The following is a 55,710-nucleotide window of genomic DNA, read 5'->3' as shown; positions in this document are numbered from 1 at the left end:
CGATCTGGGCGCCGGGGGCGTCGAAGCGATGCGCAAACCGTTCGCCGGGTTCAACGATGCCGGCGTGATTCTGCCGCCGCTGCCCGGCAACTTCCCGGACTATGCTGCAGCAGTCGTCAGGAGCGACGAGAGCGGCCCGGGGGCAGGCAATGACACGCTGGGGGCATGCCGTCTCACCGGCCTTCGCACTGGAGGGCCGCAAGAGCGACCCAGGCGTCACGAACGCGTGGAGCCCGCACTGGCGCTGCTGGCTGGCAGCGAGCCTCGATGCCTCGCCCCTCTTTGGCAGCTTCAGCGAGTTCGGCAGGCCGGCAGGCGGCGATATCTGGTCGTCTCCGGGGAGGCAGGCCATCCACCCGAAGGCCATGCCGGTGATCCTGACGATGCCGGAAGAGCGCGAGGTCTGGATGACTGCGCCATGGGAGGAGGCGACGGGCCTGCGGCGGCCGTTGCCGGACGGCTCGCTCGATATCGTCGCGCATGATGTGAAGAAGGATGAGGAGCCTATCGCGGGCTAGCTTAAACTTGCAGGACGAAAACAATTGGGTGACGGTAACGCTTGGTCAGGCGCGGGGGGCGGAGATCATGCGTTGGCAATTCAGCGGGGCAGCAATTTGCTTTGTTCTGGGTGGCTGCGGGTTCTACCTTCCAAGCGATGTTGCTCGTCCCGGTGATATAACTCTGGAAACTGCCATGAAAGACACAGGCAAAAGCCTGGTCGCCATGCGGGATGAACTGAGAAGCGGTCAATTTAGGACTGGACTGATCGCGGATGAAGTAACCGTCACGTTCAATATCAGTGCGAACGCCTCGATGGGTAATACTCTGACGTTGGAGGCTGGGCAGCCGCAAAAGGCCGGCGCATTCTTGCTTACGGGTCTAAAGGACGAATTCAAGATTGAAAACACGAGCGCCCGCGGCAACCAAATCGTCGTAAAGCTGAAGAATATTTATACGATCACCCCCAATGCCATTGCGCTATCCGAGTGGGGCATCCGACAAGGGAAGGCATCTGCCAAGCCGGGTGCCGCGGGACAAGCCAAAAGTGACAAGCCCGAAGTCGGAAAGGAAGGGCAGAGCCCGGCTGAAAACAAAAGTCCCCCGGCCGCCGCTGGGACGAACGTCGCGCCAAACAAGGCGGACAAAGTTTCGGATGACTGCGCACCACCACCGCGCCGGCGCTCGGTTGATACGATGCTTCGGCCTGCTGAAAAATGTTGAGTGATTTTCGCTCTACCTGCTCCGCAACCTACTGCCAGGCCCCTGTCATCCACCCACACCCCAGCGCGAGCACCAGAGCAATAAAGCGCCGCTGCAAGCTGGATGCTGGGGCAGCCGGTCATTTGGTATCCCGAGAAGCTGCGCCGTTGCGAGACTGGCGCTGCTGCCACCCTTGGGCGGCGTGAACGCGGTATCGTTCGCGCCGATAAGGTCGTCCGCGATGACGCCAATCAGCATGTTCCTGCCTGTCTGAGGCAGGGGAGGTCGGGCAGGCCCAGCCCCCTGCCGAGCGAATGTCAGGGAGTTGCTTCCGCGACCGAGAGCCCGACCACCCCATGCCTGGCGATCAAACGACCGACGAGGCCCGTCCGGATGGCGGCGGAAACGAAGCTGCGCAGGTAATCGATCGCGATGCCGGACGCCTTGGGCGTGCCGAGCGCCTGCTGGACCGCCATGAAGCGGCCGGGGAGCATCCGCGAGCCCGGCAATGTCTTCTCGTCCTCGATCAGCTTCGGCCTCAAGCCTGCGAGCGCGTCCAGTTTCTGGTCGACGAAGTGCCGGTAGGCTCCGTCGAAACCCTCGCCGGTCACGAGTTCGGCTGCCTGGATGTTCCGTTCCAGCCAAAGGCCGTAGGCCGTGCGGCCGGCGACCGCGATGCGTCGCCCCTTCTGGTCGACCTCCACCACCGATTGCAGGGTCGAGCTTGCCGGCACCAGATAGGTCGCCTCGATCTCGGTATAGGCCGGGGTGAAGTCGATCACGGCGGCGCGCTGCGGCTCGGCGCCGATGAGGGCGATATCCCATTCGTCGCGCTCCGCCGCATCCGCGACCGGGCCGGGCGATTCATAGGGAACATAGGTCAGCGGCAGGCCGAGGCATGCGGCAAGGATCGCCGCCATGTCCGGGGAGACGCCGGCCGGGCCGCCATCGGCCGTGCGGCTGGAGACCAGCAGGAAATTCGACAGGTTGATGCCTGCCCGCAGCACGCCATGGCGCGAGAGCGCCTGGCGGACCGCCTTGGGCGGCGCCCCGATAATGGCAGCGATCTGCCGGGCCTCCGCGCTCATCGTCATGCCGTGCGCAGGGTCTCGGCGACGAGCGCGCCGAAGCGCTTGGTGCCGGTCTTGCCGCCGAGATCGGGCGTGCGCGAGGCGGGGTCGGTCAGCACGGTGTCGATAGCCTTGTCGATCGCATGGAAAGCCTGCTCGAAGGCGGGCAGCTTCCGCTTTTCGCCGAGCCACTGCAACAGCATGCCGCAGGACAGGATCATCGAGACCGGGTTGGCCTTGTCCTGGTTCTGGATATCCGGGGCCGAGCCGTGCTGCGCCTGGGCGCAGCAATGCGTGTCGCTCGCCATCATCGAGCCGGCGAGGCCGAGGCTGCCGGACAGTTCGCTGGCGAGATCCGAGATGATGTCGCCGTAAAAATTGGTCGCGCAGATGACGTCGAAGCGCTCGGGATTGCGAACGAGATGGGCGGTCGAGGCGTCGATCAGGAGGTCATCGAGCTGAACGTCGGGGAATTCGGTGGCGACCTTGCGGACTTCGCGCAGGAACAGGCCGTCGGTCTGGTGGAAGCTGTTGACCTTGTGGACGGCGGTCACCTTCTTCCGGCGCTTGGCGGCGAGCTCGAAAGCGCGCCGGGCGATGCGGTTCGAACAATGCGCCGTGATCTTGCGCAGCGAGATCGCCATGTCGGGAGAGGGCATCAGTTCGGCCCAGCCGAGATGCATGTTGCGGTCAGGGTAGAAGCCCTCGGTGGCCTCGCGCATGATGACGAGATCCATGCTCCTGCCGGGCTTCATGTTGGACCCGATGAAGGGCCGCGTGCGGGCAGGGCGGACATTGGCATAGAGATCGAGGCCGATGCGGAAGCCGGCAGAGACGTTGCGCCCACCCTTCTCCGGCGCCGGATAATCGGCATGGGACTGGGTACCCAAGATGACCCCGTCGAACTCATTGCGGGCACGGTCGAGCACGCTTTCGCGCAGGGTCGTGCCGTATTGCTCGAGGCTCTTGAAGCCGACATCGTCGTAGTCGAAGCCGAGGCCGAGGCCGAAGCGATCGCTCGCGACTTCCAGCACCGCCATCGAGGCAGAGACGATTTCGGGGCCAATGCCGTCGCAGGGCAGGACGAGAATTTTCATATTGGCTTTCCTCTGGCGCCGTGCAATTTTTCAATTGGCTATTAAATTGTATAAAACCAATTAAGGGTCAAGGTAGCCTTGCGCGATTTGCCATCGGAGCCGTGACCTGCGATCACTCGCATGTACCAACGGCGCCAGACATGCCCCATAGCCCTCTCGCTCTTCGCATCGCCAACGACATCATCGCACGCATCGGTATGGGCGAGTTCGGTACGGGCTCCCATCTGGCGACGGAGGCCCTTGCCAAGCGCTTCGAGGTTTCGCGCTCACCCGTCCGTGAGGCGCTGGCCATCCTCTGCGACCAGGGCGTCATCGAGAACCGCCGAAACCGCGGCTTCTTCGTGTTGCCAAGCTCAGGGCGAAAGGCGGGAGAGGCGGGAGTGGAGCCCGTCGGTGCGCGCGAAAGCGATCCCTATTACGAGTTGGCCGAAGACTGGCTCAAGGATCGAATCGGCGCCGACCAGACCGAGCAGGCGATCCGGGATCGCTACAATCTGACGCGCTCGCAAGCTCAGGATCTCCTGTTGCGGGCCTCCCGCGAGGGCTGGGCCGAGCCGAAGCCGGGCTATGGCTGGAAACTGCGTCAGGTTGCCAAGACGGCCGAGGCTTTCGAGGAAATCTACCGTTTCCGTGCGGTGATCGAGCCCGCCGCCTTGCTGGAGCCGAGCTTTCGATTCGATCGCACGATCGCAGCCGCGCTGCGCCGGACGCAGGAGCGCCTGGCCTCGGGCGAACTCGATGAGCTCGCGCCAGCGGCGATGACGGCGGCCGGCGCGGAGTTCCACGAGGGCATCATCAGGATGTCCGGCAATCCGATGTTCTTCTACGCGCTGGAGCGCGCCAACCAGTTGCGGCGGCTGGCGGAGTATCGGCTGAAGGTGAACCCGCAACGCATTGCCGTGCAGAGTTCCGAGCATCTCCAGATTCTCGATCTGCTGGCCAAGGGCGACAATCTGGAGGCGGCCCATCTGATGCGTCGTCATCTCAGCGGGGCACTGGCCTCCAAATCGCCGGTCGTGCATCCCCGGGCCGACGACGCAGGGCGCGCCGCTTAGGCGCTGCTGCCATTTGGGTGCAGGGTCTCGATCCCCTTGTCATTCCGGGGTTTCGCTCACGCCAAGCCCCGTGAGGCGTGTTTCAGGTGCGGAAGGCTGCATCCAAGCAGTAATGGTTTTATATATTGATAAAACCAATTTGTGGCATTAGGATCCCTTGCAACGATAAGCAGTGGGAGGATGGACATGATCGATCGGCGGCATTTCATGTTGGCCTCGGCCGCGAGCGTCGGGGCCCTCGCGGGTGGCTTGTCGGCCAGGGCGCAGGAGCTGCCCACCAGCTACCCGGCCGACTACAAGGCCATCGTCGAGAAGGCACGGGCCGAAGGGGTGGTCTCGATCTACACCTCGACCGACGACGTACAGGGGCGTCCGGTTGTCGAGGCGTTCCAGAAGGCCTTCCCCGGCATCCGCGTCGATTACAATGACCTTGGCACCAACGGCGCCTATAACCGCATCATCTCGGAGGCTGCGGCCAAGCAGGTCGGTTCCGACGTGGTCTGGACCTCGGCGATGGACCTGCAGATGGTCCTCGCCCAGAAGGGGCTCGCGGAAGCCTACAAGTCGCCGGAAGCGGGCCATTTGCCAGGCTGGGGCAACTTCAACGACATGCTCTACGGCACCACGGTCGAGCCGGTCGGCATCCTCTACAACAAGGCCCAGCTCGCTTCGTTCAAGCTCCCGAAAACCAGGGCTGAGCTTCTGGCCTTCATGCGCGACAACAAGGATGCCCTGAAGGGCAAGCTCGCAACCTTCGATCCCGAGAAGAGCGGCACGGGCTTCCTGTTCTTCAGCAATGACGCCAAGACCATGCCGGACACGTTCGAGCTGGTCCGTGCGTTCGGCGCGACCGAGGGCAAGACCTATGGCAGCTCTGGCGCGATGCGCGAGAAGATCGTCTCGGGCGAGCACTGGCTCGCCTTCAACATCATCGCGTCCTACGCCATCGAGTGGGCGGCGAAGAATCCGGCGCTCGGCTACATTCTGACCTCGGACCACACCGCGGCCTTTTCGCGCGTCGCCAACATTTCCAAGGGCGCGCCGCATCCGAACGCGGCCCGCGTCTTCCTCGACTTCCTGCTCGCCCATTCGGGGCAGTCGGCGCTGGCCTCCGTCGGTGCGCCGTCGATCCGCACCGATGTGACAACCGGGCTCAACCTGACCAGGTTGACCGAGATGGCCAACGGCAATCTCAAGCCGATTCCGGTCTCGACCGCGCTGCTGGAGCCGACCGAGCCGAAGAACCGCGCCGATTTCTTCCGCCGCTGGAAGGAGGCACTGCGCGGCTGAGCCGCGCAGTGCCCCGCCGCACACGATGTCGCTCGCAGCCCAGGCCCCGCGTTTCAGAGCCACGGTCATCCTGACCCTGTTCGTGATGGTCGCGGCGCCCGCCGCGCTCATCATCTACCAGAGCTTCCTGAGTGCTCCGTTCTTTGACGAAAGCGCTCGGATCAGCCTCGAAGCCTATGAATTCATCCTGACGGACCCGGAATTCTACCGGGCCCTGTGGACGACGACGCTCTATGCCGTCGGCATGGTCGTGGTGGCCGTGCCGCTCGGCGGGCTGCTCGCCTTCCTGATCACGCGCACCGATCTCAAGGGGCGCGGCTGGCTGGAGCCGCTGGTGCTGGTGCCGATGTTCCTGTCCTCGATCGTGCTGGCTTTCGGCTACACCGTCGCGGTCGGGCCGTCCGGCTTCGTCACGATCGCGTTCCGGAGCGTCTTCGGCGCAGCCCCGTGGAGCATCTACACGCTGCCCGGCATCATCCTGATCGGCGGCCTGAGCCATGTGCCGACGGTCTATCTCTACGTCGCCTCGGCGATGCGCCGCTTGCCGAGCGATCTCGAGGAGGCGGCCCGGGCGGCAGGCGCCAGCATCTGGCGCGTCTCGCTCGACGTGACGCTGCCGATGGTGTTGCCGGCGCTGGTCTTCAGCGCGGCGCTGAACCTGCTGCTCGGCTTCGAGACCTTCGGCATCCCGCTCGTGCTGGGGGACCCGAACGGCATCCTCGTGCTCACGACCTATATCTACAAGGTCAATACGATCTTCGGCGCGCCGACCTATCAGGTCATGGCGGCGGTGACGGTCTTCCTCATCCTGATCACCCTGCCGCTGGTCTTCATCCAGCGCCGGCTGCTGCGCCATGCCCGCCGCTTCGCCGCCGTCGGAGGGAAGGGCGCCCGCACCAACCTCCTGAAGCTCGGCGGCACGGGGCAAGTCATCGCGCTCTCGATCATCGGGCTCTGGCTGCTGGTCTCTGTGGTGCTGCCGGTCGGCGGCGTGATCCTGCGCGCCTTCGTCGAGAACTGGGGTGAGGGTGTCCGCCTCTCCGAGCAACTGACGCTCGCGAATTTCCAGCGCGTGCTCGAGTTGCCGAGCCTGTCGCGTGGCATCATCAACACGATCCTGCTGGCGGCTGTGGGCGGTGCGCTCGCCGTCGCGTTCTACCTGCTGGTCGGTCTCGCGGGACACCGCAACCACGGCAGGACGGGCACGTTGCTCGACTACTCCGTGCTGATCCCGCGCGCCTTGCCGGGGCTGATCGTCGGCCTCGCCTTCTTCTGGCTCTTCCTGTTCGTGCCCTTCCTCGTGCCGCTGCGGACGACCCTGTTCAGCCTGCTGATTGCGTACATCATCGTGGGCCTGTCCTATGGCCTGCGCATCATCCAGGCGACGCTGTTGCAGGTGGCGCCGGAGCTGGAGGAATCGGCGCGCACGGCCGGCGCCACGACCTTCCGCACCTGGCGCGACGTGGTGATCCCACTGGTCCGGCCGGGGCTGGCCGGCGCCTGGGCGATGATCATGATCGTGTTCCTGCGCGAATACGCCACCGGCGTCTATCTGATGAGCGCCGGCACCGAGGTGATCGGTTCGCTGATGGTGTCGCTGCTGACCTCTGGCGCGATGGATCAGATCGCCGCGCTCTCCTTCATCTCGATCCTGCTGACCGCGATCGGCCTGACGCTGGCCATGCGGCTGGGAGCCAAGATCCATGACTGACCTCGTCGTTGACAATGTCCAGAAATGGCTGGGCGGCCTGCAGATTCTCTCCGGCGCCAGCTTCACAGCGGAGAGGGGCCGGATCGTCGCGCTCCTTGGTGCATCGGGCAGCGGCAAGACCACGCTGCTGCGCTGCATCGCCGGGCTGGAGCAGCCTGAGATCGGCGTCATCAGGATCGGCGGGACGTCGGTTCTCGACGACAGGGCCAAGATCGCCCTGCCGCCGGAGCAGCGGCAGATCGGGCTCGTCTTCCAGTCCTACGCGCTCTGGCCGCACCGGACTGTCTTCGAGAACGTCGCCTACGGACTGAAGCTGCGGAAGGTCGGAGCAAGCGAGATCAAGGCGAAGGTCGAGGCCATCCTGGAGAAACTCGGCCTTGCGCATCTCGCGGCGCGTTATCCCGACCAACTCTCGGGCGGCCAGCAGCAGCGCGTCGCGATTTGCCGGGCGCTGGTCTACGAGCCCAAGGTCCTGCTGCTCGACGAGCCCTTGTCCAATCTCGACGCCAAGCTGCGCGAGGAGGCGCGGTTCTGGATCCGCAAGCTGATCCTCGATCTCAAGATCTGCGCCATCATGGTCACGCATGACCAGGCCGAGGCGCTGGCCATCGCCGATCAGGTCCTGTTGCTCAAGGGTGGCAGCATCGTGCAGTCCGGGACACCGCTCGACATCTACAGCCGGCCGGAGACCTTCTACGCCGCTGATTTCATGGGCACGAACAATGTGCTGAGCGGCCGGCTGGTCGGCGCGTCCGGCGGCGATTCTGCCATCGATTGCGCGGGCCTGTCGCTGCCGGGCGTTTGGAGGGACCGGGAAGCGCCGGCCGATCCGGAGGCCGTGCGCGCGGTGATCCGGATGGAGGCGATCTCGGTGTCGCCGGAGCCCTGCGCCGACAGCGCCCCATTCGATGTCGAGGGCTGCATCTATCTCGGCGAGAAATGGGAATACCGCTTGAAGCGGGGCGACTTGCGGCTGCGGGCGCAGGGCCATGAGCCGCTGAGCGCTACGGTCGCACATTGCCGGATTCCAGCCTCCGCCACCTGGCTCTACAATCCCTGAGGATCCATGTCTGACCGCATCCGGATTGCGCTCGTTCATGCGACTCCGATCGCCGTGGAGCCGATCGCCCGCTCGTTTCAGGAGATTTGGCCGGAAGCCGATCCGGTCGGCATCCTCGATGACGGATTGGCGCTGGACCGAGCGACGGCGGGCGCGCTGACCGATGATCTCGCGCGCCGCATCGTGGCGCTGGGGCAGTACGGCCTTTCGACCGGCGCCAAGGCGATCCTTTATACATGCTCGGCCTTCGGACCGGCGATCGAGGCGGCGGCGCGCCTGCTGCCCGTGCCGGTCCTCAAGCCGAACGAGGCGATGTTCGAGGAGGCGCTTAGGTCTGGCGACAATATCGGGATGATCGCGACCTTCGGCCCGGCTGTCGCGATGATGGAGCAGGAATTCGCCGAGCAGGCAGCGCGGATCAAGCCGAACGCCCGTCTGACCTCCTGGCTGGCTCTCGGCGCGATCGAGGCTCTCCGGGCCGGCGATGAGGCGGCGCATAACCGGCGCGTGGCCGAGGGGGTGGTGGCGCTCGGTGAGCGCGACGCGATCCTGCTGGCGCATTTCTCGACATCGCGCGCAGGCAAGGCCTGCCGGGCATCGACTACACGGCCGGTGCTTTCGTCGCCGGATGCCGCAGTCAGGAAGTTGCGGCGCCTGCTCGGAGCCTGACCATCATCGCTTAGTCGAGCGCCCGGCCGCGATAGAGAACCGGGCCGTTATCCCAAATAAGGCGGGCGTCAGGCCCGGTTGAGATTGTGACGCTGAACAAGAAGGCCGAGTGGACAGGTTTCGAGGCGGCGGGCGAGCGGTTCCACCGCCTCGACGTGGCGTCGCTGCTCGGAGCGGATTTCGGGCGACTGCCGCATGTGCTGCGAATCCTGTTCGAGAATGCGATGCGCTCGGCGCCGGCGGACGAGACGGCGCATCTGCCGCAGGCCTTTCGCGATTGGCTCGACGAGGGCTCCAGCCATGTCGAGATCCCATTCCTGCCAAACCGGATCATGATGCATGACACGACCTGCGGACCGGCTTTGGTCGATATCGCGGCGATGCGCGACGTGCTGGCCGAGAACGGCCGCGACCCCGACCTGCTGACGCCGCGCATTCCCGTCGACGTCTCGACGGATCACTCCTCGGGCGTCGATGTCTTCGGCCGGCCGGATGCCTTCCAGCGCAATCTGGAGAAGGAATTCGCGCGCAATGCCGAGCGTTACCGCCTGATGAAATGGGCAGCCTCGGCCATGCCGGGAATCCGGGTGCATCCGCCGGGGTCGGGCATCATGCATACGATCAACCTGGAGCGGCTGTCGCGGGTCGTTGTCAGCGATATCCATGAGGGAGAGCGCTGGGCGTTCCCTGACGTGCTGTTGGGAACCGATAGTCATACGCCGACCGTCAACGGGCTCGGCGTGCTCGGCTGGGGCGTCGGCGGGCTGGAGGCGGAAGGCGCGCTGTTCGGCGTGCCCGTCGTCCTGCGGATTCCCGATGTGATTGGCGTGAGGCTCACCGGCGGGTTGCGCGAGGGCGTGCTGGCAACCGATCTCGCGCTGGAAGTGACCCGTGCGCTGCGTGCTCTCGGCGTCACCGGCGATTTCGTCGAATTCTTCGGCCCCGGCGTGCAGACGCTGTCGGTTGGCGAGCGCGCGGCGATCGCCAATATGGCACCGGAATACGGGGCTTCGACCGGATATTTCCCGATCGACGACAGGGCATTGGCCTATCTCGCGCGGATCGGCCGACCGCCGGAGGACTGCGCGCTGGTCGAGGCCTATGCCAGGGCGAGCGGACTCTGGTTCGATCCCGACGCCGAGCCGCGTTTCACGCGAAGGATCACCGTCGATCTCGACCCGATCGAGGCCAGCGTCGCCGGGCCGCGCCGCCCGCAGGACCGGCTACCCGCCGGCAGCACGCGCTCGGCCTTCACGCCGGCGCTTGCCGCCGCAAGCGAAGGCGTCGTTCCGGACGGCGCCGTCGTGATCGCTGCGATCACGAGCTGCACCAACACATCCGATGCCAGCATGCTCGCCGCCGCCGGTATCCTGGCGCGCAAGGCCCGCGCTCGTGGCTTGCATCCGCCGGACTACGTCAAGACCTCGCTGGCGCCGGGATCGCCGACGGCCGAGCGCTTCCTGCGCCGCGCCGGCCTGTTCGGCGATCTGGAAGGCCTGGGCTTCGGCATCGTCGGCTATGGCTGCACGACCTGCATCGGCAATTCCGGCGCTCTGCTCGATGTCGTCCGCAACGAGCTCGGCCGGGAGGGCTTCCGGCCCGTCGCCGTTCTCTCAGGCAACCGCAATTTTCCGGGCCGGGTTCATCCCGATCTCGAAAACGGCTTCCTGGCCTCGCCGCCGCTGGTCATCGCCTTCGCGCTCGCCGGTACGGTCGATATCGACATCACGCGCGAGCCGCTCGGCTTCGACACGGATGGCCGGCCGGTGATGCTCGACGAGATCTGGCCGACGGGCGCCGAGATTGACGAGGCCATGGCGACCGGCTGGGACGTGGCCGATGTCGATGCGGCCTATCAGGAGGCTGCGACCCGCCCGCTCTGGGGCGAGCTGGCAGCACCGGATGGCCCGCGCTTCCCGTGGGACCCGGCCTCGACCTATCTGCGCAAGCCGCCTTTCGTCAGGCCGCAGGGACTGCCTCCCGCGGAGGGCTACGCCCGGCCGCTGATCGTGCTGGGCGACGATGTCACCACGGATCATATCTCGCCGGCCAACCAGATCCGCCCGGAGAGTGCAGCCGGCCGGCACATCATTGCGCAAGGCGGCGACCCGGCCGATCTCAACGTCTTCGCCTCGCGGCGCGGCAATTTCGAGGTGATGATCCGGGGTGCCTTCACCAACCGGATGGCGGTCAACCGCCTGCTGCCGGCGGATGCGCCGGCCGGCTTCACGCGGCATGAGCCTTCAGGCGAGATCGTATCCCTGACCGAGGCGGCCAGGCGTTATGCCCGCGAGAAGACGCCGCTCGTGCTTGTGGCGGGCGAGCGCTACGGGATGGGCTCGTCGCGGGACTGGGCGGCCAAGGCCGTCGCGCTCCTGGGCGTCCGTGCCGTGATCGCGGCGAGTATTGAGCGCATCCACCGCACGAACCTGATCGGCATGGGCATCCTGCCGCTGCTTCTCCCGGCGGGAGCCCGGCCGGACACCTTGGATATCCACTCGACCGACCTTTTCGAAATCGATCTCGGCCCTGATCGCCTGGCGCCGCGCTGCGAGGTTCGGCTGACGATCCGCAAATCTCACGGCGGACCGCTTCATCTGGTGCTGCGTGCGGCGATCGAGACCTCGCTGGAAATTAGCCTGCTGAAATCGGGCGGCTTGATCCCGCATGTGCTCGAGGGCCTTCTCCGGCATCCCGAGTCCGCTGTGCCCAGAGTCTCATGACGGTGGCGGCAGTCGCTTCCGAGGCGGGGCGGCGTCCATCTCCAGGGGCGGCCTGAGGCGACGAAACCCGTCCGGCCTTGGAGGAGGCAACAGCTCTGATCGAACCCGCAAACGCGCTATGCCACCGGCGGCGTGCCATGCGTGTGGAAGCTCTCGATCGTCTTGAGCCCCCAGGCCTGCCCCTTCTTTCGCTCGGTCTCGGTCCAGGTCACCGTCTGCCAGTCCGGATCGAGGATCAGTCGCGCGCCGGCATTGGCGATCTCGACGCGGTTCCCGGCAGGCTCGTAGACATAGAGGAAGAAGGTCTGCTGCACGGCGTGCTTGTGCGGCCCGGTCTCGATGAAGACGCCGTTCTCCAGGAAGAGGTCGGCCGCCTCCAGGATGTGCTCGCGCTGGTCGACCGCATAGGTGACGTGGTGGAAGCGTCCTTCGGCCTTGGTGTGGTCGCGGGTATAGGCGATGTCGTAGCTCTTGTTGTTGACGGTGAACCAGCAGCCGCCGACCTCGCCTGAATCCAGCACGATCTGCTCGGTGACGCGGCTGCCCAGCGCCTTCGGCATGAAATCGCGGATCACCGCGACATCCTGCGCCAGCAGGTTGACATGGTCGATCCGGCGAACCGCGCAGCCGCGGCCATGGTTGCGTTGCGCCTGGTTCTTCAGCGCCGGCCGCTCGCCCTCGGGCGCGACATATTTGCTGGTGTCGAAATAGATCTCGAAGACATGGCCGTCCGGGTCGCGGAAGCGATAGGCCCGGCCGTGGCCGAGGTCGCCCTCGCTCCAGCCGATGCCAGCGCCCATCGCCTCGATCGCGGCGACGCGGCGCAGGAGCGCTGCCTCGCTCGTGGCGCGATAGCCGATATGGCCGACGCCCGTGGTGTTCGACGCGGTCAGCTTCAGCGTGTGGAACTCGTAATCGTCCCAGGCGCGCAGATAGACGGAATCGCCCTCACGCCCGCTCTCCGTCAGCCCGAAGATATTGACGAAGAAATCGAGGCTGGCCTCGGGCTTGTTGGTGAAGAGTTCGACATGACCGAGATGGGCGATGTCGAAACAGGGCTCGGCGCTCATGTCTGATGTCCTTTAGAGCGAGCAAGTTTTTGCCGGAACCATCGGGTCATCCCGGGCTTGACCCGGGATCCATGCCGGAGCGCTTCCGATTGAGGTTCAGGCATGGATCCCGGATCTCCGCTTCGCTGCGTCCGGGATGACGCGTGTTTCTCTGGAAACGCGGTGTGCTTCATCCCCAGACTTCCTTCGCGACTTCGAGGATGCGCGAGAGCTTGGCCCATTGCTCGTGCTCGGCCAGCACATTGCCTTCCTCGGTCGAGGCGAAGCCGCATTGCGGCGACAGGCAGAGCTGCTCCAGGGGCGCGAACTTCGCGGCTTCCTCGATCCGGCGCTTGAGATTGTTCTTGCTTTCGATCTCCCCGAACTTGGAGGTGACGAGGCCGAGCACGACCTGCTTGTCGCCCTTGGGCAGGAAGCGCAGCGGCTCGAAGCCGCCGGAGCGGTCATCGTCCCATTCCATGAAATAGCCGTCGACATCGATCTGGTTGAAGACCATGTCGGCCACCGGCTCGTAGCCGCCGGATGCGATGAAGGTCGATTTGAAGTTGCCGCGACAGGTATGGGTGGTGATCTGCATATCGGCCGGCTTGGCCTTCAGCGCGGCGTTGAGCACGTCGCGATAGATGAAGATCAGCTTGTCCGGATCGTCGCCGCGCTCGCTGAGCATCTTCCTCTGCTCGGGATCGCAGAAATAGGACAGGCTGGTGTCGTCGAGCTGCAGGTAGCGGCAGCCGGCGTCGTAAAAGGCCTTGATCGCCTTGGCGTAGGCCTTGCCGAGATCGTCGTAATAGTCCTCCACCCTGAGATAGGCGCTCGGATCGATCGCCTTCCGCCCGCCGCGATAATGCAGCATGGACGGGCTCGGGATGGTCATCTTCGGCACGCGGCTCGTCACTGAGGCCAGAAACTTGAAATGGGCCAGATGCGGATGGTCCGCCGGGAAGTCGAGCTTGCCGGTCACGCGGATGCCGTGGCCCTTGGTGGCGACGCCCTTGAACTGGATGCCCGCGTCGGTCTCGTAAGTGGTGACGCCGGTCAGGCCATCGAGAAAGTCGAAATGCCAGAAGGCGCGGCGATACTCGCCGTCCGTCACCGCCTGCAGGCCGATCTCCTCCTGCTTGCGGACGAGCTTCCTGATCTCCTCATCTTCGATCGTGGTCAGCTCGGCCTGCGTCATCTCGCCGGCTGCGACTTTGGCGCGGGCTTCCTTGACCGGCGCGCTGCGCAGCAGGCTTCCGACCATATCGCCCCGGAACGGCGGCTTTGTCCTCTGGCTCATGACGTATCCTCTCGTTTCTCGATGATCAGGCGGCGGCGAGGCCGAGATGGTGTTCGAGCCGTCCGGGCTCGGCGATGAGCGTCGCGCTGCGCTCGGCGAGGACGATGCGGCCGCGTTCGAGCACGATTGCATCATCCGTCAGTTCAAGGATTTTTCGGGCGTGCTGCTCGATCACGATTGCCGCAAGTCCTTCCTCGCGGAACAGAGCCTTCAGCGCTCGCAGCAGTTCCTCGACGATGATCGGGGCAAGCCCTTCGGTCGGTTCGTCGAGCAGCAGCAGCTTCGGGTTCAGCATCAGCGCCCGGCCGATCGCCAGCATCTGCTGCTCGCCACCCGAGAGTTGGTTGCCGAGATTGGTTTTCCGCTCCGCCAAACGCGGAAACATGCGGAAGACGCGAGCGACATCCCATAGCCCCGGCTTGGCGACCGCCGTCAGGTTCTCCAGCACCGTCAGCGACTTGAAGATATTGCGCTCCTGCGGCACCCAGCCGATGCCGGCATGCGCCCGCTGCTCGGGCGAGGCGGTGGTCAGGTCGCGCCCGGCGAGCACGATCCGCCCGCCGCGTCGGCGGGTGACTCCGATGATGCTGTTGACCAGCGTCGTCTTGCCGACGCCATTGCGGCCGAGCAGGGCTAGCGAATGTCCCTCGGCGAGCGTGAGGTCGATGTCGAACAGCACCTGCGCCTCGCCATAGCCGGCACACAGCTTCTCGATCTTGAGCAGCTCAGGCTTTGATGCGTCAGACATGGGCGTCCTCGCCGAGATAGGCCGCGCGGACGGCAGGGGCGCGCGCCATCTCCTCCGGTGTGCCCTCCGCCAGTACGCGGCCATTGACCAGCACGGTGATGCGCGTCGCGAAGCGGAAGACGAGGTCCATGTCGTGCTCGATCAAGAGCACGGAGACATCGTCAGGCAGATCGGCGACCGTCTGCATCAAGTCGCGGCGCTCGGCCTCCGGGACGCCGGCCGCCGGCTCGTCGAGCAGCAGCACTGAAGGCCGCGCGGCGAAGGCGGCGGCGATCTCGATCTGGCGCTGCTTGCCATAGGGCAGGGTCGCGATCGTCCGGTCCATGATGTCGTCGAGCCGGAATCGGTTCAGGACCTCCGAAACCTGGCTTACCAGCTCCGGATCGCGATCGAGCGCCCGGAAGGCATGGCTGCCCCTTCCGAGACGTTCGGAGGTGACGAGCGCGATCATCTCCAGTGGCGTCATCGTCGCGAAAAGCTGGTTGATCTGGAAGGTGCGGGCGAGCCCGCGCTTCACCCGCGCCTCGCGCGGCAGCGCCGTAATCTCCTCGCCCATCAATGTGATGCGCCCCGCACTCGGCTTCAGGACGCCGGTGAGCTGGTTGATGAAGGTGGTCTTGCCGGCGCCGTTCGGGCCGATCAGCGCATGGCGCGCGCCCTTCGCCAGCGTGAAATCGACATGGTCGGTTGCGGTGATGCCGCCGAAGTTTTTGACGAGGTCGAAGGTCTGGAGGGCGGCGTTCATCGGGCGCGTCCCTTGCCGAGGGCAGCAAGGCGCCGGGCCACGACCTTGACCCCGCCATGGATGATCTCGCGCCCGCCGAGCACGAAGAGTACGAGGAAGAGCCCGATCCAGAACATCCAGTATTGCGGCGTTAAGGTCGCGATCGCGTCCTGCAGCAGCTTGAAGGCGATGGCGCCGACGAGCCCGCCATAGAGATAGCCGGCGCCGCCGATGATCAGCACCAGCATCAGATCGGCCGAACGGTGGAAATCGAGCACGTCCAGCGAGACGAATTGCGTGGTTTGGGCGAGGAGGGCGCCGGCTGCTCCCGCATAAGCGGCAGCGAGCGTATAGGCGGCGGCGAGGCGGCGCCCGTTCGGCACGCCCGAGGCCGAGGCGCGCAGCGGATTGTCGCGGATGGCGCGGAGCGAGAGGCCGAAGGGCGAATGGACCACCCGCCTTGCGATCAGGAACAGCAGGAAGAGCACGCTGAGCGAATAGAGATAGGCCGTGCGCCCGAAGATATCGAAGTCGAACAGGCCAAGCACCGGTGTCATCACGATGCCTTGCAGGCCGTCGGCGCCGCCGGTGAGCGAGCCGAAGGAATTCGCGAGCTCGAAAAGGATCAACGCGACGCCGAGCGTGATCATCAGGCGCGTCAGGTCGGTGCCGCGCAGCACGAGCGGGCTGATGACGAGGCCGAGCAGCCCGGCCGCGCCCATCCCGACGGCAAGCCCGGCCAGCGGATCGCCGCCGACATGCTTGGCGAAGAGGCCGGCCGCATAGGCGCCCATACCAAGGAAGGCCGCATGCCCCAGCGAGACGATGCCGACATAGCCGAGGATCAGGTCGAGCGAGAGCGCGAACAGGGCGAGGATCGCGATCTCGTTGAGCAGCAGCAGGTTGCGCGGGAACAGCAGGAAGGCGGCGAAGGCCAGGAACCAGAAGGTGATCTCGGCCGGGTGCCAGCGGCGGCCGGCATAGAGTGCTTGCCTGACTTTGGTGTCGAAAGTCTCGGCCCTCATGCCCGCGCCCTCGCGAAGAGCCCGTGCGGGCGGGTGATCAGCAGCACGACCATCAGCGCATAGATGATGAAGGCACCGACCTGCGGCACGAGATATTTGCCGACGACATCGGCCACGCCGAGCAGCATCGCGGCGAAGAACGGCCCGGTGATGCTGGACGTGCCGCCGACGGTCACGACGATCAGGAAGTAGATCATGAATTTCAGCGGGAAGCTCGGGTCGAGGCCCATCAATTCGATGCCGAGCGCACCGCCGAAGCCGGCAAGTCCGCAGCCCAGCGCGAAGGTGAGTGCGAAAAGCCGGTTGACCGGGATGCCGAGCCCGCGCGCCACGCGCGCATCGTCGACGGCGGCGCGCAGGCGGCTGCCGAAGCGGGTATGGGCGAAGCCCCATTGCAGCGAGACCGCGAGCAGACCGCAGACCACGATGACGAAGAGTCGGTAGCGGCCGATGCCGATGCCGGCGATCTCGAAGCGCCCCTGCAGCCAGGCCGGCAGACGGATGAACTGCTGGGTCGAGCCCATCAGCCAGTCCGTGCCGGCGACCGCCATGAAGACCAGTCCGATCGAGAACATCACCTGGTCGAGATGGCTCTTGGCATACATCGGCCGGTAGATCAGCCGCTCCAGCACGATCCCGACCAGCGCCGCCGCCAGGAAAGCGAGCGGCAGGGTTGCCAGGAACGGCACGCCGAGCCGCTGCATCGCCTGCACGGCGACATAGCCGCCAAGCATCGCGAAGGCGCCATGGGCGAGATTGACGAAGTTCATCAACCCCATCGTCACGGAGAGCCCGCAGCCGAGGACGAAGAGCACCATGCCATAGGCGATGCCGTCGAACAGGATGGTCAGCATGCGTCCTTCATCCGCTCTGCTTGAAAAGCCGGGCCCGTCTTGATCGCACGAGCTGCCGTCATTGCGAGCGCAGCGAAGCAATCCAGGGGGACGTAGAGCGCGGCCGCCCCTGGATTGCTTCGGAGCTCACGCTCCTCGCAATGACGGTTCTTCACTTGCGGGCCTTCACCGGGTCCTTGACGTCCTTGATCGTCGCGAACTCGACATTGTGGAGTTCGGAGCCGACCTTCTCAGTCTTGCGGACATAGATGTTCTGGATGATGTCGCGGGTATCGGGATCGATCTTCACCGGCCCGCGCACGCTCTCCCAAACGGCGCCCTTCATCGCCGCGATCAGCTTGTCGCCGCCGGCATCGCCCTTGGTGGCCTCCAACGCCCCCGCGATGAGCTTCATGCCGTCATAGCCGCCGACCGCCGTGAAGTTCGGCCGCATGCCGGGATTGGCCTTCTGGAAGGCCGCGACGAAGGCCTTGTTGGCCGGGCTGTCATGCGCCGCCGAATAATGATGCGTGGTGATGGCGCCGAGCGCGACGTCGCCGATGCCCTCGAGGATGTCGTCATCGACCACATCGCCGGGGCCGATCAGCTTGACACCGGCCTTATCGAGCCCGCGCTCGACGAACTGCTTCATGAACTGCGCGCCGACGCCGGAGGGCACGAAGACGAAGAGCGCATCGGGCTTGGCCTCGGAGACGCGCTGGAGGAAGGGCGCGAAATCGGGGTTGCGCAGCGGCACGCGCACGCTCTCGACCGTGCCGCCCGCCGCCTTGAACTTGTTGGCGAAGGAGGTCTCGGCATCGATGCCCGGACCGTAGTCCGTGACGACGGTGAAGACCTTCCTGATGCCGTTGGCGGTGGCCCAGTCCGCCATCGGCTCGGAAGCTTGCGGCAGGGTGAAGGAGGTCCGCACGATATAGGGCGAAGCCTCGGTGATCGTCGCGGTCGCCGCCGCCATCACGACCTCCGGCACCTTGGCCTGCGTCGCGATCTGGGCGGTCGCCATGGCGAGCGGCGTCAGGCCGAAGCCGGCGAGCACCGAGACCTTGTCGTTGACGACCAGTTCCTGCGCGAGCCGGCGCGTCGCATCGGCATTGCCGGCATCGTCCTTGAGGATCACTTCGAGTTTGCGCCCGCCATGGGTGGCGCCTTCTTTCGCCAGGAAGAGCTTCACGGCCGCGTCGATCTGCTTGCCGGTCGAGGCGAAGGGGCCGGTCATCGGCAGGATCAGGCCGATCTTCACCGGCTCCTGGGCCAGTGCGAACCCGCTCGTCGAGGCGGCCAGAGCCAGCCCAAGCATGCTACCGAGTACCATCCTGCGATGCGTCATCGTCGTTTCCTTCCCCTGCTGCGGCTTTCTGCGAAGCCGGTTGTTTTGGTCTCAGTCGTCGTCGCGATAGACGAGGCCGGCCTTGGCAAGGCCTTCGCGCATTGCGTACATGTCGAGCCCGAGTTCGCCGGAGGCGAGGCGCCGGCGCTTCTCCTCCTCCGCCGCCTCGCGCTTGCGGCCGGCGGCTGCGACGGCCTCCGCCTCCGATCGCGGCACCACCACGACGCCGTCATCGTCGGCGACGATCACATCGCCCGGATGGACCAGCGCCCCGGCGCAGACGACCGGCACATTGACCGAGCCGGGCGTCGCCTTGACTGTGCCCTTGGCCGAAATCGCGCGCGACCAGACGGGGAAGCCCATTTCGGTCAGCACCCGCACGTCGCGCGCTCCGGCATCGATGATAAGGCCGGCGCCGCCGCGGGCCTTGAGCGAGGTCGCGAGCAGATCGCCGAACATGCCGTCGGTATTGTCGGTGGTGCAGGCGACGACGAGCACGTCGCCGGGCTGCACCTGCTCGATCGCGACATGGATCATCCAGTTGTCGCCGGGCTGGGCGAGCACGGTTACGGCCCCGCCGGCGATCTGCGCTCCCGGATAGATCGGCCGCATATAGGGCTTCATCAGCCCGGACCGCCCCATCGCCTCATGCGTGGTGGAGACGCCGAGTTCCCGGAGGTCGGCCATCGCTGCGGCCGGCGCGCGCTTCTTCGTGCGGATGACGATGGGGGTCATGCCAGCACCTCCAGCGCTTCCGGGAAGAGCCGCTGATAGGCCTCGCCATAGGTCATCGCCTTGCCGGAGTTCCGGCCGCCCTGCATGCCGCGGTTCAGCGCGACGCGGGTGTAGTACTCCCAGAGATGCTTCTGCGCGGCGAGGATCTCGAAGGCCTTGCGCTTCTGCTCCCAGACCGCGTCGATGTTCAGGATGACGTTCGGTTTGAAATTGCACTGCTCGGGCTGGTGCGGCTCGAACAGGAAGACCGGCGGGGCGGCATAGGCGCGCTCGGGATCGGGCTTGTGCCCGGCGGCCTGCGCGATGATGCGTGCCTCCTGCGCGAAGCGCGTCGCCTCCGGGTGGTCGACATTATAGGGGTCTTCGAGCGCATGGGTCAGCACGAAGCTGGGGTTGAGCTCGTGGAAGATGTCGATGGCGCGGTCGAGCATCGCGGGCGTGGTCCGCAGCGGATAATCCCCGGCATCCATGAACTCGATCTCGGCGCCGAGCAGTTCGGCCGCGACCTCCGCCTCCGCGCGGCGCTGAGCCTTGACGTCCCCCATGCGGACACCGGCCTTCTTCCAGGCGAACTGGCTCTCGCCGCGCTCGCCATAGGACAGGCAGAGGATCTTCACGCGCACCCCGCGCCTGGCATGCAGCGCGATGGCGCCGCCCGCGCGCCAGACGAAATCGCCGGGATGCGCTGTGATCACCAGACCTGTCTTCTGCAGGTTCGCCATGGCAGCTCGGTCCTCTCTCATTTCATTCAGCGGCGTGGCGAGCACTGCCCGCAGGCGCCGCCATCACACTCGCCGGCACGAAGGCGCGGCCTTCCATCAGGATGCGCGCGGTGCGCAGAAGTCCTGCCCGCTCGATCACCGGCCGCTCGGCAGTGCCGCCAACCGTGAGCGTCACCGTGAACTCCCCGGTCGGATGCTCGACCGAGAGCGAGCGCTCGCGCCCTTCGGGCATCACGACGACGGACGCGGCAGGCGAATCGGGCAGCGCCGCCGCGGTCGCCACCGTCACGGCGGCGAAGACGCCGATCGAGGCGTGGCATTCATGCGGGATGAAGCTGCGCGTGCAGATTGAACCTCCCGCCTGCGGCGGCGCGACCAGCGCGATCTTCGGCACGACCTTCTTCGCGACATCGCCGAGATTCATCAGCGGCCCGGCGGCGAGACGGATACGCTCGATCCGCGCCTTCAGCTCCGTATCCTTGTCGAGCTCTTCGCGCGGCTCGTAGCCGCTGCGCCCGACATCGGCGGCCCGCATCACGATCACCGGCATGCCGTTGTCGATCAGCGTGCAGGGCACGCCCTCGATCACATCGACGACATTGCCGGTCGGCAGCAGCGCGCCGCAGACCGAGCCCTCTGCATCCAGGAAGCCGATATCAATCGGCGCCGAGGTGCCGGGTACCCCGTCGATGCGCGCATTGCCCTCGGCGCTCGCCTCGCCATCGGGCGTGTCCAGGGTGAGGTCGGCGATCGTGCCGGTATTGATCGTGCGGACGCGGATGGTCGTGCGCGCGCCGCTCGCCTTGATAAGCCCGCGCGCCAGCGCGAACGGGCCGATGCCGGCGAGGATGTTGCCGCAATTCGGCGTCGTATCGACCTTGGCCATCTCGATCCCGACCTGCGCGAATAGGAAATCGATGTCGCAGCCCGGCTCGCTCGATCGGGAGACGATTGCGACCTTGCTGGTCAGCGGATGCGCGCCGCCGAGCCCGTCGACCTGTCGCTTGTCGGGTGAACCCATCACGGCGAGCAGGAAGGCATCGCGCGCCGCGGCGTCCGCCGGCAGGTCGTCGCGTAGGAAATAGGCGCCCTTTGAGGTGCCGCCGCGGATCAGCATGCAGGGAACGGCGATCTGGCCCATCGCCTCACGCTCCCTCTGCGGGCCTGGCGTGCGCCCCGCGCTGCTGGGCATCGGCGACGGCGCTGGCGAGCCCTGGCTCGAGACCGGCCGCGGCGAGCATCTCGGCGGCCTCGCGCATCTCGGCAGCCCGGCGGATGCCATGGGTCGCGACACGCTCGCGCATGTCGGCGGCGAGCGCATGGAAATCGATCGAGGGGAAGGTCGCATGCAGGCTGGCGAAGACCGGGTCCTTGACGTCCCAGGCCTCGCAGGCGGCGGCGCAGTCCACCATCAGCGCCTCCAGCCCCTTGATGACGATACTGCGGCAGAGCTTCATGGCCGAGGCCCCGCCGAACGCCTCCGAGACCGGCGTCAGATTCATGCCGAGGCCATTGAGGATTGCGGCTGCAGCCTGCGCTCTGGGGCCACCGGCGAGGATCGCGACCTTCAGGCCGGGATTCAGCACCGGCGCCATCACGGCGGCCTCGACATAATCGGCGCCGCTGGCCTGGACCGCTTTAGCGGCTCGCTGCTTGGTCGAAGGCGCGGCCGAATTCACGTCGACGAAAATCTGGCCGGGCTTCAGCCAGGCCGCCGCCTCGCTGGCCACCGCCTCGGCCCGGTCGGCCGTTACCGCCGAAAAGACGAATTCCGCCTGCGCGCAGGCCTCGGCCGGCGAGGTGCCGCAGTCCACGCCGATCTGCTGCGCGGCATCCTCCAGCCGCCGACCGGCAGCGCTGCCGAACAGCAGATCATAGGCCCGGATGCCGGTCGCGCCATTGGCCATGAGGCCGCGCGAGAATGTCTGGCCGACCTCGCCGAAGCCGATGAATGAGATCGTCGGCGGTGTCGAGCCGGCCATCGTCGCCACTCCTTGTGCGTTTCTTCCCGCAGCAAGGGTGGGGCAAGTTCATTGCCTCATCAAATGATAAGAATGCAGCGATTGAGCGATTTGGTTCATCAATTCGGGCGCGCAATGCTGCGCTTGAGCGCGGCGCTCAGCAATGAAAGCAGGTCGCGTGTGGCGGGGCGCAAGGGCACCGTCTTGCGCGTGATGATGCCCAATGTGCGGGTGATCGCGGGCGCACGCAGCGGGATCGCGACCAGCCCGCCGGCATCGACCACATCGAGCGCGAGCTGGGGGACGATCGCGTAGCCGATCCCCGAGCGGACAAGGCTCACGGCGGTGATCACGCGCTGGACCTCGTAGCGCCAGGTCAGGGCCTCGCGCCGGGAGCCGAGCGCGTCGTCGATCAGGATGCGGTTGCCCGTCTCGGCACTGATCCGGACAAGCGGCTCGCCCTGGAGCTGGGCCCATGTCAGCGACGCCTCCCGGGCCAGCGGCATGTCGCGATGGCTGACGAGCACGAAGGGCTCCTTGACCACCGGCTTCAGCTCGAGGTCCCAGCGGTTCGCCGCGACAATGGTCACGCCGAATTCGGCTTCGCCCGACTGCACCTTGTCCGCGATCTCGGAGGCGGAATTGTCGTGCACCCTGACACCCAGTCCCGGATGGCGCTTGGCAAATGCGGCGATCACCGCCGGAATGCAATGCGCCGCGACGGTGGGCAAGCAACCGACGGAGACCTCCGCGTCGCGTTCGCGGGTTTCCACCCTGACCTCGTCGATCGCGGAACCGAGATCCTCGAAGATGCGCCGCGCGCGCGGCAACAGCGTGGTTCCGGCCGCCGTCAGCGAAACCTGCCGCGTCGTGCGCAGGAAGAGCGGCGTGCCCAGCGATTCCTCGAGCTTGCGGACGCGATGGCTCAGCGCTGTCTGCGACAGGTTGAGATGGGAAGCGGCAGCCCGGAAGCTGCCGCGCTCGGCGATGCTGATGAAGGCTTGAAGGCCAAGGACGTCGGCGCGCATGCCGTTTTGCTAGCGATCCCTGTAGCTAAAAGCGACAGAATTTGCGGAATAGCGCCGGTCCTCGATAGGCGCGGGCCAAATCCGTGAGCGCTGCGATCCGGCCGGGGCTTCAGGAGGTACTCGGGCATCGTTGGAAATATCAGATCGAAGGGTTGATACATCAGTTGTTAGCCGCGATAGTGGCCATGACGATCTGCTTACGGTCGGCGCACCCTTCGCCGGTGCTGGGGGAAGGGGATCGTCTGGTGCTGGCGCCGGAAAACGGACGCATGAGGAGCTTCGCGCATGTCTTTTGTCAGTCGCCGTGATCTCATGACGGCCGCAGTCGCCGCCGCTCTGGCTCCGCCGGTCGCCCCGGTAGCCTGGGCGCAGAAGCTGCCCAAGGTCGATTTCCTCTATTCGCCCTTCGCCGATTACGCGCCGTTCTTCGTCGCCAAGGAACTCGGCTTCTTCAGGGATTACGGGGTCGAGGTGACGCTCTCGCCGAAGGGCGGCACGGCCGAGACCGTCCAGCTGCTCGCCTCCGGCAATGTCGAGGCCGGCGCCGCGACCTGGGGGGCAGGGCTCTTCAATGCGCTCGACCGCGGTGCGACCGTCGCGATCATTGCGACCTCGGCCCGGATGCCGTCGACGGTTCCCTCGCCATCGCCCTTCATGGTCTCGCAGAAGGCCTGGGATGCAGGCATCCGCACCGTCGCTGCCCTCAAGGGCAAGCGCGTCGGCATTCCCGGCCCCAGCGGCTTCGGCATGTTCTCGGTCGCCAAGGCGTTGGAGAAGGGCGGCCTGGTCGTCGAGGATGTCGAGGCGGTCTATCTGCCGCCGCCGGCGACCGCCGCCGCCTTCGCCAATGGCGGGCTCGAGGCCGGCTGGAGCATCGAGCCCTTCGCCGGGCAGCTGGAGAAGCAGGGTCTCGGCCGCCGGCTGGTCGAGGATCATACCTTCGGCACCGAGCTTGGCCTGATCGCCTTCAACCAGGATTTCGTCGCCAAGAACGAGGACGCGGTGGTGCGCTTCATGGCGGGCTATCTCAAGGCCGCCCGCCTGCTCGACAAGGGCGGCTGGAAGGACGACAAGATCCTCGACATCGTCGCGAAATACACAGGCACCGAGCGCGATGCCCTGCGCGGCATCCCCTATACCGTCCGCTCCGAGGACGGCGCCATCGACATGGCTTCGGTGCGCGAGCAGGAGGAGTTCTTCCGCAAGCGCGGCGCGCTCGAATACAAGGGCCAGGCCAAGATCGATGCCGTTTATCGCCGCGACCTGCTGAAGCGCGCCAACGAGCTCGTCGCGAGCAAGCCGTGACGACGGCAATGCTCGAACGCGTGCGTCTGGCTTCGGGGGAGGCGGCACAGCCCGCCATCGAGGTCAGCCACCTGACCAAGGCGTTCTATGATGCCGAAGGCGACCGCGTGACGGTGGCTGTCTCCGATGTCAGCTTCTCCGTGAAGCGGGGCGAATTCGTCTGCATCGTCGGGCCGAGCGGCTGCGGCAAGACCACGGTGCTGCGCATCCTGGCGGATCTCGAGCAGAAGCTCAGCGGCACGGTGACGCTGCATAGCAAGACCCCGCCGGCCATGGTCTTCCAGGAAGCCTCCGTCCTGCCCTGGCTCACCGTGTCGGAGAACATCGCCTTTCCGCTGAGCCTGAAGGGCGCCTCCCGCGCCGAGCAGGAGCGCCGTGTCCGCGAGCTGCTGACGCTCACCGGACTGACCGACTTCGCAAAGGCCCGGCCGCATCAGCTCTCCGGCGGCATGAAGCAGCGCGTCTCGGTGGCGCGCGCGCTCGTCGACGACCGCGAGATCCTGCTGATGGACGAGCCCTTCGGCGCGCTCGACGAGCAGACCCGCCTCGTCCTGCAGCAGGAATTGCTGCGCATCTGGGAAACGACCGGCAAGACCGTGGTCTTCATCACCCACAGCGTCGATGAGGCGCTGACGCTGGCCGACCGCGTGCTCGTCATGTCGCCGCGCCCGGGCACTCTGGTTGCCGATCTCGATGTGCCGTTCGAGCGGCCGCGCGACGTGGTCGAGATGCGGCGCGACAAGCGCTTCTGGGACCTGACCTATGAGGTCTGGCGCCTGCTGGCCTCGCCGGGGAGGGCATGAAATGAGCGTCGCTCCCGTGACCTTGACGGAAGACGAACTGCGCCGGCTCAAGGCGCCCGCCCGGCGCGAGCGGCTCGTCCGGCTCGCCTCCTATTTCAGCCCGCTTTTGCTGTTGCTGCTCTGGGAACTGTCCAGCCAGCTCAACCTGATCGACCGGCGCTTCTTCCCGGCGCCGAGCGCGATCGCCGAGACCGCCTGGCGCATGGTGCTGAGCTTCGAGCTGTTCGACCATATCGGCGCGACGCTGCGCCGCGTCGGCGTCGGCTACGCGATGGGCGCCGTACCGGGCATCGTCATGGGGCTCATCCTCGGCCTGTCGCAGCCGACGCGCCGGGTGCTCGGGCCGATCTTCTCTGCGCTCTATCCGGTGCCGAAGATCGCCATCCTGCCGCTGATCCTGCTGATCTTCGGTGTCGGCGACGCCTCGAAATTCGTGGTCATCGCGATCGGCGTCTTCTTCCTCATGCTCTACAACACCATGAGCGGGGTGATGCAGACGCCGCAGATCTACATGGATGTCGCCAAGAACGCTGGCGCGAGCCGCTTCCAGACCTTTCGGCGCATCGCCTTTCCGGCCGCGCTGCCGAGCATCTTCACCGGCCTGAAGCTCGCCGCCGGCTCCTCCTACATCATCATCGCGGCGGCGGAGTTCCTGGGCGCGCGCAGCGGTGTCGGCTTCTTCATCTGGGCGTCCTGGCAGACCTTCGCGGTCTCGCGGATGTTCGTCGGCATCGTCGTGATCTCGGCCATGGGCTACCTCACCATCCTCGCGCTCGAGGCGCTGGAGCGGCGCTTCGTGCCCTGGGCGAAGCACTGATCGCGGCGGAGGCAGAACCTCATGAGCGTCGCCACCAGCCCGACCGCCATCGCGCAGGTCCCCGTCTCGGAGCGCATCTATGCCGCGCTTAGGCAGGAGATCATGCGCTGCGAGATCGCGCCGGGGACGACGCTCGACGCGGCCGCCATCGCCCGCCGCTACGAGGTCTCGAAGACGCCGGTGCGCGACGCCATGCAGAGGCTTGCTGCCGACGGACTGATCGCGATCCTGCCGCGCAGCGGCTACCGCGTCGCGCCCATCACCTTCCAGGCCGTGCACGAGATCCTCGACCTGCGCGCCGCCATCGGCCCGCATGCGGCCCGGCAGGCGGCCCGCTATGCCACGCCGGCCGACATTGCCGAATTGCGGGAAATCGTCCGGGAATATGCGGCGCCGCTCGATGTCGGCGCCATGCAGCAGGTGGCGCGGCGCTTTCACGTCGCCATCGCCCGCTGCAGCCGCAACAAGCGCGTCATCGCCCTCTCGGAAAACCTGTTCGACGAGCTCGAGCGGCTGCTGCGCTTCGCCATCGACTTCTCGGTCAAGGCCGGCGAGCATTCCGATGAGCACACTGCGCTTGTCGATGCCATCGAGGCCGGCGACGGCGAGCGCGCCGCCGCGATCGAGACCGCCCATATCCGGCACGCTCGGGAGTTCCTGATCGAGCGGCTGATGACGCTGGGCTATCTCTCGGAGAGCGAGATCCGGCTCGGCAGCCCCATGCGGAGCACGCAGGCATGATCTCCGTTCCCGACGCAGTCGCGCGGCTCTCGGCCGCGCTTGGCGATAGCCTGGCCGCGCAGCTTGCTGCCGCGGCCTTGATCGAGGCTGACGCACTCGGCCTGCCGCGCTTCGGCATCGCCATGCTCGACGAATGGACCGCCGATGCGGTGCAGCCGGCAACGGGAGAACCGCAGGCCATCCGCTGGCTCGACTGTTCCTCCTCGTTCGCGCCGCTCGCCGTCGCCTCTGCCACGTTCGATCTGGAGGCCGCCGCCCGGCAATTCGGCATCGCCGCCATCTTCCTGCGCGGCGTCCGGGGCTTTGGCCGGCTCGCGCCCTTCGTCCGCCATCTCGCCGATGCCGGGCTCGTCGGCCTCGCCGGTGCCGAGGGGCCGCCCTTCGTCGCGCCACACGGCGGGGCGAAGGCGGTGATCGGCACCAATCCGCTCGCCATCGCGATGGGGCGGGGCAGCAAGCGCGTGGTCATCGATGTCGCCAGCAGCAGCGCCACCATGGCCGAAATCCGCTCTGCCCGCGCCACAGGCAAGGCACTGCCGGACGGGATCGCGCTGGATGGCCAGGGACAGCCGACCAGCATCGCCGCCGAGGTCGCGGCGCTCCTGCCGCGTGGCGGCCAGATCGGCTCGCTGCTTGGGCTCGTGGTCGAGCTCATGGCCGGCGTCGCCGGTGGCGGCCGTGGCGATCCGAAAGGGCGCGGCGTCTTCCTCCTCGCCTTCGATCCGGCCGCGGCCGGAGAAAGCATCGATTGGCGAGACAAGTTGGCCGGCCTGAAGAGCGATTGGACGACCGGTGGCGGTCACTGGCCGCGCGGCGGCGGCCTGCCGGCGGGCGCCGTTCTGGACGCCGCATTCGCCGAGCGCCTCGACGCCTATCTCGCCCGGATGATGGGCCGAGGAGATTGATGATGACGACAAGTCCTGCTTCCAGGCCGGTTCTTTCGGTTACGCCGGCCGACGGCCTGATCGACGAGCCGCGTCGCATCACCGTCTCCGGCCTCGCGCCCGACGAACTCGTCGCCATCTCCGCCCGGACCTTGCGCTCGCGTGGTGTGGCCTGGGACAGTCAGGCGACCTACATGGCCGATGCAGACGGCGTGGTCGATTTGACCCGCGATGCGCCTGTCGGCGGCGACTATGCCGAGGTCTCGGCCATGGGCCTGCTCTGGAGCCAGCATCCGGCCGGCGGCACGAGCCAGGAACTCTTCGCCGACGACGTCATGCAGCCGCTCGTGACGACATTGGCGGCGGAGACCGCAGACGGCGCTCGCACGGCGGCCGAGCTTCTCCAGCGCTTCGCCGCGCCGGACGTGACGCGGCGGGAGATCCGGGAAGAGGGGCTTGTCGGCACGTTGTTCACGCCGGCCGGACCGGGGCCGCATCCGGTCGTGGTGGTGCTCAACGGCTCGGGCGGCGGCATCAACGAGCCGCGCGGCGCGCTCTACGCCTCCCATGGCTACCAGGCCTTCGCGCTCGGCTATTTCAAGGCGCCGGGCCTTTCGCCCTTCATCACCGGGACGCCGCTCGAATATCTCGAAACCGGCCTGCGTTGGGCGCACCGGGAACTTCAGCCGCGCGACGGCTTCGTCGCCGTCGCCGGCCAGTCGCGCGGTGGCGAGCTCTCGCTGCTTCTCGGCGCGACCTATCCCGATCTGGTCTCGGCCGTGATCGCCTATGTGCCCGGCGCCATGGTCCATGGCGCGCAGGGTGCCGGCGATCCCGCGCGCGGCGGCTGGCAGGGCGTGACCTGGACGAAGGACGGCGCCCCGCTGCCGCATCTCTGGCAGGAGAACAAGGCGGTGCATTGGCATCCCTGGGCCGGCGATGCCCCGCCGACCCGGCACCATTCCGTCTTCTTCGAGGGTCTGAAGGATCGCGATCTGGTGGCGCGCGCCCGGATCCCGGTCGAGACGATCGCCGGCCCTGTCCTGCTGGTCTCCGGCCGCGACGACCGCGCCTGGCCCTCCAGCCTCTATTCCCGGATGGTGGTCTCGACGCTTGCCCGGCACGGCCATCCGCATCTCGTCCGCCATCTCGACTTCGACGATGCCGGCCACGCCATCAACCTGCCCTTCGTGCCGACGACGCAACTGAGCCGCGAGCACCCGGTCTCCAAGGTGCCCTACACCAGCGGCGGCACAACTTCCGGCAATGCCGGGGCCGATGACGGCTCCTGGCGCGGCGTCCTCGCCTTCCTGGCCGAGATTACCGGGCGCTGATCCGGCCGGGCCGCCCTGATGCGCAAGCAGAAACTGGCTTTTGAAAGGAAGACGGACATGCCCACGAACGAGCACCTGGCAGGCCAGTGGCGCGAATGGCGCTATGCCCATGTCGCCACGATGTTCCGCCCCTATGGCTGGACCGCGCTCGTCGCGCAGTACTGGCTGGAGGAGAACGATCGGAACGTCGCGTTCGACCTGCTGCCCGGCACCTGGTCTGTCGAGGACGGGCGGGTCATCTTCACCCCGCCGGCCTCGGGCCCGACCTTGTCGGTGAACGGTGAATATCCCACGGGGCCGGTCGAGATCATTCCGGGCCGCAACCAGACCTATGGCCACGGCAACAGCGTGCCGGTCTATTTCGGCGTCAACGAGGTCGAGGCGATAGAGCGCACCAAGCATGACGGGCTCAAGCTCTTCGGCGTGCGCGTGCGCGATCCGCGCCAGGCGACGCGCCTGGAGGATGCTGACGTCACCGCCTTCGACTACGATCCCGCCTGGCGCATCCGTGGCCGTTATACGCCGGCCGAGCGCGTCGCCTTCGAGGCCGAGACCGTGGAGACCGGCGTCCGCGAGAACACGCCGCGCATGGGGACCTTCACCTTCGAGCATGGCGGCAAGACCTATACCGTCGTGCTCATCGGCAAGGACACGCCGAAGGGCGTGCAGCCGGTCGCGCATGTCCGTGACCTGACCAGCGGCCCCGTCACCTACGGCGCCGGCCGCGTCATCGAACTGCAGTTCGCCGACGAGGCCTGCACCCGCATCGACTGGATCGACTTCAACTACGCGGTGGCGCTGCCTTGTGCCTTCACCAACTTCGTCACCTGCCCGCTGGTGCCACCCGAGAACCATCTCGATTTCGAGGTGCTGGCCGGTGAGAAGCGCCCGGCGCAGGGCATCGTCAGGACGATGACCTATCAGCCCAAGGCGAATAACGCGGCCTGAGCCGGGCAGGGGTGGATCCGTAACCAATTGCTCGGTCCTGACATCTGACGGACCGGATCGAGGGCGAGCCGTTCCGGCCGCGAAGCCTGGCTTTGCGGCGAACCCGTCATGCGTGAGGCCTTTGCAGGTCTGCAGGCGCCGGCCGACATGGCCCTTCCCGAAAGCGCCGGAATGGCCCAAGAATGCCGACTGAGGGCGGCCGGCAAAATTTAGCGCCTGCCGCTCTTGCAGATATTTTAAGCTTGAAACATTATGGTCTGCGCGAGCCAAAGAAATCCGAGGGAACGCGGCCGCGCTTCACATTCGTCCGGGAGAGCATCGATGACGGCATTCAGGTTCGGTCTGGCACTCGGTTGCGGCGCGCTGGCTCTGTCCATCGCTTCCGCGCAGGCGCAGGAGCCGATCAAGATCGGCGTGGTCAGCGTGCTGACCGGCCCGGCCGCCTCGCTTGGCCAGCAGGTCCGCGACGGCTTCCAGCTCGCGGTCGACAAGAACGGCGGCAAGCTCGGCGGCGTGCCGGTCAAGATCACCGTGATCGACGACGAGCTGAAGCCCGATGTCGCGGTCGAGCGCGTGCGTTCGTTCGTCGAGAGCGAGAAGCCGGCCTTCGTCGTCGGCCCGGTCTTCTCGAACATCCTCGGCGCGATCGCCAAGCCCGTGCTCGATTCCGGCGCCTTTCTGATCAGCCCGAATGCCGGCCCCTCGACCATGGCCGGCAAGGCCTGCAACAAGAACTTCTTCGTCACCTCCTATCAAAACGATCAGGTGCACGAGGTTCTCGGCAAATACGCGCAGGACCAGAACTACAAGAAGGCCTATATCATCGCGCCGAACTACCAGGCGGGTAAGGACTCGCTCGCCGGTTTCAAGCGCTACTTCAAGGGTGAGATCGTCGACGAGGTCTATGCCCCGCTGAATGCGATGGATTTCTCGGCCGACCTCGCCAAGATCGCCTCGTCCAAGCCCGATGTCGTCTTCGCCTTCCTGCCCGGTGGGCTTGGCGTCAATTTCGTCAAGCAGTGGTCGCAGGCCGGTCTGCAGGGCAAGATCCCGTTCCTCTCCGCCTTCACGGTCGATGAATCGACCTTGCCGGCGCAGCAGGACGCCGCGGTCGGCCTCTATGGCGGCATGACCTGGGCGCCCAACATGGATAACCCGCAGACGAAGGACTTCGTCAAAGCCTATGAGGCGGCTTACAAGATCGTGCCCGGCTCCTATGCCCAGCAGTCTTACGACGCGGCCATGCTGATCGATTCCGCCGTGAAGGCGGCGGGCGGCGCCGGCAATGCCGACAAGCTGCGCGAGGCGATCAAGAAGGCCGATTTCACCTCGCTGCGCGGCAAGTTCAAGTTCAACACCAACGGCTACCCGATCCAGGACTTCTATCTCGTCAAGGTCGCCAAGCGCGCCGACGGCAAGTTCCAGACCGAGATCGCCCAGAAGGTGTTCAGCGACTATGCCGATCCGCACGCCAAGGATTGCGCGCTGAAGTAAGGGTGCCTCGGCACCACGTCCGCCGCCGTCATCCCGGACAAGCCGCGAAGCGGCGCTGATCCGGGATCCATCGAAGGGCAAGCCCTGCAGGGGATGCGCTCCATGATGGATTCCGGGTCTCCGCTTCGCTACGCCCGGAATGACGGTCGAGCCTGATCGCGACGGCAGAGCGAGCCACCGATCCCATGACTCTCAGCCTCCTGATCGTCCAGCTCCTGAACGGCCTCCAGTTCGGCGTCCTGCTGTTCCTGGTCGCGGCCGGACTGACGCTGGTTTTCGGCGTGATGGACTTCATCAACCTGGCCCATGGCGTCCAGTACATGCTGGGCGCCTATCTTGCCGTGACGTTCGTCTCCCTGACCGGCTCCTTCCTGCTCGGTCTCGTGCTCGCGCTGGCGGCGGCGCTGCTGCTGGGGCTTGCGCTGGAATTCCTGGTCTTCCGGCATCTCTACGAACGCGACCATCTCGATCAGGTGCTCGCCACCTTCGGCCTGATCTTGCTGCTCAACCAGGCGGTGAAGATGATCTGGGGCGCGGCGCCGCTCTCGGTGCCGGTGCCGGAATTCCTCTCCGGCAATGTCCGGCTGATGGACGGCATCCTCTATCCCGTCTACCGTTTCGCCCTGATCGCGGCGGGCCTGGGTGTCGGCGCGCTGCTCTGGTTCGTCGTCGAGAAGACCCGCACCGGCATGCTGCTCAGGGCAGGGGCCTCGAATGCGCCGATGGTCTCGGCGCTCGGCGTCGATATCCGCAAGCTCTTCATGATCGTCTTCGCCTTCGGCACCATGCTCGCGGGCTTCGCCGGGGCGATGGCGGCGCCGATCCTCTCGGTCGAGCCCGGCATGGGCGACACGGTGCTGATCCTCGCCTTCGTCGTCATCGTCGTTGGCGGCATCGGCTCGATCCGCGGCGCCTTCGTCGGCGCGCTGATCGTCGGCCTTGTCGACACGCTTGGCCGCTCCTCGATGAACGACCTGCTCCGCCTGTTCATGGCGCCGGCCTCGGCCCGAGCAACCGGCGCCGCGCTCTCCTCGATGCTGATCTATCTGGTCATGGCGGCGGTGCTCTTCGTCCGGCCGGAAGGCCTGCTGCCGGCCAAGGGGCGCTCGTGAGCATGGCGGGCATCTCTTCGAACCCGGCGGCGACCGCGACGCGGCCGCAAGCGCCAATGGTGCGCCGGCTCGCCCCGCTCGTCATCTTCGCGCTGCTCGCCCTGTTGCCGCTGGCGTCCGCGCTCGGCCTGCCCGGGCATTGGCTGACGCTGGTGACGCGGGCGATGATCTTCGCCATCGCGGCGCTTTCGCTCGACCTCGTCCTTGGCATCGGCGGGCTGATCTCCTTCGGTCACGCCGCCTATATCGGCATCGGCGCCTATGGCGCCGGTATCCTGATCAGCGAGGGGCAGACCGAGCTTCTCGTCGCGCTGCCGGTCATCCTCCTCGCCTGCACCGTCTTCGCCGCGATCACCGGCTACGTCTCGCTGCGCACGCGCGGCGTCGCCTTCATCATGATCACGCTGGCCTTCGGGCAGATGGCCTTCTATTTCGCGCAGGCGCTCTCGGCCTATGGCGGCGATGACGGCCTGACGCTCTACGAGAAGAGCACGCTCTTCGGCCGCGAGATCTTCGGCAATCGCACCGGCTTCTACTATATCGCACTCGGCACGCTGGCCTTCTGCTACTGGCTGGCGCGGCGGCTCGTCGCCTCGCGCTTCGGCCGCGTGCTGCGGGCGGCACGCGAGAATTCCGTGCGCGTCACCGTCACCGGTTACGACGTCGACCATGTCCGGCTCGGCGCCTATGTGATCAGCGGCATGATGGCGGGTCTGTCCGGCTTCCTCCTTGCCAACCAGACCGATTTCGTCAGCCCGGCCTATATGTCCTGGTCGCGCTCTGGCGAACTGATCTTCATGGTCGTGCTCGGCGGTGTCGGCTCGCTCTATGGCGCGATCCTCGGCGCGCTCGCCTTCCTCGTCACCGAGGACGTGCTCTCCAGCCTGACGCAGAACTGGAAGGTGATCTTCGGGCCCCTGATCGTGCTCTTCGTGCTGTTCACCCATGGCGGCATCGCGGGCCTCGCCAACAAGCTGAGGGGGCGCCGCGATGGCTGAGCCGGCGCTCGCACTCAAAGGCCTCGCCAAGTCGTTCGGCGCTCTCAAGGTCACCAACGGGGTCGACCTCACCATCGCGCCCGGCGAGCTCCACGCGCTGATCGGCCCGAACGGCGCCGGCAAGACCACGCTGGTCCATCAGATTTCCGGGACGCTCAGGCCCGATTCTGGAGCGATCCTGTTCGACGGGCAGGACATCACCCGCCTGCCGCCGCAGGCGCGGGCGCGGGCCGGCCTCGCCCGCACCTTCCAGATCACCTCGACGATTCCCTCGCTCTCGGCGCTGGAGAATGTCGCGCTCGGCGTGCAGGCGCATAGCGCCCACCCGCTCTCGCTCTTCCGCGACGCTGCCGGCGACGAAGCGCTCAACGAACCCGCCTGGGAGGCGCTGGAGGCCGTCGGACTGACCGAGCGCGCCCATGCGCCGGCCGGCAGCCTATCGCATGGCGAGAAGCGCGCCCTCGAGATCGCGATGGCGCTGACCCTGCAGCCGAAGCTCATCCTGCTCGACGAACCGCTCGCCGGCGTCGGGCATGAAGAAGGCGAGCGCCTGATCGCTCTGCTGAACAGCCTGAAGGGCCGCTTCGCCATGCTGCTGGTGGAGCACGACATGAGCGCCGTCTTCGCGCTGGCCGATCGTGTCACCGTTCTGGTCTATGGCGGCGTCATCGCTTCCGGCGAGCCGGCGGCGGTCAGGGCCGATCCGGCCGTGCGGCAGGCCTATCTCGGCGAGGAGGGCTAGCGATGCTCAGCGTCGAAGGGCTCGATGCCGGCTATGGCGAGGCGCAGATCCTGTTCGGGGTCGACCTTGCCGTGGGCGAGGGGGAGGTGGTGACCCTGCTCGGCCGCAACGGCATGGGCAAGACCACGACCGTGCGTTCGATCATGGGGCTGCTGCCGGCAAAGGCCGGAAAGATCGCTTTCGGCGGGCGCGACCTGACAGGTGCGGCGCCCTTCCGTATCGCGCAAGCCGGGATCGGCCTCGTGCCGGAAGGCCGCCAGATCTTCCCGACGCTCTCGGTCGAGGAGAACCTGATCGCGACCGCCGCCGACCGCTCCGGCAAGAAGCGCTGGAACCTGGAGCGCATCTACACCTTCTTCCCGCGCCTCAAGGAGCGGCGGGAGAACCGCGGCAACCAGCTTTCCGGCGGTGAGCAGCAGATGCTGGCGATCGGCCGGGCGCTGATGACCAATCCCAAATTGATCATCCTCGACGAGGCGACCGAGGGGCTCGCCCCCCTGATCCGCGAGGAGATCTGGAGCTGCCTGACGGCCCTGAAGGCAGAAGGCGAGTCGATCCTTGTCATCGACAAGAATGTCGACGCGCTGGTCCGGATCGCCGACCGCCATGTCGTGCTGGAGAAAGGCCGCGTCGTCTGGCGCGGTTCCAGCGCGGAGTTGCGTAGCGACAGCGCCGTGAAGGACCGCTTCCTGCATTTCTAAGGGCATAGGACAATTGAGGTTTTGTTCCTTCGGATATTCCACCCGCGCCGTCGTCCCGGCCAAGCGGCGAAAGCCGCGCCGAGCCGGGATCCATTGAAGGACGCCGGCGCTCGACGACGGATCCCGGATCTCCGCTTCGCTGTGTCCGGGATGACGATGTGTTCTACGATCAGCCCATCACCAACAGAGAGGAAACACTCATGAACCCGCTGACTGCCGGCGTGACGCGCGCCAATGAAGGCCTCGACGGCATTTCCTGGAGCATCCTCGGCCAGACCTATGTGCCGAAGACGCTGACCGAGGAGAGCTTCTCCTGGCACGCGACCTTGCCGCCCGGCACCTTCGTGCCGCCGCATATCCATACGACGCAGGACGAGTTCATCTATATGCTGGAAGGCCGGCTCGACCTGCTGCTCGACGGCAAGGAAAGCTTCGCCACCGCCGGCGACTTGATCAAGCTGCCGCGCAATATCCCGCATGGCCTGTTCAACAAGAGCGACGCGACGGTGAAGTGCCTGTTCTGGGTCTCGCCGACCGCGCGGCTCTACGACCTGTTCTGGGGCCTGCATTCCATGGCCGAGCAGAAGCCGGCCGATGTCGTCGCCCTTTCGGCCAAGCACGAGGTCGACTTCCTGCCGCCGCCGCCTGACGCGGGTTGAGGGCAGGTCGCTTCAACGATTGCTCGCGGAACCACGCCGTCATGCTCGCCCTTGTGGCGAGCATCCACGTCTTGAACGCCGCATGGCATGAAGGAAGACGCGGATGGTCGGGGCAAGCCCGACCATGACGCTTCGGAACATCTGGTTTCTCTCGGAACCACATCGTCATCCCGGGCTTGACCCGGGATCCATTCCGGAACGCTTCAGATCAAGGTTCAGGAATGGATCCCGGATCTCCGCTTCGCTCCGTCCGGGATGACACGCGCCTTTGGAAACGCGATAGCGGCTCTATCCCTTCCGCACCAATTGCTCCGTCGAGAATCCCGCCTTGCCGGCATAGCCCTTGACGATCTGCTCGCGTGATGCGTGGTCGAGCACCTGCTCGATATCGTCGAAGCCCTGCGGCGCCAGCGCTTCCACCGCGTCGATGACGCGCTCCGGCCCGCCGACCCGGTTCATCGCCACGACCTCCGCCGTCGCCGGCAGGCGCTGTGCTTCATAGGCGGCCAGCGCTTGGCGCGGATGCTCGGCCTTCGCCAGCCAGTCGGCGAGGCAGCGCGCATCGAGGATCGCCTGCGAAGCGCCGTTGGAGCCGACCGGGTACATCGGATGCGCGGCGTCGCCGAGCAGCGTCACGCGGCCATGGGTCCAGCGCGGCAGCGGATCGCGGTCGCACATCGGATATTCCCAGAAAGTCGAGGTCGCCCGGATCAGGGCGAGAACATCGACCTCCGGCACGCTGAAGCGCCTGGCGAAGGGCAGCACGTCCTCGAGCCGGCCGGGCTTCGACCAGGCCTCCTTCGGCGGCGGCCGCTCGGGATCGCCGGTGCGGATATTGACGACCCAGTTCAGCAGGCGCGTCTGCGGCGTCGCGCCCTCGCCGATCGGGTAGAGCACGAGCTTGCCGGCCATGCCGCCGGCGATGATCATGCTCTCGCCGTCGAGGAAGACGGGCCAGTCGCAGGCGCCGCGCCACATCTGCACGCCCTGCCAGCGCGGCGGTCCCTGGTTCGGGAAATAGAAGGCGCGCACGGCCGAGTGGATGCCATCGGCGCCGATCAGGATGTCGCCGCGAGCCGTCTTGCCCCCCTCGCCGAAGCGGGTATCGCTGAAATGCGCGGTGACGCCGCCCTCGTCCTGGATGAAGCCTTGCAGCCGGCGTCCGGTGCGAATCGCATCCTCGCCCAGCCGCTCGGCGACCGCGTCGCGGATGACCTTCTGCAAACGACCGCGATGGATCGAGAATTGCGGTACCGGCGCGCCGGCATGCAGGCCGCGCGGCTCGCGCCAGACGGTCTGCCCGAAGCGGTTCATGTAGTGCAATTCGCGCGTGCGGATGCCGACCGCGTCGAGCGCCGGCAGCAGGCCGAGATCGGCGAGCTCGCGGATGGCATGGGGCAGGGTGTTGATGCCGACGCCGACCTCGCGAATCTCGCTGGCCTGCTCGTAGATCGTCGCTCCGATACCGCGCGCATGGAGCATCAGCGCCAGGGTCAATCCACCAATGCCGCCGCCGACGATGATAACCTGCATCTGCCCGTCCCCCCAAGTCTAATATTTTAAGTTTGAAATATCTTTGTCCGGCTTGTCAATTTGCGCAAGGGGCAGGGGCAGCGTCGTCGGCTTCAACGCGTCTCGATCACGTCCTGAACCATTTCGAAGAAGCTTCGCACGAGGGGCAGGCGCTGGCGCTCGGCCCGGCAGACGATGTACTCGCCGACGTCGAAATCGGCGCCGGTGATGATGATGCGCTTCAGGCCGGCTTCCGGCTTGAACTCGGCGGCGAAGACCACGCCGATCCCGAAGCCGAAGGCAACGGCCTCGCGGACAGCCTCGCGCGACTGCACCTCAAGCAGGTTCGCAGGCTTGATGCCGGCGGCGGAGAGCCTGTTCTCGAAGACCTCGCGCGTGATCGAGCCGCGCTCGCGCAGCACGATGTCCTGGCCGGCGAAGGCCTCGATCGGGATCTGGTCGTGCCGGGCAAGCTCGTGCTGGTCCGAGACGAAGGCGACGAGATCGTCGGAGCGCAGCCGGACGCTGTGGATGCGCGGATCGGAATTGGCGCGCGCCGTGATCGCGACATCGGCGGCGAAATCCATGATCTGGTCGACGACTTCAGAGGAATTGCCGATCGTCAGCGAGAAGGTCAGGCCCGGATAGCGCTCGCGCATCCGGGCCAGCGCCGCCATCACATGGGTGGCGCTGTCGGCTGCGATCCGCAGATGGCCGCGCTGCAAGGTGCGGCTGCCGGCGAGCAGCGATTCCGCCTCGTCCTCGGCCGCGAATAGCCTCGCTGTCACTACGAAGAGGCTCTGCCCGAGCGGGGTCAGCTTCACCTGCCGCCCGGCGCGATCGAACAGGCGCACGCCATAGGCGTCTTCCAGTCCGCGGACCTGAGCGGAGAGGGTCGGCTGGCTGACATGGCGCGTCTTGGCCGCGCCGGTGAAGCTCTGCGCCTCGGCGACGGCGTGGAAGGCCGCAAGGCCGGAATAGCTAATGGCCATATCTATAGATCCTATCTATGCAAGATATGGAAACGATGTATTGGACCTATGTCAATCGCGGTCCTAGCGTCCGGGTCATCCGCCGCAACACATCGCGAGACCATCATGGCCCAGGCCCGCCGCCCTGCCTCTTCCGAAACCGGTGATCCGCTCCTCCTGACCCCCGGCCCGCTGACCACCAGCAAGGCCATCAAGGAGGCGATGGTGCATGATTGGGGTTCGCGCGACGCGACCTTCGTCGGCATCAACAAGGCGGTTCTGGAAGAGCTGCCGAAGATCATCCATGGCGGCGAGGATTTCGTCACCGTGCCGATGCAGGGCTCCGGCACCTTTGCCGTCGAGGCGATGCTGACCACCTTCGTGCCGCGCGACGGCAAGATCCTGGTCCTGATCAACGGTGCCTATGGCCAGCGTGCCAAGCGCATCCTGGAGATCGCCGGCCGCGCCGTCGCCGTGCATGAGACTGCCGAGGACACCCCGCTCGATCTCGCCGAGATCGACCGCATGCTGGTGGCCGACACCGCCATCACCCATATCTTCACCGTCCATTGCGAGACGACCAGCGGCATCCGCAACCCGGTCGAGGCCATCGCCGCGCTCGCAAAGCGCCATGGCCGCCGGCTGCTGATCGACTCGATGAGCGCTTTCGGCGCCCTGCCGCTCGACAGCCGCGAGGTCTATTTCGACGCGGTCGCAGCCTCCTCGAACAAATGCATCCAGGGCGTTCCCGGCCTCGGCTTCGTCATTGCCCGCAAGAATGCGCTGGCGCAGACCAAGGGCAATGCCACCACGCTGGTGCTCGATCTCCACGACCAGAACGCCGGCTTCGAGCGCACCGGCCAGTACCGCTTCACCCCGCCGATCCACGTCATCGTCGCCTTCCACGCGGCTTTGCAGGAGTTCTGGGCCGAGGGCGGCGTCGCCGGGCGCGGGGAGCGCTATGCCGAGAACGCCCGCATCCTGATCGAGGGCATGGAAGGGCTCGGCTTCCGCACGCTGCTGCCGGCGGCCCGGCAGGCGCCGATCATCGTCACCTTCCACATGCCGGAGGACAAGAACTTCGTCTTCCAGCGCTTCTACGACGCGCTGAAGGATGCTGGCTACGTCATCTACCCCGGCAAGCTGACGGTCGCGGACAGCTTCCGCATCGGCTGCATCGGCGCCCTTGGAGCGCAGGAGATGCGCGCCTTCGTCGCCACGGTGTCGGATGTCCTTGATGAGATGGGCGTCGGCCTGAAGTCGGCCGCGTGAGGAACCCAGAGATGACAATGCACACGAAGATTGGCGCGGATGTCGTTGCGAACGGTCGCGAATATGCGCGGCCGCAGCGCCCGACGGTGGTGATCTGCATGGACGGCTCGGAGCCGGCCTATATCGAGGCGGCGAGTGCCAAGGGCCTGACGCCGAACCTCGACCGGATCATGAAGACCGGCGCCAGCACCCATGCCTATTCGGTGATCCCGAGCTTCACCAACCCCAACAATCTCTCGATCATCACCGGCCGCCCACCGGTCTGGCACGGCATCGCCGGCAACTTCTTCTATGACCGCGAGGCCAAGGAAGAGGTGATGATGAACGATGCCCGCTTCCTGCGGGCACCGACCATCCTGGCCGAGTTCCAGAAGGCCGGCTTCAAGGTCGCGATGGTCACCGCCAAGGACAAGCTGCGCACGCTGCTCGGCAAGGGGCTCGACTTCGCCTCCGGCAGCGCCATCGCCTTCTCATCGGAGAAGGCCGACAAGGCCAACAAGGCTGAGAACGGCATCGAGAACGTGCTCGATTTCGTCGGCATGCCGGTGCCGTCGGTCTATTCGGCCGATCTCTCGGAGTTCGTCTTCGCTGCCGGCGTCAAGCTGCTGGAGACCTTCAAGCCGGACCTGATGTATCTCTCGACCACCGACTATGTGCAGCACAAGGCGGCACCCGGCTCGGAGATGGCGGATAGCTTCTATGCCATGTTCGACGGTTATGTCGGCAAGCTCGACGCGCAGGGCTGCACGCTCGTCATCACCGCCGATCACGGCATGAACGACAAGCACCTCGCCAATGGCGAGCCGGATGTCGTCTATCTCCAGAGCCTGATGGACGAGTGGTACGGCAAGGGCACGATGCGGGTGATCCTCCCGATCACCGACCCCTATGTCGTCCATCACGGCGCGCTCGGCTCCTTCGCCACGGTCTATCTGCCCGAAGGCGCCAGCCAGGAAGAGGTCGCGGCCCGCATTTCTGGCCTCGACGGCATCGCGCTGGCGGTGACCTCGGCCGAAGCCTGCGAGCGCTTCGAATTGCCGGCCGACCGGATCGGCGATGTCGTGGTCGTCTCGACCCGCCAGAAGGTGATCGGCACCTCGCCGGACAAGCACGATCTCTCCGGCCTGACCGAGCCGCTGCGCTCGCATGGCGGCATCACCGAGCAGCGCGTGCCGATGATCGCCAACCGGCCGATCACGGTGCCGCAGGGCCGGACCCTGCGTAATTTCGACGTCTTCGACGTCGCCCTGAACCTGGTGAACTGAGATGAACGCTGCGGTGAAGCCGCCGGTGCGGCGCGAGGCGATGCGCATCGCCGGCAAGCTGGTCACGACCGACGACATGGTCGAGGTCAGGAACCCCTACGATAACAGCCTCGTCGGCCTGATCCCGGCCGCCCGGCCCGAGCATGTCCGCGAGGCCTTCGCCCAGGCGAAGGCGTTCAAGCCGAAGCTTTCGCGCTACGAGCGCCAGCAGATCCTGCAGAAGACCGCCGAGCTGCTGCGCGACCGCAAGGAGCTCTTCGCGAAGCTGATCACTGCGGAAGCGGGCCTGTGCTGGAAGGATTCGCTCTATGAAGCCAGCCGCGCCTACGACGTCTGGTCCTTCGCGGCCCAGCTCACCATCAAGGACGATGGCGAGATGTTCTCCTGCGACATCTCGCCGAACGGCAAGGCGCGCAAGATCTTCACCACGCGCCAGCCGCTGCTCGGCGTGATCTCGGCCATCACCCCGTTCAACCACCCGCTCAACATGGTCAGCCACAAGCTGGCCCCGGCGATCGCGACCAATAATCGCCTGGTGCTGAAGCCGACCGAACTGACCCCGCTGACGGCTCTCGCACTGGCCGACGTGCTCTACGAGGCCGGCCTGCCACCGGAGATGCTCTCGGTCGTCACCGGCAATCCCTCGACCATGGGCGATGCGATGATCACTGATCCCGATGCGGATCTGGTGACCTTCACCGGCTCGGTCCGGGTCGGCAAGCACATCGCCAATACGGCGGGCTACAAGCGCATCGTGCTCGAGCTCGGCGGCAACGACCCGCTGATCGTCATGGAGGATGCCGATCTCGACAAGGCGGCCGAGCTCGCCGTCACCGGCGCGACCAAGAACTCGGGCCAGCGCTGCACGGCGGTGAAGCGTATCCTGGTGGTCGAGAGCGTCGCCGACGCCTTCTCCAAGCTCGTCGTCGAGAAGGCGAAGAAGCTGAAATGCGGCGACCCGATGGACCCGAACACCGATGTCGGCTGCGTCATCAACGCCCGCTCGGCTTCGCTCTTCCAGGCCCGCGTCGACGACGCGGTCACCAAGGGCGCCGAGGTTCTCTACGGCAAGCGGGCGGAAGGGGCGCTGTTCCACCCGACCGTCGTCGACAAGATCCCCTACACCTGCGAGCTGGTGCATGAAGAGACCTTCGGCCCGGTGATCCCGATCATCCGCGTGCCCAACGACATCGCCGAGGTGATCCGCATCTCGAACTCCACCGCCTATGGTCTCTCTTCCGGTATCTGCACGAACCGCTACGATTACATCCAGCGTTTCGTCGCCGATCTGGAGGTCGGCACGGTCAATCTCTGGGAGGTGCCGGGCTACCGGATCGAGATGTCCCCCTTCGGCGGCATCAAGGATTCCGGCCTCGGCTACAAGGAGGGTGTCGTCGAGGCCATGAAGTCCTTCACAAACGTCAAGACGTGGTCGATGCCCTGGACCGCGTGAACAAGAAACGGCCAGCGCAGGCGGAGCGATCCGCCTGCGTTTTTGCATGTCAGGGGAAGAAAACGTCCAAAGAGCGTTCAAGCTGACCATAAAGAGGGGATGAGAACATGAAGAACTGGCTTGCTTCCTGCGTCATCGGCGCCTTTGCGCTCGCGCTTCCGGGCGCCGCCTACGCGCAGAAAACGAAGGTGACCGTCTACACCGCCCTGGAGAACGATCAGCTCGGACCCTTCAAGGCCTCGATCGAGAAGGCCGTGCCCGAGGCGGAGGTCGTCTGGGTCCGTGACTCCACCGGTGTCATCACCGCCCGCTTCCTCGCCGAGAAGGACAATCCCCGCGCCGACATGGTGATGGGCCTGGCGGCGTCGAGCCTCTTGATGTTCGAGAAGGCGGGCCTGCTCGAAACCTACAAGCCCGCCGGCGCCGATGCGCTGAAGCCGGTCTTCCGCGATCCCAACAGCCCTTATACCTGGACCGGCATGGACGCCTATCTCGGTGTCGTCTGCTATAATACGGCCGAGGCCAAGGGCGTGCCCGTTCCGACCTCCTGGAAGGACCTGCTCAACCCGGCCTTCAAGGGCAAGATCGTGATGCCGCATCCGGCCTCATCCGGCACCGGCTATCTGATGGTCGCCGGCTGGCTGCAGAGCATGGGCGAGGCCGAGGGCTGGAAGTTCATGGACGGGCTGCACGAGAATATCGGCGCCTACCTGCATTCGGGCTCGGCGCCCTGCGTCCAGGCAGCGCGCGGCGAGCGCACCATCGGCCTGGCGCTCGACATGCGCGGCGCCTCCGAGAAGAGCAAGGGCGCGCCGATCGAGGTCGTGATCCCGAAGGAGGGCGTGGGCTGGGAGATGGAAGCCAGCGCCATCGTCAAGGGCAGCAAGAACCTCGCGCTGGCCAAGAAGATCGCCGATTGGTCGACGACCAAGGATGCCAACGAACTCTACTCCAAGACCTACGCCATCGTCGCCGCGCCCGGCGTCGGGACCAAGCCGGCGAACTATCCCGCCAATGCCGAGGCCGGGATGATCAAGAACGATCTGGGCTGGATGGCCGACAACCGCGATCGCGTGCTCGCCGAATGGTCGAAGCGCTACGAGTCCAAGGCGGCGCCGAAGAACTGAGCCTCTGCCATGTCGCCGGCCGCGCGGGCGGCCGGCGGCATGATCCGTGCAAGACGATAAGAGAAGTCCCGCCGCTGTTCGCGGGACGGATCTCTGTCCGTTCAGATGAAGGCCGGCACGATGTCCACGAGCACTACGCCCCACACCCCATTCCTCTCGATCCGCAACCTTGCCAAGAATTTCGGCGCGTTCCGGGCGCTGCACGACATCGATCTCGACATCCATCGCGGTGAGTTCGTCTGTTTCCTCGGCCCGTCCGGCTGCGGCAAGACCACCTTGCTGCGGGCGGTCGCCGGCCTCGATCAGCAGGATAGCGGCACGATCCATATGGGCGGGCGCGACGTGTCGCATGCCAGCCCGTCCGAGCGCGATTTCGGTATCGTCTTCCAGTCCTATGCGCTCTTCCCCAATCTCACGGTCGCCGACAATGTCGGCTACGGGCTGGTCAACCGCCGCCGCTCCCGCGACGAGATCGCCAGGCGCGTCAATGAACTCCTGACGCTTGTCGGCCTGCCGGATCAGGGGAAGAAATACCCGGTCCAGCTCTCGGGCGGCCAGCAGCAGCGCGTGGCGCTGGCGCGGGCTCTCGCCACCTCACCGGAACTGCTGCTGCTCGACGAGCCGCTCTCGGCGCTCGATGCCAAGGTTCGCGAGCGCCTGCGCGACGAGATGCGCTCGCTGCAGCAGCGGCTGGGCGTGACCACGATCATGGTGACGCATGACCAGGAGGAGGCGCTCGCCATGGCCGACCGCATCGTGGTGATGCGCGACGGCGCCGTCGAGCAGGTCGGCTCGCCCGAGGAAATCTACCGCCGCCCGGCTACGCCCTTCGTCGCCGATTTCGTCGGGCACATGACCTTCATGGACGCGATCGTGACCGGGCCGGGCAAGGTCCGCGTCGATGAGCTCGACCTCGTCGTCGCCAATGCCGCGCCCTTCGCCGTGGGCACGCCGGTGCGGCTCGCGATGCGGCCCGAGGAGGTCCGCACCCGCGGCATCGGCGCGGACACGCCGAACCGCTTTGAGGCGACGATCGGGGATCTCGCCTTCCTCGGCTCCTTCTGCCGGGCGCATCTGGAGCCGACCGGGTCGCGCGCGACCCGGATCGCCGCCGATTTTTCGACCAACGCGATGCGCGACCTCGGCATCATCCCGGGGCAGGTGCGCGCCGTCGCCTTTCCGCCCGAGGCGCTGCACGTTTTTGCCGGGGATGGACGATGAGCGATCTCGCACAGCCCCTGCCGATGGCCGAGACGTCCATGAAAGTGTCACCGGTCCGGATCAGCGAGCGCCATGTCGCTGGCGCGCTGATCCTGACGCTCTGCGCGGTGCTGGTGCTGATCATCGCCCTGCCGCTCTGGGCGCTCTTGTCGAAGAGCCTTGAAGACACGCAAGGGAAGTTCGTCGGCTTCGCCAATTTCGTCAGCTATGCGACGACGCCCTCGCTGTTCTATTCGCTGCTCAATAGCCTGCTGGTCGCCTGCGTCACGACGGCGATCGTGGTGCCGCTGGCTTTCCTCTACGCCTATGCGCTGCGCCGCAGCTGCATCCCGGCAAAAGGGGTGTTCTATGCTGCGGCGATGATCCCGGTCTTCGCGCCCTCGCTGCTGTCGGGCCTCGCGCTGATCTATCTCTTCGGCAACCAGGGCATCCTCAAATCCATGATGATGGGCGCCTCGCTCTACGGCCCCGTCGGCATCATCGCGGCGGAGGTGCTCTATTGCTTCCCGCACGCAATGCTGATCCTCGTCACGGCGCTGGCGCTCTCCGACGGGCGTCTGCGCGAGGCGGCGGACGCGATGGGCACCACGCGCAGGCGCATCTTCCGCACGATCACGCTGCCGGGCGCGCGCTACGGCGTGATCAGCGCGACCTTCGTCGTCTTCACGCTGGTCATCACCGATTTCGGTATTCCCAAGGTGATCGGCGGGCAGTTCAGCGTGCTGGCGACGGATGCCTATCGGCAGGTCGTAGGCCAGCAGAATTTCCCGATGGGCGCCGTTGTCGGCATCATCCTGCTCGTGCCGGCGGTGCTCGCCTTCTTCGTCGACCGCGTCGTGCAGCGGCGCCAGAGTGCCATGCTCTCGGCCCGCGCCGTGCCTTATGTCCCGCGCCCGGAGCGGCGCCGCGATCTCGCGCTTCTGGGCTTCGTCAGCCTGAGCGCGCTCGCCATCGTCGGCCCCTATGCGATCGCCTTCTGGGGCTCCTTCGTCAAATACTGGCCCTATAATCTGTCGCTGACGCTGGGCAATTACGACTTCTCCACGGTCGAGCCGGATGGCTGGGGGCCGTATCGCAACTCGCTCCTGCTGGCTTCGCTGACGGCGGTGATCGGGACTGCGCTGATCTTCACCGGCGCCTACCTGATCGAGAAGGTGAAGCTCTTCCCGCGGCTGCGGGCCTTCGCCCAGTTCCTGGCGATGCTGCCGATGGCGGTGCCGGGCCTCGTGCTCGGCCTCGGCTATGTCTTCTTCTACAATGCCGGCTGGAACCCGCTCGGCTTTCTCTACGGGACGCTGGCGATCCTGGTGATCAACACCGTCGCGCATTTCTACACGGTCGGCCACATCACGGCGCTGACCAGCCTGAAGCAGCTCGACGGCGAGTTCGAGTCGGTCTCGGCCTCGCTCAAGGTGCCGTTCTGGTCGACCTTCCGCCGCGTGACCGCGCCGATCTGCCTGCCGGCGATCCTCGACATCGCGGTCTATGTCTTCGTCAACGCCCTGACGACGGTCTCGGCCGTGATCTTCCTCTACGGCGCCGATACGAAACTCGCCTCGATCGCCATCGTTCATATGGACGAGGCCGGCGCGATGGCTTCCGCCGCGGGTATGGCGAGCGTCATCATGGTCACGGCCATCGCCGTGAAGCTGCTCCATGTCGGCCTCGACCAGCTGGTCTTCGGCCGCCTGCAGCAATGGCGCCAGCGTTAAGCCATGCCGAACGCGAACCGTCATTGCGAGGAGCGAAGCGACGAAGCAATCCAGGGAGCAGGCGGAAACGCCTCACCCGGTCCTCCCTGGATTGCTTCGCTGTGCTCGCAATGACGATCAGGTCGGCTGCAACATGAGGGATCGCGTCGGACCATGCGCCTTGGAGTGATTGCCGACATTCATGGAAACCTGCCCGCTCTCGAAGCGGTGCTGGCGAAGCTCGACGCCATCTCCGTCGATCGTCTGATCAATCTCGGTGATTGCGCCTCCGGTCCGCTCTGGCCAGCCGAGACGGTTGCGCTGCTGCGTTCACGCGACATGAGCCATGTCCGGGGCAATCACGACCGGGTGCTCGGCGCAGCCTCGCCCGAGGGGCTGGGCACCTCCGACAGCTATGCCTGGCGCGCGCTCGATCCGGAGGCACGTAACTGGCTGGCGGGTCTGCCGGTCGAGGCCGTGGTCGAGGGCGTGCTCTGCTTCCATGCGAGCCCCGGCGATGACGAGGCCTACCTGATGGAAGAGGTGCATGACGGCCATCTCGTGCCGTCGCCGATCGCAACGATCGAACAGCGTCTCGGCGGGCGGGCGGCGGCGCTCATGCTCTGCGGGCACAGCCATTTGCCGCGTGCAGCACGCTTGAGCTCCGGCACGATTGTGCTCAATCCCGGCAGCGTCGGGAATCCGGCCTATCACGACACGAACCCGGCCCATGTCTCCGAAAGCGGTATGCCGCATGCCCGCTTCGCCGTGGTGACGCTCGGCAAGGAGATCGCGATCGAGCATCACCTCGCGGTTTATGACTGGGAGCTCGCGGCCGAACGCGCGGAGTCGAATGGGCGCGCCGATTGGGCGCATGCTTTGCGGACCGGGACGGCGTAGCCGTAGCGCCGGTCGCTAACCCCTCAGGGACTGCGCCAACGAGAAGAAGGCCTGGATGGCCTTGCTGTTGCGTCGTTCGTGCAGGCAGATCAGCTTCTCGCGCATCAGGAGCGGCGGCCCGTCGAGCGGGATGCGGATGAGCCGCGGGTCGTCCTCACCGAACTCGGCCGCCGAGACGAAGCCGATGCCACCGCCCGCCGCCACGATGGCGCGCACCGCCTCACGGCCTTCCGCCTCCACGGCATAGCTCAGCGCGGCACCCAGTTCTGCCGCCCGCTGCTCCAGCAATTGCCGCGTGCGCGAGCCGCGCTCGCGCATGACGAGCGGCCATGTCGCCAGTTCCTGCAGTGAAAGCGCTGAGCGCGCCGCCGCAGGATGGCCTTTCGCGGCGAAGGCGATGATTGGTGAGACGTTGAGCGGCAGCACTTCGAAGGGCCGCTCGTCGCCGAGTTCGCCGAGCACGCCGATCTCGGCATCGTAGCCGATCAGTGTCTCGACGATGCTCCCGGTATTGCCCTGCGCGATCGAGACCTGGATGCCCGGATGGCGCTCGCGGAAGGCGGTGAGCACGTCGAGCACATGATGCACGGAATCGGCGACGATCCTGAGCGCGCCCGTCCGCAGCGAGCGCTCCTCCTGCAGAAGCTCAAGCGCCTCGCCCTCGGCTCCGAACAGGCGATGGGTCACGGCGAGCAGCCTCTGGCCGGCCGGCGTCAGGACGACCTGGCGATGGCGGCGGCTGAACAGCGCGACGTCGTATTCCTCCTCCAGCTTCCGGACTTGATCGGAAATCGCCGGCTGGGTGAGGTTGAGCGCCAGCGCCGCCTTTGAGAAGCCGCCGGACAGCGCGACCTGATGGAAGGCACGGAGCTGGACATAGCGCATGGCAGGCGGAGCCTCGAGAAGTCGATATGAGGTGATATCGCTGAAATTTATACTTGGATATGAAATAGCGATTTTTCAGATGGGCAAGGCAAGGGCATTCTGAAACGAGAGAGTCCCCTAGGGCCTGCTGATTTCCGACAGAACCACCGCGTCATCCCGGACAAGCGGCAAAGCCGCGCAGATCCGGGATCCATTATAGGGCTCCGGAGCCCTCCGATGGATCCCGGGGCAAGCCCGGGATGACGCCATGGTTCCGAGAAAAATCGCCAGGAGGAAGGGGCAAAACGGGACCTTGCCATGCGCGTCGAAACCTCCGCCATCGTCCATACCGAGGGCGAATCCAACACATCCCCGGCGCGCAGCGATTGGTCGGCCGGAATCGGCGATGCCGGAACCCGCGAATTGCTCGCGCGCGACTCTGCCGCTTTTCTGCACCAGAGCCTGTCCAGCCCCTGCCTCACCGCCATCGCCAAGGCGGAAGGCATCTGGATCGAGGACACGATGGGGCGCCGCTACATGGATTTCCATGGCAACAGCGTCCACCACATCGGCTATGGCCATCCGCGCCTGAAGGAGGCGATCAAGGCGCAGCTCGACGATCTCTGCTTCGCGCCGCGCCGCTTCACCTGCGAGCCGGCGGTCGAACTCGCCGAGACGCTCGGGCGCCTGGCACCGGGCGATCTCGGCAAGGTGCTTTTCACCACCGGCGGCTCGGACGCGATCGAGGTGGCACTCCGGCTCGCCCGCGCCGCGACGGGCCGCTTCAAGACCCTGTCCTTCTGGGATGCCTTCCACGGCGCCGGCTTCGGCGCTTCCAGTGTCGGCGGCGAGGCGACCTTCCGCTCCGGCATCGCCGGACCGCTCCTGCCGGGGGCCGAGCATGTCGCGCCCTGGGGCACCCGCAACTGCGCCTATGGCCATGACAATCTGGAGGATTCGGCCCGCGCCTGCGCCCGCATGATCTCCTATGTGCTGGCGCGTGAAGGGGATGTCGCCGCCGTCGTCGCCGAGCCGATGCGGGCGACGCCTTATCCGCCGGCGCCCGGCTTCTGGAAGAGCGTGCGCGAGGCCTGCGATCGGCACGGCACGCTGCTGATCTTCGACGAGATCCCGACCGGGCTCGGCAAGACCGGGCGCTTCTTCGCCCATGAGCATGACGGGGTTCAGCCCGACATGGTCGTGCTCGGCAAGGCGCTGGGCGGCGGCATCCTGCCGATCGCTGCCGTGGTCGCGCGGTGCGATCTCGATGTCGCCGGCGGCTATGCCATCGGCCACTACACCCATGAGAAGAACCCGGTCACGACCCGCGCGGCGCTGACGACCATCGCCATCATCCGCGAGGAGGGGCTGACCGAGCGCGCCGCCGAACTCGGCGCCTATGCGATGGAGCGCCTGCGGAATTTCGGCGAAAGCTGCCCGGCTGTCGGCGACGTGCGCGGGCGCGGCCTGCTCTTCGGGGTCGAGCTGGTCTCGGATCGCGATGCCTGGACGCCGAACAATGCCTTGGCTGAACGGGTCTATTATCGCTGCCTGGAAGCGGGCCTGAGTTTCAAGATCAGCCAGGGCAACGTGCTGACCCTGTCGCCACCGATGGTGATCGCGCGGGCCGATCTCGAACGCGCGCTCGGCATCGTCGAGCAGGCGATCCTGGCGGGCTGAGGGGACGATGATGAAGGCTGTCCGCACCGACCGGGAACTGGAATGCCCGGAGATCGACGCCGGCTTGCGGGCTCGCGGCGTCGATCTCGTCACGCTCCCCGACGGGATTTCCGAGGAGGCGCTGATGCGGGAGGTCGCCGACGCCGACCTCCTGCTGATGTGTTACACGCCGGTTACCGCACGGGTGATCGCGGCGGCGCCCCGGCTTAGGGGCATCGTCAAATACGGCGTCGGCATCGACGCGATCGACATCCCCGCCGCGATCGCGCGCGGGATTCCCGTGGTCAACGTGCCCGAATATGCCGAGGAGACGGTCGCGGAGGGCGCCTTCGCCCTGATGATCGCGCTGGCGAAGCGCATGCCGGAGATCGGCCGCGCCGTGCAGAGCGAGGGCTGGATCTGGCCGGCTGCGCGCTGGCTCGGCCGCGACATTGCCGGCGCGACGCTGGGCCTTGTCGGCACCGGCAAGATCGGCCGCAGCATGGCGCGGATGGCAGGGCAGGGGTTCCGAGCCCGCGTTCTCGGCTATGATCCGCATGTCGATGCCGCCGCCATGGCCGCGGCCGGGATCGAGAAGGTCGACGACCTCCACGCCATGCTCAGGCAATGCGATCTGGTCTCGCTGCACAGCGTCCTGAACGACGCGACCCGCCACATCATCGGCCGGGCCGAACTCGCCTGCCTCAAGCCGAATGCCATCCTCGTCAATGTCTCGCGCGGCGCGCTGATCGACGAGGCGGCCTTGGTCGAGGCGGTGCTGGCGGGGAGGCTCGGCGGCGTCGGGCTCGATGTCTACAGCCAGGAGCCGCTCGCCCGGCAGGGGCATCCGCTCAGCCCGCTATTCGGGCGCGACAACGTCATCCTGTTCCCGCACCTGACCTTCTTCACGGCGGAGGCGATGCGGCGGCTTTCGGACGATACGCTGGCGCGCTGCTTCGAAATCCTCGACGGCAGGCCGGTCCAGATCCGCTCGCACGACCCACGCCTGCGGGCGCAGACGCGGAACGTCGCCTTCGCCTGAACGGGGCCATTCCAGAGCGGGCTGAGCTTTCTCAAAACCGCCACGTCATCCCGGGTTTGTCCCGGGATCCATCGCAGAGTGCAGATCCCGACGATGGATCCCGGATCGGCGCTGCTGCGCAGCTTGTCCGGGATGACGTCGTGGTTCAGAGGGAAACGCGTCGATCCTACCGGAAGATCACCGTGCGGCGGCCGGCCAGCATCACCCGGCGCTCGATATGGAGCCGCAGCGCCCGCGCCAGCACGACAGCCTCGATATCGCGGCCGACGCTGACCAGATCGTCCGGCGCCAGCGAGTGGTCGGCGCGGCCGACGTCCTGGTCGATGATCGGGCCTTCGTCGAGATCGGGCGTCACGTAATGCGCGGTCGCGCCGATCAACTTCACGCCGCGATCATAGGCCTGGTGATAGGGCTTGGCGCCCTTGAAGCTCGGCAGGAAAGAGTGATGGATGTTGATCGCCCGCCCGTCCAGCGCCCGGCAGAGATCGTTCGACAAAACCTGCATGTAGCGGGCGAGCACGACCAGCGATGAGTTGGTCTCCGCGACGATCTCGAGCAGGCGCGCCTCCTGCTCGGCCTTGGTGGCGGGTGTGACCGGCAGGTAGTGGAACGGGATGCCGTAGCTCTTGGCCAGCGCCTCGAAATCGCGGTGATTGGAGACGATGGCGGGGATTTCGATGTTGAGATTGCCCGTGGCGTGCCGGAACAGCAGGTCGTTCAGGCAATGACCGAAGCGCGAGACCATCAGCAGAATCCGCGCCGGCGCGGCCGCGTCGATCGCGTCCCAGCCCATGCGGAAGGTACCGGCGACTCCGTCGAACTCGCGCTTGAATGCAGGCTCGTCGAAGCGCTCGCCTGTGGCGAAGGCCACGCGCATGAAGAAGCGGCCATCGCGCGGGTCACTGAACTGCGCGCTTTCGAGGATGTTGCAGCCGTGGCGGTAGAGCACGCCGCTGACGGCGTGGACGATGCCCGGCCGGTCCTCACAGGACAGCGTCAGGATACGGTCAGGCTTCTGCACCTTGAAGTCCCGCCCCAGGGCGGGGGCATGCGCGGAATGGGCCTCGGTCATGGTCTCGTTTCTCTAGTGCATCGGACCGAAAAGTGGAAACCACTTTTCGGGTAAATCTGATGCAACGCCAATGAGATAGATCATCGTGATCGCGTCCTTTAGAACGCGCGATGATCTAGTGCGCCTTGCGGTCGAGCGGCGCTGCGAGGCTGGCGCTCACCGGAACTTTGGTACCGGCGAGGTCGATAGCCCAGCTCCTGGCATCGAGCCAAGCCTGGTCGATCGGCTGGTCGCTTGAGGCCCAGCCCAGTGCCACGATGCCGTCGAGGCTCGCGCCGAAAGCAGCCGAGGTGATCTCGCCCACCGGCTTGCCATCCGCGAGGATCGCTTCACCGCCCCAGGCCATTTGCCCGTTCGGGCGTGGCCCGACAAGAGCGATCAGCCGTTTCGTGCGTGGCGCGGCCTTGGCAGCGACGAGCGCCTCGCGGCCGAGGAATTCGCCCTTGCCGAGCTTCACCGCGAAGCCGAGCCCGGCCTCGTAAGGGTTGACGTCCGGCGTGAGTTCGCGGCCCCAGGCGCGGAACCCTTTCTCGATGCGCAGCGAATCCACGGCGTAGTAGCCGGCATCCTTCAGCCCGAGATCGGCTCCGGCCTCATGCAGCGCATCATAGATCGCGGCGGTGAACTCGACGGGGGCATAGAGCTCGAACCCGTCGCCGAGATAGGAGCGGCGGCAGGCCCAGGTCGTGGCGTAGCCGATCGTGATCTTGCGGATGGCATTGGCCGGGAAATCGGCGAAGTCGAAGGAGGTCGGCGAGAGACGAGCCAGAATCTCGGGGACCTTCGGCCCGGCGAGCGAGAGCACGGCATAGGAGGAGGTCACGTCCGTCAGCGTCACGCCTTCCGGAAGCTGGCGCCTGATCCAATGGGCGTCGCGCGTCGCCTGGGCTGTGCCGGTGAGCAGGAGATAGGTATCCGGTGCGATCCGCGCGGCCGTGAGGTCGCTCTCGAACGTACCTCGGGCATTGAGCAGCGCCGTATAGACGGAGGTGCCGACCGGCACGGCGACGTCATTGGCGGCGAGGCGCTGCAAGGCGGCCTCCGCCTGCGGTCCCTGCAGCAGGAACTTGGCGAAGCTCGACATGTCGACGAGCCCGGCCGTCTCGCGGCAGGCGCGATGCTCGGCCGCGACGGTCTCGAACCAATTCTGCGGGCCGAAGGAATAGCCGATGGTGCGCTCCTCATCGCTGCGGGCGAAATAATTCGCGCGTTCCCAGCCCATCTTCGAGCCGAAGACGGCGCCCTTGGCCGCGAGCCGGTCATAGAGCGGCGAGCGCCGGAAGGGGCGGGCGGTGTCGAGCTCGCGGTTCGGCCAGGGCATGGCGTAATGCAGGCCGAGCGTTTCCTTGATCCGGTCCTTCAGCCAGGCCGGGTTGTTGTTGAAATCGGCGAAGCGGCGGATGTCGACCGGCCAGAGATCGCTCGTCGCCTCGCCCTCGACGATCCATTCGGCCAGCGCCCGGCCGGCGCCCCCGGCGGACGCGATGCCCATCGAGTTGAAGCCGGCGCCGACATAGACGCCGGCCACCTCCGGCGCCTCGCCGAGCAGGAAGTTGTTGTCCGGCGTGAAGCTCTCGGGACCGTTGAGGAAGGTCTTGATCTCGGCCGTCTCCAGCGCTGGCACACGCTGCAGCGCGTTCTCCATCAGGATGCCGAACTGGTCCCAGTCGTCGGGCAGGAGCTGGAATTCGAACGGATGGGGGATGCCGTCCATGCCCCAGGGCTTCGCGTCCGGCTCGAACCCGCCCATCACGAGCCCGCCGACCTCCTCCTTGAAATAGATATAGCCGTCGGGATCGCGCATCACCGGCAGGTCGGGCGAGACGCCCGCGATCTTGCCGGTGACGATGTACATGTGCTCGGCGGAATGCAGCGGCACCGAGACGCCGCACATCTGCCCGATGGCGCGCGACCATTGCCCGGCGCAGATGACCAGCACCTCACATTCCACCCGGCCCTGATCGGTCTGGACCGCCTTGACCCGGCCCTTCTCCGTCTCGATGCCGGTGACGCGGATGCCCTCGCGCACGATCGCGCCGCCGTTGCGCGCGCCGCGTGCCAGCGCTTGGGTGATGTCGGCCGGGTTCGCCTTGCCGTCGCCCGGCAGCCAGACGCCGCCAACGAGATCGTCGGTCCGCATCACCGGCCATTTATCGCCGGCCTCCTGCGGGCTGAGCTCCTCGATCTCGACGCCCTGCGCGCGCGCCGCCGAGATCGTCCGGCGCAGTTGCGTCATTCGTTCCTCAGTGCGGGCGACCGAGACCGAGCCGCAGCGCTTCCAGCCGGTGGCGAGCCCGGTCTCGCTCTCCAGCGAGGCGTAAAGTTCCGTCGAATAGCGGATCAGGCGCGTCATGCTGGACTGGCTGCGGAGCTGTCCGACGAGCCCGGCCGCATGCCAGGTGGTGCCGGAAGACAGGCGCCCCTGTTCCAGCAGCAGCACGTCGCGCCAGCCGAGCTTGGTCAGGTGATAGGCGACCGAGCAGCCGATGATGCCGCCGCCGATGATGACGACACGGGATTGGGTGGGAATGGACATGAGCGCCTCCGCGATGGAAGGCAGCTTAGCGCGCTCGATTCAGAAAACAACAAAAAACCACAAAAACGGTCAAATTACCCGGCGTGGATTCGAACCCCTTGCTCCATCAGTTTCGCAGCGAGCGGGGCAGGAGGGGCCTTATCGACCAGAAGCCCGCCGCAAGGCTTGTCGCCGCCGATGCGGCTGGGCAGGACGAGCCCGAACTTGCTGTGGTCGGCCATCAGGAAACCCTGTTCGGCCGCGTTCAGCAGGGCGGTGCGGGTGGCGGCGCCCGCGCGGGTGTAGTCGGTGGCGTACCCGTCCGGATCGACCCCGCCGACGCTGACGAAGGCGAAATCGGCGGAAAGCCGCGCGATCGTCCGCAGCGTCTCGGGCCCGGTGGTCGCATCCTCATTGCGGTCGAACTCGCCGCCGATCAGGAAGGCGCGCGTGCCTGTCAGGCGGCTGACGAGCCGGGCATTTTCCAGCGAAGTCGTGTGCACGATCAGGCGCTTGCGGTCGGAGCGTGCCAGCGCGCGCGCCAGGGCCTCGGTGGTCGTGCCGGAATCAAGCAGGATGGTCATGCCGTCGCCGATGAGCGAGACGGCGAGATCGGCGATCTTCTCCTTGCCGGCGCGGTTCACGGTGCGGCGGCTGGCGAAGGAGGCTTCCGAGCGCTCGTTGCGGATCGCGCCGCCATGGACAATCGCGAGCAGGCTGCCGGCCGACAGGGCCTTGAGATCGCGGCGCACGGTTTCGCGCGAGACGTCGAGCGCCTGCGCCAGCTCCTCGACGGTGACCGAGCCGGTCTCGTCGAGCTTCGCCAGGATGGCGTGGTGCCGTCGCGCTGCGATGTCGCGTGTCATGCCACCGGCATAGGAAGTTGCTCAAGGCTTGGCAATCGCGACGATGTGCCGCCGAAACACCGCCGTCATTCCGGGGCTTCGCGTAGCGAAGAGCCCGGAATCCAGAACCGATGCCGCCCTGACGAAAGGCGCTGTTGGATCACCGAGCGAATAAGCAATGGCATCGGTTCTGGATTCCGGGCTCAGGCCTGCGGCCTGCCCCGGAATGACGGAAGAGGCTCCGGTGGCCTCATCTCGGCGGCCGCGCTCGCACCCGAAACGCAAGAAGGGCGCAACTCACCTGAGCCGCGCCCTTCCGGAAGCATTGGTGGCTGGATGCGGCGTCGTTTAGCTGCCCGAACGGCCGGCGAGCTGCGGCACGAACATGTCGCTCCACTTGGCGGGCTTCACCTTG

51 protein-coding genes (1 of these 51 running past the window's edge) are annotated in these 55,710 nt (G+C 66.4%); 30 read left to right on the top strand and 21 right to left on the bottom strand.

The annotated features are described in order from the left end of the window. Positions 1–149: 149 nt before the first annotated feature. Both Q0Q02_RS02455 and Q0Q02_RS02450 read left to right on the top strand, forming a co-directional pair. Positions 150–518, top strand: a complete 369-nt coding sequence (locus Q0Q02_RS02455; RefSeq protein ID WP_293806566.1) for a hypothetical protein — start codon at positions 150–152, stop codon at positions 516–518. 7 nt (positions 519–525) lie between these two features. Then, positions 526–1,221, top strand: coding sequence for a hypothetical protein (locus tag Q0Q02_RS02450; RefSeq protein WP_293806564.1), 696 nt, complete (start codon positions 526–528; stop codon positions 1,219–1,221). Between the two features lie 296 nt (positions 1,222–1,517). On the opposite strand, the gene Q0Q02_RS02445 is transcribed toward Q0Q02_RS02450, so the two are convergent. Further along, on the bottom strand, positions 1,518–2,294 hold the full coding sequence (locus tag Q0Q02_RS02445; RefSeq protein WP_293806562.1) for a transporter substrate-binding domain-containing protein: 777 nt from the start codon (positions 2,292–2,294) through the stop codon (positions 1,518–1,520). Beyond that, positions 2,291–3,367: an isocitrate/isopropylmalate dehydrogenase family protein gene (locus Q0Q02_RS02440; RefSeq protein ID WP_293806560.1), complete on the bottom strand. Its 1,077-nt coding sequence runs from the start codon at positions 3,365–3,367 to the stop codon at positions 2,291–2,293. The genes Q0Q02_RS02445 and Q0Q02_RS02440 overlap by 4 nt, the downstream gene beginning before the upstream one ends. 140 nt (positions 3,368–3,507) lie before the next feature. On the opposite strand from Q0Q02_RS02440, the gene Q0Q02_RS02435 reads away from it, so the two are divergent. The 6 genes from Q0Q02_RS02435 (at position 3,508) to acnA (ending at position 11,875) form a co-directional block, all read left to right on the top strand. Beyond that, on the top strand, positions 3,508–4,422 hold the full coding sequence (locus Q0Q02_RS02435) for a GntR family transcriptional regulator (RefSeq protein ID WP_293806558.1): 915 nt from the start codon (positions 3,508–3,510) through the stop codon (positions 4,420–4,422). 186 nt (positions 4,423–4,608) lie between these two features. Then, positions 4,609–5,712: an ABC transporter substrate-binding protein gene (locus Q0Q02_RS02430; RefSeq protein WP_293806556.1), complete on the top strand. Its 1,104-nt coding sequence runs from the start codon at positions 4,609–4,611 to the stop codon at positions 5,710–5,712. Positions 5,713–5,737: 25 nt separating this feature from the next. Next, complete coding sequence (locus Q0Q02_RS02425; protein WP_293806554.1) at positions 5,738–7,423, top strand: iron ABC transporter permease; 1,686 nt, start codon at positions 5,738–5,740, stop codon at positions 7,421–7,423. After that, the gene (locus tag Q0Q02_RS02420; protein ID WP_293806552.1) at positions 7,416–8,483 is read left to right on the top strand and encodes an ABC transporter ATP-binding protein; all 1,068 of its coding nucleotides are present in this window, start codon (positions 7,416–7,418) and stop codon (positions 8,481–8,483) included. The genes Q0Q02_RS02425 and Q0Q02_RS02420 overlap by 8 nt, the downstream gene beginning before the upstream one ends. A 6-nt stretch (positions 8,484–8,489) precedes the next feature. Further along, positions 8,490–9,152: an aspartate/glutamate racemase family protein gene (locus tag Q0Q02_RS02415; RefSeq protein WP_293806550.1), complete on the top strand. Its 663-nt coding sequence runs from the start codon at positions 8,490–8,492 to the stop codon at positions 9,150–9,152. Positions 9,153–9,238: 86 nt separating this feature from the next. Beyond that, a complete protein-coding gene (gene acnA, locus Q0Q02_RS02410) occupies positions 9,239–11,875 on the top strand; it encodes an aconitate hydratase AcnA (RefSeq protein ID WP_293806548.1) in 2,637 nt (878 codons plus the stop codon). Positions 11,876–11,991: 116 nt separating this feature from the next. Here acnA and Q0Q02_RS02405 read toward each other — a convergent pair whose 3' ends face one another. The 12 genes from Q0Q02_RS02405 to Q0Q02_RS02350 form a co-directional block, all read right to left on the bottom strand. After that, entirely contained in the window at positions 11,992–12,945 is a 954-nt protein-coding gene (locus tag Q0Q02_RS02405) for a catechol 2,3-dioxygenase (RefSeq protein WP_293806546.1), read from the bottom strand. 169 nt (positions 12,946–13,114) lie between these two features. Then, positions 13,115–14,224: a 5-methyltetrahydropteroyltriglutamate--homocysteine S-methyltransferase gene (locus Q0Q02_RS02400; RefSeq protein ID WP_293806544.1), complete on the bottom strand. Its 1,110-nt coding sequence runs from the start codon at positions 14,222–14,224 to the stop codon at positions 13,115–13,117. 25 nt (positions 14,225–14,249) lie between these two features. Next, positions 14,250–14,972, bottom strand: a complete 723-nt coding sequence (locus tag Q0Q02_RS02395; RefSeq protein WP_293806542.1) for an ABC transporter ATP-binding protein — start codon at positions 14,970–14,972, stop codon at positions 14,250–14,252. Then, positions 14,965–15,717 carry an ABC transporter ATP-binding protein gene (locus Q0Q02_RS02390; protein ID WP_293806540.1) on the bottom strand — a complete coding sequence of 251 codons (753 nt, stop codon included), beginning with the start codon at positions 15,715–15,717 and terminating at the stop codon, positions 14,965–14,967. The genes Q0Q02_RS02395 and Q0Q02_RS02390 overlap by 8 nt, the downstream gene beginning before the upstream one ends. Then, entirely contained in the window at positions 15,714–16,721 is a 1,008-nt protein-coding gene (locus Q0Q02_RS02385; protein ID WP_293806538.1) for a branched-chain amino acid ABC transporter permease, read from the bottom strand. The genes Q0Q02_RS02390 and Q0Q02_RS02385 overlap by 4 nt, the downstream gene beginning before the upstream one ends. Beyond that, positions 16,718–17,575, bottom strand: a complete 858-nt coding sequence (locus Q0Q02_RS02380; protein WP_293806536.1) for a branched-chain amino acid ABC transporter permease — start codon at positions 17,573–17,575, stop codon at positions 16,718–16,720. The genes Q0Q02_RS02385 and Q0Q02_RS02380 overlap by 4 nt, the downstream gene beginning before the upstream one ends. Before the next feature lie 151 nt (positions 17,576–17,726). Next, positions 17,727–18,902, bottom strand: coding sequence for an ABC transporter substrate-binding protein (locus Q0Q02_RS02375; protein WP_293806534.1), 1,176 nt, complete (start codon positions 18,900–18,902; stop codon positions 17,727–17,729). 51 nt (positions 18,903–18,953) lie between these two features. Continuing rightward, positions 18,954–19,637: a 4-carboxy-4-hydroxy-2-oxoadipate aldolase/oxaloacetate decarboxylase gene (locus Q0Q02_RS02370; RefSeq protein ID WP_293806532.1), complete on the bottom strand. Its 684-nt coding sequence runs from the start codon at positions 19,635–19,637 to the stop codon at positions 18,954–18,956. Continuing rightward, positions 19,634–20,359, bottom strand: coding sequence for a PIG-L deacetylase family protein (locus Q0Q02_RS02365; protein WP_293806530.1), 726 nt, complete (start codon positions 20,357–20,359; stop codon positions 19,634–19,636). The genes Q0Q02_RS02370 and Q0Q02_RS02365 overlap by 4 nt, the downstream gene beginning before the upstream one ends. A gap of 22 nt (positions 20,360–20,381) precedes the next feature. After that, the gene (locus tag Q0Q02_RS02360) at positions 20,382–21,500 is read right to left on the bottom strand and encodes a 4-oxalomesaconate tautomerase (protein ID WP_293806528.1); all 1,119 of its coding nucleotides are present in this window, start codon (positions 21,498–21,500) and stop codon (positions 20,382–20,384) included. 4 nt (positions 21,501–21,504) lie between these two features. Then, a complete protein-coding gene (locus Q0Q02_RS02355) occupies positions 21,505–22,341 on the bottom strand; it encodes an NAD(P)-dependent oxidoreductase (protein WP_293806526.1) in 837 nt (278 codons plus the stop codon). Between the two features lie 98 nt (positions 22,342–22,439). Continuing rightward, positions 22,440–23,348: a LysR family transcriptional regulator gene (locus tag Q0Q02_RS02350; RefSeq protein ID WP_293806525.1), complete on the bottom strand. Its 909-nt coding sequence runs from the start codon at positions 23,346–23,348 to the stop codon at positions 22,440–22,442. Between the two features lie 285 nt (positions 23,349–23,633). Between Q0Q02_RS02350 and Q0Q02_RS02345 the strand changes: the two genes are divergently transcribed. From Q0Q02_RS02345 to Q0Q02_RS02285, 13 genes are all read left to right on the top strand, one after another. Continuing rightward, positions 23,634–24,653 carry an ABC transporter substrate-binding protein gene (locus Q0Q02_RS02345; protein ID WP_293806523.1) on the top strand — a complete coding sequence of 340 codons (1,020 nt, stop codon included), beginning with the start codon at positions 23,634–23,636 and terminating at the stop codon, positions 24,651–24,653. Continuing rightward, positions 24,650–25,456 (top strand): ABC transporter ATP-binding protein, encoded by an 807-nt coding sequence (locus tag Q0Q02_RS02340; RefSeq protein WP_293806521.1) that lies wholly within the window; start codon positions 24,650–24,652, stop codon positions 25,454–25,456. Before Q0Q02_RS02345 ends, Q0Q02_RS02340 begins: the two co-directional genes overlap by 4 nt. A gap of 1 nt (position 25,457) precedes the next feature. Further along, positions 25,458–26,273: an ABC transporter permease gene (locus Q0Q02_RS02335; protein WP_293806519.1), complete on the top strand. Its 816-nt coding sequence runs from the start codon at positions 25,458–25,460 to the stop codon at positions 26,271–26,273. A 21-nt stretch (positions 26,274–26,294) separates the two neighbouring features. Then, positions 26,295–27,014 carry a GntR family transcriptional regulator gene (locus Q0Q02_RS02330; protein ID WP_293806517.1) on the top strand — a complete coding sequence of 240 codons (720 nt, stop codon included), beginning with the start codon at positions 26,295–26,297 and terminating at the stop codon, positions 27,012–27,014. After that, positions 27,011–27,919 (top strand): Ldh family oxidoreductase, encoded by a 909-nt coding sequence (locus Q0Q02_RS02325; RefSeq protein WP_293806515.1) that lies wholly within the window; start codon positions 27,011–27,013, stop codon positions 27,917–27,919. Before Q0Q02_RS02330 ends, Q0Q02_RS02325 begins: the two co-directional genes overlap by 4 nt. A gap of 2 nt (positions 27,920–27,921) precedes the next feature. Further along, on the top strand, positions 27,922–29,232 hold the full coding sequence (locus Q0Q02_RS02320; RefSeq protein ID WP_293806513.1) for an acyl-CoA thioester hydrolase/BAAT C-terminal domain-containing protein: 1,311 nt from the start codon (positions 27,922–27,924) through the stop codon (positions 29,230–29,232). A gap of 57 nt (positions 29,233–29,289) precedes the next feature. Beyond that, complete coding sequence (locus Q0Q02_RS02315) at positions 29,290–30,180, top strand: DUF1684 domain-containing protein (protein ID WP_293806511.1); 891 nt, start codon at positions 29,290–29,292, stop codon at positions 30,178–30,180. Positions 30,181–30,501: 321 nt separating this feature from the next. Next, the gene (locus Q0Q02_RS02310; protein ID WP_293806509.1) at positions 30,502–31,674 is read left to right on the top strand and encodes an ABC transporter substrate-binding protein; all 1,173 of its coding nucleotides are present in this window, start codon (positions 30,502–30,504) and stop codon (positions 31,672–31,674) included. Positions 31,675–31,859: 185 nt separating this feature from the next. Further along, positions 31,860–32,786, top strand: a complete 927-nt coding sequence (locus Q0Q02_RS02305; protein ID WP_293806507.1) for a branched-chain amino acid ABC transporter permease — start codon at positions 31,860–31,862, stop codon at positions 32,784–32,786. 2 nt (positions 32,787–32,788) lie between these two features. Then, positions 32,789–33,784 carry a branched-chain amino acid ABC transporter permease gene (locus tag Q0Q02_RS02300; protein ID WP_293806505.1) on the top strand — a complete coding sequence of 332 codons (996 nt, stop codon included), beginning with the start codon at positions 32,789–32,791 and terminating at the stop codon, positions 33,782–33,784. Then, the gene (locus Q0Q02_RS02295) at positions 33,777–34,526 is read left to right on the top strand and encodes an ABC transporter ATP-binding protein (RefSeq protein WP_293806503.1); all 750 of its coding nucleotides are present in this window, start codon (positions 33,777–33,779) and stop codon (positions 34,524–34,526) included. The genes Q0Q02_RS02300 and Q0Q02_RS02295 overlap by 8 nt, the downstream gene beginning before the upstream one ends. Before the next feature lie 2 nt (positions 34,527–34,528). Further along, a complete protein-coding gene (locus Q0Q02_RS02290) occupies positions 34,529–35,227 on the top strand; it encodes an ABC transporter ATP-binding protein (RefSeq protein ID WP_293806501.1) in 699 nt (232 codons plus the stop codon). Between the two features lie 200 nt (positions 35,228–35,427). Next, entirely contained in the window at positions 35,428–35,886 is a 459-nt protein-coding gene (locus Q0Q02_RS02285; protein ID WP_293806499.1) for a cupin domain-containing protein, read from the top strand. 288 nt (positions 35,887–36,174) lie between these two features. On the opposite strand, the gene Q0Q02_RS02280 is transcribed toward Q0Q02_RS02285, so the two are convergent. Both Q0Q02_RS02280 and Q0Q02_RS02275 read right to left on the bottom strand, forming a co-directional pair. Beyond that, the gene (locus tag Q0Q02_RS02280) at positions 36,175–37,419 is read right to left on the bottom strand and encodes a flavin-dependent oxidoreductase (RefSeq protein WP_293806497.1); all 1,245 of its coding nucleotides are present in this window, start codon (positions 37,417–37,419) and stop codon (positions 36,175–36,177) included. Between the two features lie 92 nt (positions 37,420–37,511). Next, complete coding sequence (locus Q0Q02_RS02275) at positions 37,512–38,390, bottom strand: LysR substrate-binding domain-containing protein (RefSeq protein WP_293806495.1); 879 nt, start codon at positions 38,388–38,390, stop codon at positions 37,512–37,514. A gap of 105 nt (positions 38,391–38,495) precedes the next feature. On the opposite strand from Q0Q02_RS02275, the gene Q0Q02_RS02270 reads away from it, so the two are divergent. From Q0Q02_RS02270 to Q0Q02_RS02240, 7 genes are all read left to right on the top strand, one after another. After that, complete coding sequence (locus tag Q0Q02_RS02270) at positions 38,496–39,641, top strand: 2-aminoethylphosphonate--pyruvate transaminase (RefSeq protein ID WP_293806493.1); 1,146 nt, start codon at positions 38,496–38,498, stop codon at positions 39,639–39,641. A gap of 17 nt (positions 39,642–39,658) precedes the next feature. Beyond that, positions 39,659–40,906 (top strand): phosphonoacetate hydrolase, encoded by a 1,248-nt coding sequence (phnA, locus tag Q0Q02_RS02265; protein WP_293806492.1) that lies wholly within the window; start codon positions 39,659–39,661, stop codon positions 40,904–40,906. Between the two features lies 1 nt (position 40,907). Continuing rightward, the gene (gene phnY, locus Q0Q02_RS02260; RefSeq protein WP_293806491.1) at positions 40,908–42,359 is read left to right on the top strand and encodes a phosphonoacetaldehyde dehydrogenase; all 1,452 of its coding nucleotides are present in this window, start codon (positions 40,908–40,910) and stop codon (positions 42,357–42,359) included. Positions 42,360–42,466: 107 nt separating this feature from the next. Next, a complete protein-coding gene (locus Q0Q02_RS02255; RefSeq protein WP_293806490.1) occupies positions 42,467–43,486 on the top strand; it encodes a putative 2-aminoethylphosphonate ABC transporter substrate-binding protein in 1,020 nt (339 codons plus the stop codon). 120 nt (positions 43,487–43,606) lie between these two features. Then, positions 43,607–44,707 (top strand): putative 2-aminoethylphosphonate ABC transporter ATP-binding protein, encoded by a 1,101-nt coding sequence (locus Q0Q02_RS02250; protein WP_293806488.1) that lies wholly within the window; start codon positions 43,607–43,609, stop codon positions 44,705–44,707. Continuing rightward, positions 44,704–46,419 (top strand): putative 2-aminoethylphosphonate ABC transporter permease subunit, encoded by a 1,716-nt coding sequence (locus tag Q0Q02_RS02245; RefSeq protein ID WP_293806486.1) that lies wholly within the window; start codon positions 44,704–44,706, stop codon positions 46,417–46,419. The genes Q0Q02_RS02250 and Q0Q02_RS02245 overlap by 4 nt, the downstream gene beginning before the upstream one ends. A 153-nt stretch (positions 46,420–46,572) precedes the next feature. Further along, positions 46,573–47,298, top strand: coding sequence for a metallophosphoesterase family protein (locus Q0Q02_RS02240; protein ID WP_293806485.1), 726 nt, complete (start codon positions 46,573–46,575; stop codon positions 47,296–47,298). Positions 47,299–47,313: 15 nt separating this feature from the next. Here Q0Q02_RS02240 and Q0Q02_RS02235 read toward each other — a convergent pair whose 3' ends face one another. Further along, positions 47,314–48,183, bottom strand: a complete 870-nt coding sequence (locus Q0Q02_RS02235; RefSeq protein WP_293806484.1) for a LysR substrate-binding domain-containing protein — start codon at positions 48,181–48,183, stop codon at positions 47,314–47,316. A gap of 297 nt (positions 48,184–48,480) precedes the next feature. Here Q0Q02_RS02235 and Q0Q02_RS02230 point away from each other — a divergent pair, with 297 nt between their 5' ends. After that, on the top strand, positions 48,481–49,842 hold the full coding sequence (locus Q0Q02_RS02230) for an aspartate aminotransferase family protein (protein ID WP_293806482.1): 1,362 nt from the start codon (positions 48,481–48,483) through the stop codon (positions 49,840–49,842). Between the two features lie 7 nt (positions 49,843–49,849). Beyond that, on the top strand, positions 49,850–50,863 hold the full coding sequence (locus tag Q0Q02_RS02225; protein ID WP_293806480.1) for an NAD(P)-dependent oxidoreductase: 1,014 nt from the start codon (positions 49,850–49,852) through the stop codon (positions 50,861–50,863). 166 nt (positions 50,864–51,029) lie between these two features. Here the strand turns inward: Q0Q02_RS02225 and purU are convergent, their stop codons facing one another. The 4 genes from purU to Q0Q02_RS02205 all read right to left on the bottom strand — a co-directional run. Next, the gene (purU, locus tag Q0Q02_RS02220) at positions 51,030–51,935 is read right to left on the bottom strand and encodes a formyltetrahydrofolate deformylase (RefSeq protein WP_293806479.1); all 906 of its coding nucleotides are present in this window, start codon (positions 51,933–51,935) and stop codon (positions 51,030–51,032) included. Between the two features lie 115 nt (positions 51,936–52,050). Next, positions 52,051–54,471 carry an FAD-dependent oxidoreductase gene (locus Q0Q02_RS02215; RefSeq protein WP_293806478.1) on the bottom strand — a complete coding sequence of 807 codons (2,421 nt, stop codon included), beginning with the start codon at positions 54,469–54,471 and terminating at the stop codon, positions 52,051–52,053. A gap of 74 nt (positions 54,472–54,545) precedes the next feature. Beyond that, positions 54,546–55,316 (bottom strand): DeoR/GlpR family DNA-binding transcription regulator, encoded by a 771-nt coding sequence (locus Q0Q02_RS02210; protein ID WP_293806477.1) that lies wholly within the window; start codon positions 55,314–55,316, stop codon positions 54,546–54,548. A 327-nt stretch (positions 55,317–55,643) separates the two neighbouring features. After that, positions 55,644–55,710, bottom strand: the 3' portion of a protein-coding gene (locus tag Q0Q02_RS02205) for an ABC transporter substrate-binding protein (RefSeq protein WP_293806476.1). It continues 953 nt past the right edge of the window; only the last 67 of its 1,020 coding nucleotides appear in the window; the start codon falls outside the window, past its right edge — the gene reads right to left on this strand; the stop codon is at positions 55,644–55,646.

The sequence above is a fragment of the uncultured Allobosea sp. genome (assembly GCF_945956895.1).
Taxonomy (GTDB): Bacteria; Pseudomonadota; Alphaproteobacteria; order Rhizobiales; family Beijerinckiaceae; genus Allobosea.
This window is presented reverse-complemented; position numbering and strand designations above follow the sequence as displayed.

Excerpts from the sequence above, each read along its gene's own strand:
- Q0Q02_RS02455 (WP_293806566.1), top strand. The coding sequence starts at position 150 with ATGACACGCTGGGGGCATGCCGTCTCACCGGCCTTCGCACTGGAGGGC.
- Q0Q02_RS02445 (WP_293806562.1), bottom strand. The coding sequence starts at position 2,294 with ATGACGATGAGCGCGGAGGCCCGGCAGATCGCTGCCATTATCGGGGCG.
- Q0Q02_RS02440 (WP_293806560.1), bottom strand. The coding sequence starts at position 3,367 with ATGAAAATTCTCGTCCTGCCCTGCGACGGCATTGGCCCCGAAATCGTC.
- Q0Q02_RS02435 (WP_293806558.1), top strand. The coding sequence starts at position 3,508 with ATGCCCCATAGCCCTCTCGCTCTTCGCATCGCCAACGACATCATCGCA.
- Q0Q02_RS02430 (WP_293806556.1), top strand. The coding sequence starts at position 4,609 with ATGATCGATCGGCGGCATTTCATGTTGGCCTCGGCCGCGAGCGTCGGG.
- Q0Q02_RS02425 (WP_293806554.1), top strand. The coding sequence starts at position 5,738 with ATGTCGCTCGCAGCCCAGGCCCCGCGTTTCAGAGCCACGGTCATCCTG.
- Q0Q02_RS02420 (WP_293806552.1), top strand. The coding sequence starts at position 7,416 with ATGACTGACCTCGTCGTTGACAATGTCCAGAAATGGCTGGGCGGCCTG.
- Q0Q02_RS02415 (WP_293806550.1), top strand. The coding sequence starts at position 8,490 with ATGTCTGACCGCATCCGGATTGCGCTCGTTCATGCGACTCCGATCGCC.
- Q0Q02_RS02405 (WP_293806546.1), bottom strand. The coding sequence starts at position 12,945 with ATGAGCGCCGAGCCCTGTTTCGACATCGCCCATCTCGGTCATGTCGAA.
- Q0Q02_RS02400 (WP_293806544.1), bottom strand. The coding sequence starts at position 14,224 with ATGAGCCAGAGGACAAAGCCGCCGTTCCGGGGCGATATGGTCGGAAGC.
- Q0Q02_RS02395 (WP_293806542.1), bottom strand. The coding sequence starts at position 14,972 with ATGTCTGACGCATCAAAGCCTGAGCTGCTCAAGATCGAGAAGCTGTGT.
- Q0Q02_RS02390 (WP_293806540.1), bottom strand. The coding sequence starts at position 15,717 with ATGAACGCCGCCCTCCAGACCTTCGACCTCGTCAAAAACTTCGGCGGC.
- Q0Q02_RS02385 (WP_293806538.1), bottom strand. The coding sequence starts at position 16,721 with ATGAGGGCCGAGACTTTCGACACCAAAGTCAGGCAAGCACTCTATGCC.
- Q0Q02_RS02380 (WP_293806536.1), bottom strand. The coding sequence starts at position 17,575 with ATGCTGACCATCCTGTTCGACGGCATCGCCTATGGCATGGTGCTCTTC.
- Q0Q02_RS02375 (WP_293806534.1), bottom strand. The coding sequence starts at position 18,902 with ATGACGCATCGCAGGATGGTACTCGGTAGCATGCTTGGGCTGGCTCTG.
- Q0Q02_RS02370 (WP_293806532.1), bottom strand. The coding sequence starts at position 19,637 with ATGACCCCCATCGTCATCCGCACGAAGAAGCGCGCGCCGGCCGCAGCG.
- Q0Q02_RS02365 (WP_293806530.1), bottom strand. The coding sequence starts at position 20,359 with ATGGCGAACCTGCAGAAGACAGGTCTGGTGATCACAGCGCATCCCGGC.
- Q0Q02_RS02360 (WP_293806528.1), bottom strand. The coding sequence starts at position 21,500 with ATGGGCCAGATCGCCGTTCCCTGCATGCTGATCCGCGGCGGCACCTCA.
- Q0Q02_RS02355 (WP_293806526.1), bottom strand. The coding sequence starts at position 22,341 with ATGGCCGGCTCGACACCGCCGACGATCTCATTCATCGGCTTCGGCGAG.
- Q0Q02_RS02350 (WP_293806525.1), bottom strand. The coding sequence starts at position 23,348 with ATGCGCGCCGACGTCCTTGGCCTTCAAGCCTTCATCAGCATCGCCGAG.
- Q0Q02_RS02345 (WP_293806523.1), top strand. The coding sequence starts at position 23,634 with ATGTCTTTTGTCAGTCGCCGTGATCTCATGACGGCCGCAGTCGCCGCC.
- Q0Q02_RS02335 (WP_293806519.1), top strand. The coding sequence starts at position 25,458 with ATGAGCGTCGCTCCCGTGACCTTGACGGAAGACGAACTGCGCCGGCTC.
- Q0Q02_RS02330 (WP_293806517.1), top strand. The coding sequence starts at position 26,295 with ATGAGCGTCGCCACCAGCCCGACCGCCATCGCGCAGGTCCCCGTCTCG.
- Q0Q02_RS02325 (WP_293806515.1), top strand. The coding sequence starts at position 27,011 with ATGATCTCCGTTCCCGACGCAGTCGCGCGGCTCTCGGCCGCGCTTGGC.
- Q0Q02_RS02320 (WP_293806513.1), top strand. The coding sequence starts at position 27,922 with ATGACGACAAGTCCTGCTTCCAGGCCGGTTCTTTCGGTTACGCCGGCC.
- Q0Q02_RS02315 (WP_293806511.1), top strand. The coding sequence starts at position 29,290 with ATGCCCACGAACGAGCACCTGGCAGGCCAGTGGCGCGAATGGCGCTAT.
- Q0Q02_RS02310 (WP_293806509.1), top strand. The coding sequence starts at position 30,502 with ATGACGGCATTCAGGTTCGGTCTGGCACTCGGTTGCGGCGCGCTGGCT.
- Q0Q02_RS02305 (WP_293806507.1), top strand. The coding sequence starts at position 31,860 with ATGACTCTCAGCCTCCTGATCGTCCAGCTCCTGAACGGCCTCCAGTTC.
- Q0Q02_RS02300 (WP_293806505.1), top strand. The coding sequence starts at position 32,789 with ATGGCGGGCATCTCTTCGAACCCGGCGGCGACCGCGACGCGGCCGCAA.
- Q0Q02_RS02295 (WP_293806503.1), top strand. The coding sequence starts at position 33,777 with ATGGCTGAGCCGGCGCTCGCACTCAAAGGCCTCGCCAAGTCGTTCGGC.
- Q0Q02_RS02290 (WP_293806501.1), top strand. The coding sequence starts at position 34,529 with ATGCTCAGCGTCGAAGGGCTCGATGCCGGCTATGGCGAGGCGCAGATC.
- Q0Q02_RS02285 (WP_293806499.1), top strand. The coding sequence starts at position 35,428 with ATGAACCCGCTGACTGCCGGCGTGACGCGCGCCAATGAAGGCCTCGAC.
- Q0Q02_RS02280 (WP_293806497.1), bottom strand. The coding sequence starts at position 37,419 with ATGCAGGTTATCATCGTCGGCGGCGGCATTGGTGGATTGACCCTGGCG.
- Q0Q02_RS02275 (WP_293806495.1), bottom strand. The coding sequence starts at position 38,390 with ATGGCCATTAGCTATTCCGGCCTTGCGGCCTTCCACGCCGTCGCCGAG.
- Q0Q02_RS02270 (WP_293806493.1), top strand. The coding sequence starts at position 38,496 with ATGGCCCAGGCCCGCCGCCCTGCCTCTTCCGAAACCGGTGATCCGCTC.
- phnA (WP_293806492.1), top strand. The coding sequence starts at position 39,659 with ATGCACACGAAGATTGGCGCGGATGTCGTTGCGAACGGTCGCGAATAT.
- phnY (WP_293806491.1), top strand. The coding sequence starts at position 40,908 with ATGAACGCTGCGGTGAAGCCGCCGGTGCGGCGCGAGGCGATGCGCATC.
- Q0Q02_RS02255 (WP_293806490.1), top strand. The coding sequence starts at position 42,467 with ATGAAGAACTGGCTTGCTTCCTGCGTCATCGGCGCCTTTGCGCTCGCG.
- Q0Q02_RS02250 (WP_293806488.1), top strand. The coding sequence starts at position 43,607 with ATGTCCACGAGCACTACGCCCCACACCCCATTCCTCTCGATCCGCAAC.
- Q0Q02_RS02245 (WP_293806486.1), top strand. The coding sequence starts at position 44,704 with ATGAGCGATCTCGCACAGCCCCTGCCGATGGCCGAGACGTCCATGAAA.
- Q0Q02_RS02240 (WP_293806485.1), top strand. The coding sequence starts at position 46,573 with ATGCGCCTTGGAGTGATTGCCGACATTCATGGAAACCTGCCCGCTCTC.
- Q0Q02_RS02235 (WP_293806484.1), bottom strand. The coding sequence starts at position 48,183 with ATGCGCTATGTCCAGCTCCGTGCCTTCCATCAGGTCGCGCTGTCCGGC.
- Q0Q02_RS02230 (WP_293806482.1), top strand. The coding sequence starts at position 48,481 with ATGCGCGTCGAAACCTCCGCCATCGTCCATACCGAGGGCGAATCCAAC.
- Q0Q02_RS02225 (WP_293806480.1), top strand. The coding sequence starts at position 49,850 with ATGATGAAGGCTGTCCGCACCGACCGGGAACTGGAATGCCCGGAGATC.
- purU (WP_293806479.1), bottom strand. The coding sequence starts at position 51,935 with ATGACCGAGGCCCATTCCGCGCATGCCCCCGCCCTGGGGCGGGACTTC.
- Q0Q02_RS02215 (WP_293806478.1), bottom strand. The coding sequence starts at position 54,471 with ATGTCCATTCCCACCCAATCCCGTGTCGTCATCATCGGCGGCGGCATC.
- Q0Q02_RS02210 (WP_293806477.1), bottom strand. The coding sequence starts at position 55,316 with ATGACACGCGACATCGCAGCGCGACGGCACCACGCCATCCTGGCGAAG.